The sequence below is a fragment of the Pantoea sp. ME81 genome, from assembly GCF_903970985.1.
Lineage (GTDB): Bacteria > Pseudomonadota > Gammaproteobacteria > Enterobacterales > Enterobacteriaceae > Pantoea > Pantoea communis.
This window is the reverse complement of the sequence record NZ_CAJCKS010000009.1, coordinates 1-57,294: the sequence shown is the minus strand read 5'-3', so window position 1 is coordinate 57,294 and position 57,294 is coordinate 1. Positions and strand designations below refer to the sequence as shown.

At 54.7% G+C, this 57,294-nt stretch carries 53 protein-coding genes, 1 tRNA gene and 2 pseudogenes (1 of these 56 only partly in view); 30 read left to right on the top strand and 26 right to left on the bottom strand.

Going from position 1 to position 57,294, the window contains the following annotated elements:
- From fliM to fliF, 8 genes are all read right to left on the bottom strand, one after another.
- Positions 1–557, bottom strand: the 5' portion of a protein-coding gene (gene fliM, locus H7A81_RS03240) for a flagellar motor switch protein FliM (RefSeq protein ID WP_182056706.1). Its footprint begins 451 nt before the window's first position; 557 of the gene's 1,008 nt are visible here — the first part of the coding sequence; its start codon is at positions 555–557; its stop codon lies beyond the left edge, outside the window.
- A gap of 6 nt (positions 558–563) precedes the next feature.
- Positions 564–1,052, bottom strand: a complete 489-nt coding sequence (locus H7A81_RS03235) for a flagellar basal body-associated FliL family protein (protein ID WP_182056705.1) — start codon at positions 1,050–1,052, stop codon at positions 564–566.
- 123 nt (positions 1,053–1,175) lie between these two features.
- A complete protein-coding gene (locus H7A81_RS03230; protein WP_255478879.1) occupies positions 1,176–2,336 on the bottom strand; it encodes a flagellar hook-length control protein FliK in 1,161 nt (386 codons plus the stop codon).
- A complete protein-coding gene (gene fliJ / locus H7A81_RS03225; RefSeq protein WP_182056704.1) occupies positions 2,333–2,764 on the bottom strand; it encodes a flagellar export protein FliJ in 432 nt (143 codons plus the stop codon). Before fliJ ends, H7A81_RS03230 begins: the two co-directional genes overlap by 4 nt.
- Positions 2,765–2,784: 20 nt before the next feature.
- Positions 2,785–4,149 (bottom strand): flagellar protein export ATPase FliI, encoded by a 1,365-nt coding sequence (gene fliI, locus H7A81_RS03220; protein WP_182056703.1) that lies wholly within the window; start codon positions 4,147–4,149, stop codon positions 2,785–2,787.
- Positions 4,146–4,838 (bottom strand): flagellar assembly protein FliH, encoded by a 693-nt coding sequence (locus tag H7A81_RS03215; RefSeq protein WP_182056702.1) that lies wholly within the window; start codon positions 4,836–4,838, stop codon positions 4,146–4,148. Before H7A81_RS03215 ends, fliI begins: the two co-directional genes overlap by 4 nt.
- A complete protein-coding gene (gene fliG, locus H7A81_RS03210) occupies positions 4,825–5,811 on the bottom strand; it encodes a flagellar motor switch protein FliG (protein ID WP_182056701.1) in 987 nt (328 codons plus the stop codon). Before fliG ends, H7A81_RS03215 begins: the two co-directional genes overlap by 14 nt.
- Positions 5,808–7,457: a flagellar basal-body MS-ring/collar protein FliF gene (fliF, locus tag H7A81_RS03205; protein ID WP_182056700.1), complete on the bottom strand. Its 1,650-nt coding sequence runs from the start codon at positions 7,455–7,457 to the stop codon at positions 5,808–5,810. The genes fliG and fliF overlap by 4 nt, the downstream gene beginning before the upstream one ends.
- Before the next feature lie 181 nt (positions 7,458–7,638).
- Here fliF and fliE point away from each other — a divergent pair, with 181 nt between their 5' ends.
- The 8 genes from fliE to H7A81_RS03165 are packed head-to-tail and all read left to right on the top strand — an operon-like array spanning position 7,639 to position 14,557.
- Entirely contained in the window at positions 7,639–7,950 is a 312-nt protein-coding gene (gene fliE / locus H7A81_RS03200; protein WP_097118236.1) for a flagellar hook-basal body complex protein FliE, read from the top strand.
- A 12-nt stretch (positions 7,951–7,962) separates the two neighbouring features.
- Positions 7,963–8,808, top strand: coding sequence for a CheR family methyltransferase (locus tag H7A81_RS03195; protein ID WP_034826389.1), 846 nt, complete (start codon positions 7,963–7,965; stop codon positions 8,806–8,808).
- Complete coding sequence (locus tag H7A81_RS03190; protein WP_182056699.1) at positions 8,805–9,851, top strand: chemotaxis response regulator protein-glutamate methylesterase; 1,047 nt, start codon at positions 8,805–8,807, stop codon at positions 9,849–9,851. The genes H7A81_RS03195 and H7A81_RS03190 overlap by 4 nt, the downstream gene beginning before the upstream one ends.
- A gap of 30 nt (positions 9,852–9,881) precedes the next feature.
- Positions 9,882–10,268 (top strand): chemotaxis response regulator CheY, encoded by a 387-nt coding sequence (cheY, locus tag H7A81_RS03185; RefSeq protein WP_034826392.1) that lies wholly within the window; start codon positions 9,882–9,884, stop codon positions 10,266–10,268.
- A 5-nt stretch (positions 10,269–10,273) separates the two neighbouring features.
- Entirely contained in the window at positions 10,274–10,912 is a 639-nt protein-coding gene (gene cheZ / locus H7A81_RS03180) for a protein phosphatase CheZ (RefSeq protein WP_182056698.1), read from the top strand.
- Between the two features lie 6 nt (positions 10,913–10,918).
- Positions 10,919–12,070 carry a flagellar biosynthesis protein FlhB gene (gene flhB, locus H7A81_RS03175; RefSeq protein WP_034826396.1) on the top strand — a complete coding sequence of 384 codons (1,152 nt, stop codon included), beginning with the start codon at positions 10,919–10,921 and terminating at the stop codon, positions 12,068–12,070.
- Positions 12,063–14,150, top strand: a complete 2,088-nt coding sequence (flhA, locus tag H7A81_RS03170) for a flagellar biosynthesis protein FlhA (protein ID WP_182056697.1) — start codon at positions 12,063–12,065, stop codon at positions 14,148–14,150. Before flhB ends, flhA begins: the two co-directional genes overlap by 8 nt.
- The gene (locus H7A81_RS03165) at positions 14,150–14,557 is read left to right on the top strand and encodes a flagellar protein FlhE (RefSeq protein ID WP_182056696.1); all 408 of its coding nucleotides are present in this window, start codon (positions 14,150–14,152) and stop codon (positions 14,555–14,557) included. The genes flhA and H7A81_RS03165 overlap by 1 nt, the downstream gene beginning before the upstream one ends.
- 1,560 nt (positions 14,558–16,117) lie before the next feature.
- On the opposite strand, the gene H7A81_RS03160 is transcribed toward H7A81_RS03165, so the two are convergent.
- The 5 genes from H7A81_RS03160 to H7A81_RS03140 form a co-directional block, all read right to left on the bottom strand.
- Entirely contained in the window at positions 16,118–16,495 is a 378-nt protein-coding gene (locus H7A81_RS03160) for a hypothetical protein (RefSeq protein ID WP_182056695.1), read from the bottom strand.
- A 419-nt stretch (positions 16,496–16,914) separates the two neighbouring features.
- Positions 16,915–17,352: a transposase gene (locus H7A81_RS03155; RefSeq protein WP_255478878.1), complete on the bottom strand. Its 438-nt coding sequence runs from the start codon at positions 17,350–17,352 to the stop codon at positions 16,915–16,917.
- 2 nt (positions 17,353–17,354) lie between these two features.
- Entirely contained in the window at positions 17,355–17,957 is a 603-nt protein-coding gene (locus H7A81_RS03150) for a hypothetical protein (RefSeq protein WP_182056694.1), read from the bottom strand.
- 94 nt (positions 17,958–18,051) lie between these two features.
- The gene (locus H7A81_RS03145; protein WP_182056693.1) at positions 18,052–18,549 is read right to left on the bottom strand and encodes a hypothetical protein; all 498 of its coding nucleotides are present in this window, start codon (positions 18,547–18,549) and stop codon (positions 18,052–18,054) included.
- 487 nt (positions 18,550–19,036) lie between these two features.
- A tRNA-Leu gene (locus tag H7A81_RS03140) sits at positions 19,037–19,121 on the bottom strand.
- A 266-nt stretch (positions 19,122–19,387) separates the two neighbouring features.
- Here H7A81_RS03140 and H7A81_RS03135 point away from each other — a divergent pair.
- Positions 19,388–19,900: a DUF2501 domain-containing protein gene (locus H7A81_RS03135; RefSeq protein WP_182056692.1), complete on the top strand. Its 513-nt coding sequence runs from the start codon at positions 19,388–19,390 to the stop codon at positions 19,898–19,900.
- A 223-nt stretch (positions 19,901–20,123) separates the two neighbouring features.
- Here the strand turns inward: H7A81_RS03135 and H7A81_RS03130 are convergent, their stop codons facing one another.
- Positions 20,124–21,500, bottom strand: coding sequence for a PLP-dependent aminotransferase family protein (locus H7A81_RS03130; RefSeq protein ID WP_182056691.1), 1,377 nt, complete (start codon positions 21,498–21,500; stop codon positions 20,124–20,126).
- Between the two features lie 141 nt (positions 21,501–21,641).
- On the opposite strand from H7A81_RS03130, the gene H7A81_RS03125 reads away from it, so the two are divergent.
- From H7A81_RS03125 to H7A81_RS03110, 4 genes are all read left to right on the top strand, one after another.
- A complete protein-coding gene (locus tag H7A81_RS03125) occupies positions 21,642–22,247 on the top strand; it encodes an FMN-dependent NADH-azoreductase (RefSeq protein WP_182056690.1) in 606 nt (201 codons plus the stop codon).
- A gap of 14 nt (positions 22,248–22,261) precedes the next feature.
- A complete protein-coding gene (locus tag H7A81_RS03120) occupies positions 22,262–22,741 on the top strand; it encodes a carboxymuconolactone decarboxylase family protein (protein ID WP_034826422.1) in 480 nt (159 codons plus the stop codon).
- A gap of 95 nt (positions 22,742–22,836) precedes the next feature.
- Complete coding sequence (locus H7A81_RS03115) at positions 22,837–23,472, top strand: hypothetical protein (RefSeq protein ID WP_034826425.1); 636 nt, start codon at positions 22,837–22,839, stop codon at positions 23,470–23,472.
- Between the two features lie 82 nt (positions 23,473–23,554).
- A complete protein-coding gene (locus H7A81_RS03110; protein ID WP_034826427.1) occupies positions 23,555–24,232 on the top strand; it encodes a MarC family NAAT transporter in 678 nt (225 codons plus the stop codon).
- Between the two features lie 30 nt (positions 24,233–24,262).
- On the opposite strand, the gene H7A81_RS03105 is transcribed toward H7A81_RS03110, so the two are convergent.
- The 3 genes from H7A81_RS03105 to H7A81_RS03095 are packed head-to-tail and all read right to left on the bottom strand — an operon-like array spanning position 24,263 to position 28,064.
- A complete protein-coding gene (locus tag H7A81_RS03105; RefSeq protein WP_182056689.1) occupies positions 24,263–25,519 on the bottom strand; it encodes a cytochrome c in 1,257 nt (418 codons plus the stop codon).
- 4 nt (positions 25,520–25,523) lie between these two features.
- Positions 25,524–27,293 (bottom strand): GMC family oxidoreductase, encoded by a 1,770-nt coding sequence (locus H7A81_RS03100; RefSeq protein ID WP_160868511.1) that lies wholly within the window; start codon positions 27,291–27,293, stop codon positions 25,524–25,526.
- A 39-nt stretch (positions 27,294–27,332) separates the two neighbouring features.
- Complete coding sequence (locus H7A81_RS03095; protein WP_038649342.1) at positions 27,333–28,064, bottom strand: gluconate 2-dehydrogenase subunit 3 family protein; 732 nt, start codon at positions 28,062–28,064, stop codon at positions 27,333–27,335.
- Positions 28,065–28,597: 533 nt separating this feature from the next.
- Between H7A81_RS03095 and H7A81_RS03090 the strand changes: the two genes are divergently transcribed.
- From H7A81_RS03090 to H7A81_RS03080, 3 genes are all read left to right on the top strand, one after another.
- The gene (locus H7A81_RS03090; protein WP_182056688.1) at positions 28,598–30,169 is read left to right on the top strand and encodes an ABC transporter substrate-binding protein; all 1,572 of its coding nucleotides are present in this window, start codon (positions 28,598–28,600) and stop codon (positions 30,167–30,169) included.
- A gap of 119 nt (positions 30,170–30,288) precedes the next feature.
- On the top strand, positions 30,289–31,791 hold the full coding sequence (locus H7A81_RS03085) for a helicase HerA-like C-terminal domain-containing protein (protein WP_160868509.1): 1,503 nt from the start codon (positions 30,289–30,291) through the stop codon (positions 31,789–31,791).
- Positions 31,792–31,949: 158 nt separating this feature from the next.
- Positions 31,950–33,227, top strand: a complete 1,278-nt coding sequence (locus H7A81_RS03080; protein WP_182056687.1) for a DUF445 domain-containing protein — start codon at positions 31,950–31,952, stop codon at positions 33,225–33,227.
- A gap of 68 nt (positions 33,228–33,295) precedes the next feature.
- Here the strand turns inward: H7A81_RS03080 and lptG are convergent, their stop codons facing one another.
- Both lptG and lptF read right to left on the bottom strand, forming a co-directional pair.
- Positions 33,296–34,372 (bottom strand): LPS export ABC transporter permease LptG, encoded by a 1,077-nt coding sequence (gene lptG, locus H7A81_RS03075; RefSeq protein ID WP_160868502.1) that lies wholly within the window; start codon positions 34,370–34,372, stop codon positions 33,296–33,298.
- On the bottom strand, positions 34,372–35,472 hold the full coding sequence (gene lptF, locus H7A81_RS03070; protein ID WP_034826453.1) for an LPS export ABC transporter permease LptF: 1,101 nt from the start codon (positions 35,470–35,472) through the stop codon (positions 34,372–34,374). Before lptF ends, lptG begins: the two co-directional genes overlap by 1 nt.
- Before the next feature lie 267 nt (positions 35,473–35,739).
- Between lptF and pepA the strand changes: the two genes are divergently transcribed.
- From pepA to H7A81_RS03050, 4 genes are all read left to right on the top strand, one after another.
- Positions 35,740–37,251, top strand: coding sequence for a leucyl aminopeptidase (gene pepA, locus H7A81_RS03065; protein WP_166935953.1), 1,512 nt, complete (start codon positions 35,740–35,742; stop codon positions 37,249–37,251).
- A gap of 77 nt (positions 37,252–37,328) precedes the next feature.
- Positions 37,329–37,790: a DNA polymerase III subunit chi gene (locus H7A81_RS03060; protein WP_166935955.1), complete on the top strand. Its 462-nt coding sequence runs from the start codon at positions 37,329–37,331 to the stop codon at positions 37,788–37,790.
- Between the two features lie 2 nt (positions 37,791–37,792).
- Complete coding sequence (locus H7A81_RS03055) at positions 37,793–40,648, top strand: valine--tRNA ligase (protein ID WP_182056686.1); 2,856 nt, start codon at positions 37,793–37,795, stop codon at positions 40,646–40,648.
- Positions 40,649–40,711: 63 nt separating this feature from the next.
- Complete coding sequence (locus H7A81_RS03050) at positions 40,712–41,218, top strand: GNAT family N-acetyltransferase (protein ID WP_370529933.1); 507 nt, start codon at positions 40,712–40,714, stop codon at positions 41,216–41,218.
- A 33-nt stretch (positions 41,219–41,251) separates the two neighbouring features.
- On the opposite strand, the gene H7A81_RS03045 is transcribed toward H7A81_RS03050, so the two are convergent.
- Both H7A81_RS03045 and rraB read right to left on the bottom strand, forming a co-directional pair.
- Positions 41,252–42,013, bottom strand: a complete 762-nt coding sequence (locus H7A81_RS03045) for a tRNA-(ms[2]io[6]A)-hydroxylase (RefSeq protein WP_166935961.1) — start codon at positions 42,011–42,013, stop codon at positions 41,252–41,254.
- Positions 42,014–42,072: 59 nt separating this feature from the next.
- Complete coding sequence (gene rraB, locus H7A81_RS03040) at positions 42,073–42,495, bottom strand: ribonuclease E inhibitor RraB (protein ID WP_034826466.1); 423 nt, start codon at positions 42,493–42,495, stop codon at positions 42,073–42,075.
- Positions 42,496–42,658: 163 nt separating this feature from the next.
- On the opposite strand from rraB, the gene argF reads away from it, so the two are divergent.
- From argF to ridA, 4 genes are all read left to right on the top strand, one after another.
- Entirely contained in the window at positions 42,659–43,666 is a 1,008-nt protein-coding gene (argF, locus tag H7A81_RS03035) for an ornithine carbamoyltransferase (protein ID WP_166935962.1), read from the top strand.
- Positions 43,667–43,898: 232 nt separating this feature from the next.
- On the top strand, positions 43,899–44,834 hold the full coding sequence (gene pyrB / locus H7A81_RS03030) for an aspartate carbamoyltransferase (RefSeq protein ID WP_034826472.1): 936 nt from the start codon (positions 43,899–43,901) through the stop codon (positions 44,832–44,834).
- A 10-nt stretch (positions 44,835–44,844) separates the two neighbouring features.
- The gene (gene pyrI / locus H7A81_RS03025; protein WP_034826475.1) at positions 44,845–45,309 is read left to right on the top strand and encodes an aspartate carbamoyltransferase regulatory subunit; all 465 of its coding nucleotides are present in this window, start codon (positions 44,845–44,847) and stop codon (positions 45,307–45,309) included.
- 78 nt (positions 45,310–45,387) lie between these two features.
- Positions 45,388–45,774 carry a 2-iminobutanoate/2-iminopropanoate deaminase gene (ridA, locus tag H7A81_RS03020; RefSeq protein ID WP_084934256.1) on the top strand — a complete coding sequence of 129 codons (387 nt, stop codon included), beginning with the start codon at positions 45,388–45,390 and terminating at the stop codon, positions 45,772–45,774.
- 180 nt (positions 45,775–45,954) lie between these two features.
- On the opposite strand, the gene H7A81_RS03015 is transcribed toward ridA, so the two are convergent.
- Positions 45,955–48,339: a beta-N-acetylhexosaminidase gene (locus tag H7A81_RS03015; protein WP_182056685.1), complete on the bottom strand. Its 2,385-nt coding sequence runs from the start codon at positions 48,337–48,339 to the stop codon at positions 45,955–45,957.
- A gap of 271 nt (positions 48,340–48,610) precedes the next feature.
- Here H7A81_RS03015 and nrdD point away from each other — a divergent pair, with 271 nt between their 5' ends.
- Together nrdD and nrdG are read left to right on the top strand one after the other, a co-directional pair.
- Entirely contained in the window at positions 48,611–50,749 is a 2,139-nt protein-coding gene (nrdD, locus tag H7A81_RS03010) for an anaerobic ribonucleoside-triphosphate reductase (RefSeq protein ID WP_182056684.1), read from the top strand.
- Positions 50,746–51,210, top strand: a pseudogene (gene nrdG / locus H7A81_RS03005) (anaerobic ribonucleoside-triphosphate reductase-activating protein); the annotation flags it as partial. The gene nrdD and the pseudogene nrdG, both read left to right, overlap by 4 nt.
- Here the strand turns inward: nrdG and H7A81_RS03000 are convergent.
- Together H7A81_RS03000 and H7A81_RS02995 are read right to left on the bottom strand one after the other, a co-directional pair.
- Positions 51,205–52,242 carry a permease gene (locus tag H7A81_RS03000; RefSeq protein WP_182056682.1) on the bottom strand — a complete coding sequence of 346 codons (1,038 nt, stop codon included), beginning with the start codon at positions 52,240–52,242 and terminating at the stop codon, positions 51,205–51,207. The pseudogene nrdG and the gene H7A81_RS03000 sit on opposite strands and share 6 nt — an antisense overlap.
- A gap of 127 nt (positions 52,243–52,369) precedes the next feature.
- A complete protein-coding gene (locus tag H7A81_RS02995) occupies positions 52,370–52,810 on the bottom strand; it encodes a YhbP family protein (RefSeq protein ID WP_182056681.1) in 441 nt (146 codons plus the stop codon).
- A gap of 80 nt (positions 52,811–52,890) precedes the next feature.
- Here H7A81_RS02995 and H7A81_RS02990 point away from each other — a divergent pair, with 80 nt between their 5' ends.
- Positions 52,891–53,178 (top strand): GIY-YIG nuclease family protein, encoded by a 288-nt coding sequence (locus H7A81_RS02990; protein WP_034826490.1) that lies wholly within the window; start codon positions 52,891–52,893, stop codon positions 53,176–53,178.
- Here H7A81_RS02990 and H7A81_RS02985 read toward each other — a convergent pair.
- Positions 53,162–53,668, bottom strand: coding sequence for a GNAT family N-acetyltransferase (locus H7A81_RS02985; RefSeq protein WP_034826492.1), 507 nt, complete (start codon positions 53,666–53,668; stop codon positions 53,162–53,164). The genes H7A81_RS02990 and H7A81_RS02985 overlap by 17 nt on opposite strands.
- Positions 53,662–54,186, bottom strand: coding sequence for an SCP2 domain-containing protein (locus H7A81_RS02980; protein ID WP_182056708.1), 525 nt, complete (start codon positions 54,184–54,186; stop codon positions 53,662–53,664). The genes H7A81_RS02985 and H7A81_RS02980 overlap by 7 nt, the downstream gene beginning before the upstream one ends.
- Before the next feature lie 203 nt (positions 54,187–54,389).
- Here H7A81_RS02980 and H7A81_RS02975 point away from each other — a divergent pair, with 203 nt between their 5' ends.
- The 3 genes and pseudogenes from H7A81_RS02975 to H7A81_RS02965 form a co-directional block, all read left to right on the top strand.
- Complete coding sequence (locus tag H7A81_RS02975) at positions 54,390–55,385, top strand: peptidase U32 family protein (protein ID WP_038649392.1); 996 nt, start codon at positions 54,390–54,392, stop codon at positions 55,383–55,385.
- Positions 55,386–55,394: 9 nt separating this feature from the next.
- Positions 55,395–56,279 carry a U32 family peptidase gene (locus tag H7A81_RS02970; protein WP_182056680.1) on the top strand — a complete coding sequence of 295 codons (885 nt, stop codon included), beginning with the start codon at positions 55,395–55,397 and terminating at the stop codon, positions 56,277–56,279.
- A 115-nt stretch (positions 56,280–56,394) separates the two neighbouring features.
- Positions 56,395–57,165 (top strand): annotated as a pseudogene (locus tag H7A81_RS02965) (MsnO8 family LLM class oxidoreductase); the annotation flags it as partial.
- Positions 57,166–57,294 lie beyond the last annotated feature (129 nt).

Here is a 57,294-nt window from a genome sequence, read left to right as displayed (position 1 = left end):
TTCACCTGTATTTCTGAGCGGATGTACTCGGTTTTGATGCTGAAAATGGTGCTCCAGGCGAACTCATAGGCTTCGCGCGCCATGCTCACCATGCGGTTAATTACACGCTGCTCGGTGGGGGTGAATTCGCGCCCGTCGGCTTTGGTGGGAAAACGCCCATCGCCGCCAAACAGGTTATCCACTGCCATAAACACCAGCCCCGGTGAGAAGGCCATCAGCGAAGTGCCACGCAACGGATGCAGGTGCAGCAGATTCAGGTTGGTGGGCACCGGCAAATTGCGCGCGAACTCGTGGTAGGACTGGATTTGAATATTGCCAGCGGTCACATCCGGGCCACGTCGCAGCAGATTAAACAGCCCGATGCGGAACTGGCGGGCGAAGCGCTCATTAATGATCTCCAGCGAGTGCAGACGCTCGCGAATCACCCGACGCTGCGTATGCGGATCGTAAGGCCGGATATCACTGGCTTCTGCACTGCCTGAGACCGGTGCGCTGCTATCTCTGTCGGCATTCAGCAGGCGATCAATTTCATCCTGAGACAAAAAGCTATCTGACATAGTTATTTACCGCAGAATAAATTCATTAATTAACACTTCAGCGGGCGTGATCGCCTGTTGATGTGGCAATGGCTGGCTGAGTGCTGTTTGAATATCGGCAATCAACTGATGCTTTCCTTCATCCGTTGATAACGTTTCATAAGTTTGCTGGGTGAATAACATAAATAGCCGGCTGCGATATTCCGGCATAAATTTCGCTAACGTCGCCGATGACTGTGAATCAATAAAACTCACCGTAATGCCTAAATACAGCACGCGGTCGGCTTCTTCCTCGGTGGGTTTAAGACTGACGGTGAAAGTATTCAGCGGCACATAGACCGGCTCCACTTTTTCTATTACCGGTGCTTTCGGCTCGTCAGTCGAGGCGTTCTGTTTTTCCAGCCAAAACCAATAGGCTACACCTCCACCCAGGGTTATCAGGCTGAGCGTGAGAAATATAATAAGGCGTCTTCGCAGGCGGCTACGTTTTGGTTTATCGGTCTTTTCTTCTTCCATAATGAATACACTCAGCGTGAGAATTAATAGACTCAACAATAATGATGAAGAGCATGATTATAATATTTTTTGATGTGGTGGAATGAGCCAATGTCATTTCACACCTGAGGCTAATTCACCCTTTTATACGAAGGTATTTATTCCATAAATATTTCCCGGTGCTGACGCTATTAACTCTGTGGTGGATTCGTCTTCTCCCGCTCGATGGTCATCTGCATCGTCAGGCGATGGTGGCTGTGAGGATCCGCGCTGGCCATCTGCATTGGCATGTGGGTTTTCACTGCCCACGCTGGCTTGCCCCAGCTGCACGCCGGACTCGGCCATCGCCGCTCGCAGTTGCGGCAATGCCTGCTCAATGGCCTGACGTACGCCAGCATGTTCGCTGACGATATGGATCTGCGCCTGTTCTTGCTTCATGCGCAGGGAAATCTGCAACGAACCTAAGCTCTCCGGATGCAGGCGGATCTCCGCGCTGTGCACGCCCTGACGGCTCAGTAATGCAATCTGCTGGCTGAATTCCTGCTTCCACGCGGGAGATTCAGGTGGATGTTGCAGGGCCACCGTGACCGTTGCCGGCGCGGGCAGCGCTCGCTGTAACGGCATCGGAATAGGATGATTGGCGGAGAGTCCCAGCTCAGTGTTCGCTGAAGTGTCAGTGTGCACTGCTATAACAGACGCAGCTTGTCGATCGGCGAGCAGCGCGCTGGCTGCCGTGGCAGAAACTTCGGGCTGCGGCACAGGTGACCGGCTGACTGAACCTGGCGGACTAAACCGATCGGCGGGCGCGCTGCGCATTTCGGCGAGAAGCGGACTGCGCGTTTTCACGACAGGCTGGCTACTCGCGTTGGCAACAAGTGCATGGCGAGTATCCGCGACGGACAGGCGACTCTTATCGGCGAAAAGCGCATGGCGCATGTCCAAAGCAGTGAATTTCCCGCTGGTGTCAGACACAGCGTTGTTTAATCCGTTCGGGTCGGCGGTGACCGATCTGTGCAGGTTGGCCGCCTGTTGGTTTGCCGACTGTTGGCTCACCCGCTGTTGCAACTGCCAGCGGGGGTTGTCACTGTCCGAAATTGCAGACACTGGCACACGCGCTTGATCCGCGAGCGCTGGCACCGGCCCGGCTTTCAAAGTGGCTAACACCGATAGCAAAGGTTCGCCCATCACCAGCATGCCATCCTGCTTCTCCAGTAGCAGTTCGCTAAAATCCTCGTCAGTCGGCTCGCGGGTTTTCAACACATCGCTGAGTTTGCCGTTAAGCAGTGCCGTGATATCCATCGTCATAACCGTCCTCGTTGAGGATTGATTCGCTGCGCACACTCATCCATCAGCTTCTGCTCACGACGGCTGGCCGCCTGCGCCTCAGCACTCTGCCGCCGCGCCAGCAAGGTTTCAAACGCGTTCAGGCGCTGCTTGTCATTAATCCAGCATTTTTTCGCGCCATCGACGGCACGTTCGCACTGATCGACCTGGTGCTCATGCTGCCTGACCACCTGATTGAGCGACACGATAAACGCCTGATGATTGACCAGATGCGCCACCGACATACCGCTGCCCGTCATGCCCCGCCGCAGTGACTGCTGATACTCATCTGCATAGGCTTTTAGCTGCTGATGCTGCGCCACGGCGTGTTGCAACGTCTGCTGCACCTGCCCCAGCGTTTGCGTGGAGGCGGTCAGTGTCTCTTCGGCTCTGTCACGTAACATAACCATGGGATTGCGCATGTGCATTGTCACTCCGGGATGTCAGGGAATAATTGAGCCAGCGCCGCTATCGCAGTCGGGTAGTCGCTGCGTTGGTGAATCGCCTGCAGGAGAAAGGCTTCAAGAACGGGAAAGCGATCGATGGCCTGATCGAGTAGCGCATCGCTGCCTGACGCATAGGCACCGACACTGACCAGATCGCGGTTACGCTGATAGCAAGCCAGCAGCTGCTTAAAGCGCTGCACCTTGCGATATTGCGCCTGCGGAATCAGTTCGGTCATGGCGCGGCTGATTGAGGCTTCAATATCAATCGCCGGATAGTGCCCCGCTTCCGCCAGCCGACGTGACAACACAATGTGGCCGTCGAGAATCGCGCGTGCCGCATCGGCAATCGGATCCTGGGGATCGTCGCCTTCGGTCAATACGGTATAAAACGCGGTGATCGATCCGCCGCCTGCCATGCCATTGCCCGCGCGCTCCACCAGCGCGGGCAGCCGGGCAAATACCGAAGGTGGATAGCCTTTGGTGGCGGGCGGCTCGCCGATGGCTAACGCCACTTCACGCTGCGCCATGGCATAGCGCGTCAGGGAATCCATGATCAGCAGGACATTCATGCCGCGATCGCGAAAGTCTTCTGCAATGCGCGTGGCATACACCGCGCCCTGCATGCGCAGCAGCGGCGATACATCGGCAGGTGCGGCAATTACCACTGCGCGCGAACGCCCGGCTTCACCCAGAATATTTTCAATGAAATCTTTAACTTCGCGGCCGCGTTCGCCAATCAATCCCACCACGATCACCTCGGCGGTGGTAAAACGCGCCATCATGCCAAGCAGAACACTTTTGCCCACACCGGAACCGGCAAACAGGCCCATGCGCTGACCACGACCGACTGTCAGCAGGCCATTGATCGCCTGCACGCCAACGTCCAGCACGCTTTTGATCGGATCGCGATGCAGCGGATTGAGTGAAGCGGTGAACAGGCTCGCCAGCGGTTTGCCGAGTGCAGCACCGCCATCCAGCGGATGGCCCTGCGCATCCAGTACCCGACCCAACAGCTGGGGCCCAACGGGCAACTGTTTACCCCCGCCGCTGTCGTGCGCGGGCGCATAAACTCGCGCGCCAGGCACAATGCCCTCCACCTGCGCCAGCGGCATCAGATACAGCGTGTGGGCGTTGAAACCCACCACTTCCGTGTCGACCACGGTTTTGCCTTGCGCGGTCTGCCGCTCGACGAGACACAGCGCGCCTATCGGCAATATCAGCCCCACAGCTTCCATCACCAGCCCGGTGGCGCGCGTCAGTTTGCCGTATTGGCGAAACCCCGGCACCGCCGCCATGTTGTGCTCAATGGTGTCGAGCGCATCGAGCCACTGCCTGAGTTGCTGGCTCATGGCACATTCTCCTGACGCGCCAGCTGGCACAGCGCCTGCCAGCGCGTTTCCAGGCTGGCATCGAACTCGCTTTCAGCCGAGGTAATGCGACAGCCGCCGGGCGCCAGCTGTGCATCGCTGTGTAGCTGCCAGCCCGTCTCGGTTAACGCCTGCGCCAGTGCCTGCTCAATCACCGCACGATCGTCGGGATGCACGTAGAGCTGGATAGAGTCGTGCAGCAGTGCGTCATGCTGCAACAATTGCCGAATTTGTTGCAGCAGCGCGGAGTGATCGATCTGTGCCTGACGGCCATACAACTGCTGCACGGCGGTGAGCGCCAACTGCACCAGACGACCGGGGATCACACTGTCGAGGTTCTCACGCGCCAGCTTAAAGTTTTGCAGCCAGCACTCGGCCTGACGCAACAGCGCCTGCTGCTGTGCTGCGGCCTGCTCGATGCCCTGCGCCAGACCCGCTTCATGCCCTTCGCGCCATCCAGCTTCGTAGCCCTGCTGCTGACCCGCCTCTTCACCCTGTTTCATGCCCTGACTGAAACCTTGCTGTTCAGCCTGTTTACGCAGGCGCGCCAGGTCCGCCTGCCGCTGGGCCTCCGAGGCCGAGCTATCGATTTCAACCGTGATTTCCGGCGCTTCCTGCAGCAGGTTATCCGGATGCCAGCGGCGCCACTGTGCGTGATCAGACATAGGCATCGTCGCTGCCTCCAATCACAATCTCACCGGATTCCGCCAGTTTGCGCACAATATTCAGGATGGTTTTCTGCTCGGCCTCAACCTGCGACAAGCGTACCGGGCCACGCGAAGCCAGATCGTCGAGGATCAGCTCCGCCTGGCGGCGCGACATGTTGGCGAGGAACTTGGTGCGCAGCGCGTCGTTGGCCCCTTTTAGCGCGATCAACAGGGTTTCATTTTCGATCTCTTGCAGCAGTCGTTGAATATGGCGATCTTCCACTTCGATCAGGTTCTCAAACAGGAACATCTCATCGATCAGTTTCTGTGCCAGCTCCTGATCAAAATCACGCACCGCTTCAATCGCAGAAGCCTCCTGCTGAGTTTTCATCAGGTTGAGGATCTCGGCGGCCGGTCGCACACCGCCCATTTTGCTGCGCTTGAGATTTTGACCATCCAGCAAGGTATTCAGCACTTCGGTCAACTCTTGCAGCGCGGCAGGCTGGACGCCGCCAAAGGTGGCGATACGCAGCATGATGTCGTTGCGCTCGCGGTCTTCAAACTTGCCCAGCACATCAGCGGCCTGATTGCGCTTGAGGTGCACCAGAATGGTGGCGATGATCTGCGGATGCTCTTCGCAAATCAGATCGTACACCGCCTGCGGCTCCATAAAGTTGAGCGTTTCCATGCCGTTGCTGCCCTGCTGGGTGTCCAGCAGATCTTCCAGCAGCGAACTGGCACGATCTTCGCCCAGTGCCTTCACCAGCACGCTGCGCAGATAATCATTGGTGTTCAGGCTGAGCGCGGCATATTCACTGGAATCCTGTTCAAACTGCTGCAATACCGCCGCCATTTGCTGATGGCTAAATCCGGCCATGTTGACCATCGCACCGCCGATCTGCTTCACCTCATGCGCATTGAGATGCTTAAACACCTCTGCCGCCAGCTCGTCGCCCAGCGTCAGCATCACCACCGCACTCTTATCTGCCGCATTCATGGCCTGCCCTCCTGGTTCATCCACTGGCGCAGCACCAGCGCAATCACGCGAGGCTCCTGCTCTGCCAGCTCACGCAGTTGCTGAGTGCTAATTTCGGTATGCGCACGCTGCTGAGCACGCTGGCGCACATCGTTCTCTGCCACATGTTTTTGCGCTGCAGCGGCCTCGTCGCGCGCCTCTTTCTCCAGCTCCATCTGGCGCAGCGTGGTCTGCTGATGGCGTTCCCAGCTCGGTTGCACCAGTTTGCGCCACATGATCCAGGCGATGATCGCCACCACCAGATAGCGGAACAGATTCATTAACAGCGTGTGGAAACTCGCCTGCTGCCACAGCGGCAGCGGAGGCTCATCGACCAGGCCGTTAAACGGCGCATGCATGATATTGATGCTGTCTCCCCGCGTGGCTTGATAGCCAATCGCTTCCTGCACCAGGGTATTCAGGCGGGCCAGCTGCTCATCACTCATCGCACTCACGCTGCCCTCTTCGCCCTGCGGCAGATGGTTAATCACCACCGCCACCGAAAGGCGTTCAATGCGGCCGATGCTGGATTTGCTGTGGATCAGTGTGCGGTCCAGCTCAAAATTGGTGGTCTCGTCGTTGCGATTATTGAAAGGCTGGCCTGCGGGACGGTTGCTGTCGCTGGCACTTAATGGCTGGGTAATCGGTGCCGTGGCGGGCGTGGGCGGCTGATGGCTGAGTGCGCCAGGAACACCGCCAGTGCCACTGTTGTTGCCCTGCTCTGCCTGGCTGGCCTGTCGGCTGCGAATCGCCATTTTTTGCGGATCGCTATTCGGCTGATATTGCTCCTGGGTCTGCTCCAGCTGGGTGAAATCGATCTGCGCCGTGACCTGCGCTCGCACGTTGTTTTCACCCACCAGCGGCGCCAGCATACGTTGAATTCGCTGCTGGTAATCAAACTCAATGTCGTTGGTGTATTTCAGCTGTGAGGTTTGCAGACCGCGCATGCCACTCTGCGTCAGCAAATTGCCACGCTGATCCACCAGCGTGACGTTCTCTGCTGCCAGGCCGGTTACCGCACTGGAGATCAGATGCGTTATCGCCACAATCTGGCCTTCATCCAGCGTGCGGCCGTTGATCAGATTGACGCTCACCGAGGCGGTAGGCGCTTTCTGCTCACGCACAAACAGGGACGGTTTGGGCACCGCCAGATGCACGCGCGCCGACTGGATCGGACCCAGATTCTCAATGGTGCGCGACAGCTCCCCCTCCAGTGCACGCTGGAAGTTCACCTGCTCGCTGAACTGACTGATGCCAAATTTTTCCTGATCCAGCAGCTCAAAGCCGACTGCTCCACCCTTGGGTAAACCCTGCTGCGCCAGCTTCATACGGACTTCATGCACCAGCCCTTCTGGCACCCGGATCGCACCGCTCGAGGCGTCAATGCGATAAGGAACGTTCAGCTGGGTGAGCTGCGCCACGATGGCACCGCCGTCTTCATCACTGATATTGCTGAGCAGGATGCTGTAACTCTGCTGATTGGCCCACATCACCAGCGCGATAACCACCGAAAGCGTGGCCGCTGCGGCAATCGCCAGCGCGATTTTCGGGCTGGATCGCAGCGATAACAGCACCGATTTTAATTGTGCGGACGGGTGATGATTTAAATCCTTTAACGTGGCACTCATGCCGCCTTCCTGTAAAAATAGTAATAGGTCATCAGGAATATTCAGAGAATCATTATTCATCGAAAGCGCGATTTATTAATGGGCAATAAGCTCGAAGTTGTGTTGTCTTATTGCATTTTCTGATGAATAGCCTCGAATGCTAATCTGCCGCTCTATATTCTTATTCCTATGGGCGTGAAGCATGTCAGCGAGCTTATTACGAGGCGTACTCGATCAGATTCAATCTCAGGCGCAACAAGTCACAGGCGCGATATCTCCGCGCGATAACACCCCTTCCTTCTCAGATAAGTTATTGCACAGTATCAATGAGATAAATAAAACCCAGCTGGATGCCAAAACCAAAACGCAGCAGTGGATGTCAGGCAGCAGCGATCTCGGCCTTAACGATGTGATGCTGGCGATGCAGAAATCCTCTATTTCATTTAGCTTTGGCATGCAGGCTAAAAATAAAATGATTGCTGCGTATCAGGAAGTGATGAATACGCCGGTATAAGGCTTGATGGCAATGCATGAAAATAACACCACAGCTGCGCGCTTATTACCCGGCTCGCTGTCATTAACCGATATTGAATTAATTCGCCTGGGAAAACTGATTTATCAGCGCGCCGGCATTGTGGTGAATACACAAAAAAAAGAGATGATATTTAACCGTCTCTCACGCCGGGTGCGCGAACTCAAACTGAACACCTTTACAGCTTATGCCGACCTGCTCGAATCCCACCCTGAGCAGCCGGAGTGGCAGATTTTTATCAATGCCATGACCACCAATCTCACGTCGTTTTTCCGGGAAGCGCATCATTTCCCGATTCTGGCGGAACATGCACGCCAGCGTCCGAAAGATTATCGCGTGTGGTGTACCGCCGCCTCGACCGGTGAAGAACCCTGTTCAATCGCCATCACGCTGGATCAGGTTTTGGGCAGCGGATTACGCGTCTGGGCGTCTGATATTGATACCGATGTGCTGGCCAAAGCGCAGGCGGGAATCTATCGCTTTAGCGACATTCAAATGCTGAATCAGACGCAGAAACGTCTCTATTTTCTGCGCGGCAGTGGTCACAGTCGCGAGTACGTCAAAGTGAAACCCGCGCTGTTGGCGAACATCCATTATCAACAGATCAATCTGCTGGCGGACAGCTGGCCGCTGCCTCAGCCGTTTGATGCCATCTTCTGCCGCAACGTCATGATCTATTTTGATTTTCCCACCCAGATTCGGCTACTGGAGCGCTTCGCTCGCCTGCTCAAACCCGGCGGTTTGCTGTTTGTTGGTCACTCTGAACACTTCTCCCAGCCCACGTTGCCGCTGCAGTTGCGTGGGCAATCAGTGTACGAACGGATGGAGGTTGCACCTTGAAGCGAATACGCGTGATGGCGGTGGATGATTCCACCTTAATGCGCAATATGCTCAGCGCCATCGTCAATCAGCAGGCCGATATGGAGATGGTGGCTACGGCACCCGATCCGCTGATCGCCCGTGACCTGATTAAACAATTCAACCCGGATGTGCTGACGCTGGATATTGATATGCCGCGCATGGACGGGCTGGAGTTTCTGAGCCGACTGATGCGGCTGCGGCCCATGCCGGTGATCATGATCTCCAGCATGACCACGCGCGGATCCAGCGCCACGCTCAATGCATTGGAACAGGGCGCGGTGGATTTTATCCCTAAACCCGGTAACCAGATGCCCGGCGATCTGGCGGCATGGGGCGCGCTGCTGGCAGACAAAATTCGTGGAGCCGCCAAAGCCAATCCTAATCGCTATCGGCTCAACGCTGCCTCCGGCTCGCTGCTGGCTGGCATCAAGACCGATGCCTCGCAAATCATCGCCATTGGCTCGTCTACAGGCGGCACCGAAGCGCTGCGCCGGGTGCTGACACAGATGCCGTTAAGCAGTCCCGGCATCGTCATCGCCCAACATATGCCTGCCGGTTTTACCCGCTCCTTCGCCCAACGCATGGACTCACTGTGCCAGATTTCGGTACGTGAAGCCGAACACGGTGAACCGCTGTTGCCGGGCAATGCCCTGATTGCGCCGGGCGATCGTCATCTGGAGATCGTGCGCCGCAGTCGGGGTTACGAAGTGCAGATCAGCGACAACGCGCCGGTCAATCGCCATCGCCCGTCGGTGGATGTGCTTTTCCATTCCGTGGCGCAGCAGGCAGGCAAACTCGCCAGCGCCGCCATCCTCACCGGTATGGGCAACGATGGCGCACGCGGCCTGCTAACGCTGCGGCAGGCCGGTGCATGGACGCTGGCGCAGGACGAAGCCAGTTGTGTGGTGTTCGGCATGCCGCGCGAAGCCATTGCGCTGAACGGTGCCTGTGAGGTGGTGGATTTGGATCAGGTCGGCCAGCGTTTACTCGACGGTTTCAGCAACAACCTACAACGCAAATAAATGGATTAACCGGTTCAGGAGAACATTGAGATGTCAGATAAAAACCTGCGTTTTCTGGTGGTAGATGACTTTGCCACTATGCGACGCATCGTGCGTAACCTGCTGCAGGACCTCGGCTATCAAAATATTGAAGAGGCGGAGGATGGTCAGGATGCGCTGAATAAACTGCGTGCCGCCACGTTCGATTTCGTGGTCAGCGACTGGAATATGCCCAATCTCGACGGGCTGGAACTATTGAAGGCCATTCGCAGCGATGCCGCCATGGCCAAACTACCGGTGCTGATGGTCACGGCCGAAGCCAAGCGTGAGAACATCATTGCCGCTGCCCAGGCGGGCGCGAACGGCTATATCGTCAAGCCCTTCACGGCTGCCACGCTGGAAGAGAAGCTCGGCAAAATCTTTGAAAAACTGGGGTAATCAGCATGAACTCACCCACGGATATGCCGAGTGAAAACCCGAAAGATCTGTTTATACGTATCGGGCATCTCACACGCCTGCTGCGTAACAGCATGGCTAATCTGGGTCTGGAGCAGACCATCTTTGAGGTGGCCGATGCATTTCCCAATACGCGTGACCGCCTGCGTTACGTGGTGAGTAAAACCTCGCAGGCGGCCGATCGCGCCCTGACCAGCGTCGAGGCCGCGCGCCCGCTACAGCTGGCTTTGAGCGATGACGCCAGCGCACTGAGCGATCGCTGGGATCGCTGGTTTGCCGATCCGCAACCGCTGGCTCAGGCGCGCGGGCTGGTGCACGACACCCGCGCTTATCTGCAAAGGGTGCCTGATTTAACCCAACAGACCAATGACGAACTCACCGAGATCATGATGGCGCAGGATTTTCAGGATCTCACCGGCCAGGTGCTGAACAGCCTGATGCAGGTGATCGATACCGTGGAGCGCGAGCTGATCAGCGTGCTGGTCGAGAACATGGGCGATCGTGATGCGCCTGAGGATCCGAGCGAAGTGCAGTTGAAGAACGGCCCGCAAGTTAATCCCCACGCTCAGGGGATCGCCGCTTCACAAGAGCAGGTGGATGATCTGCTGGACTCGCTGGGTTTCTGATGCGTCATGGCTGAAGAGAGCGACAACGAGAAGACCGAGGATCCCACACCCGAACGCATTAAAAAGTCACGGGAAGAGGGACAGGTTCCGCGATCGCGCGAACTGACCACGCTGGCCATGTTGCTGGTGGGTTGGGGATTGATGGCGATCGGTGGCAGTCAGCTGGCGCGAAAGCTGCAGCAGTTGATGCACAACGGACTGGCGTTTGATCGCCTGCTGGTGCGCGATCCGCAGCATATGCTGGATCAGGCCGCATCCTTACTGGGGATCGCTATGCTGGCGCTGTTGCCGCTGGTCGGCGGGTTGTATCTCACCGCGCTGACGGCGCCGGCGATCATCGGTGGCCTCAACCTGAGCGGCAAGGCGATCAAGTTCAATCCCAAAAAGCTCAACCCGCTGTCGGGCCTCAAACGCCTGTTCTCTTCACAGATGCTGTCCGAGATGGTGAAAGCGATTCTCAAAGTGTTACTGGCAGCGACCGGCGGCGGTCTGTTCCTGATGCTGAATAAAAGCCAGTTGATCGCGTTGATGTTTGAACCCCTCAACATGGCGCTTAACGATATCAGCCAGTTACTGATGCTGTGCATGCTGATCATCATCCTGTCGCTGATCCCGATGGTGATTTTCGATGTGGTGTATCAGCTGTGGAGCAACTGGAAAAAGCTGCGTATGAGCCGTCAGGACGTGAAAGATGAGTTCAAAAAACAGGAAGGCGATCCGCTGCTGAAAGGCCGTATTCGCCAGTTGCAGCGCCAGATGGCGCAGCAACGACAAATGGCTGCCGTGCCTGACGCCGATGTGGTGGTGAATAACCCAACGCACTACTCGGTGGCGCTCAAATATCAGGAAGGCAGCATGGGCGCGCCGGTGGTGGTGGCGAAAGGCAGCGGCCTGATTGCCCTGCGCATCCGCGAACTCGCCGCTGAGAACCGCATCCCGATGCTGGATGCTCCACCGCTGGCACGCGCCTTGTATCGCCATTGCGAGACCGGCGCCCCCGTGCCAACCGAACTGTATAACGCCGTGGCGGAAGTGCTGGCGTGGGTTTACGGCCTGCGCCGCTGGCGCAAAGGCTACGGCAACCCACCGTCACGCCCGATGAATTTGCCGGTCCCGGAAAAACTGGATTTTGCCCAAGAGAGTGAGAGTGATGGCTAATATCGCCACAAAATTACGTTTGCCGACCCTGAAAGAGACGCAATGGCAGGTGCTGGCCGGGCCGGTGTTGATCATGACCATCCTCGCGATGATGATCCTGCCGCTGCCGACCTTCGTGCTGGATCTGCTGTTTACCTTCAATATCGTACTGTCGATCATGATCCTGCTGGTGGCGATGTTTACGCAGAAGACGCTGGAGTTCTCGGCGTTTCCCACCGTGCTGCTGTTCTCCACCCTGCTGCGCCTGGCGCTGAATGTCGCCTCGACGCGCGTGATTCTGATGCAAGGCCACACCGGCTCAGATGCGGCCGGCCAGGTGGTGGAAGCCTTTGGTCATTTCCTGGTGGGCGGCAATTTCGCCATTGGCATTATCGTTTTTATCATATTGATTATTATCAACTTTATGGTGATTACCAAAGGTGCGGGACGTATCGCTGAAGTCGGCGCGCGTTTCACGCTGGATGGCATGCCCGGCAAGCAGATGGCGATCGACGCCGATCTCAACGCCGGTTTGATCGGCGAAGAGGAAGCCAAACGCCGCCGCAAAGAGGTGACGCAGGAAGCGGACTTTTATGGATCGATGGACGGTGCCAGTAAATTTGTGCGCGGCGATGCGATTGCCGGACTGATGATCATGGCGATCAACATTATTGGCGGCTTGATCATCGGCGTGATGCAGCATGACATGACCATGGGCGTGGCGGGTGAGACTTACACGCTGTTGACCATTGGCGATGGCCTGGTGGCACAGATTCCAGGGCTGGTGATCTCCACCGCAGCGGGCGTGGTCGTCACGCGCGTGGTCAACGATCAGGATGTGGGCGAGCAGATGGTGGGCCAGCTGTTTACCTCTCCGCGCGTGCTGACGCTAGCCGCCGTGGTGATTGGCTTGCTCGGGTTGATTCCCGGCATGCCGAACATCGTTTTCCTGCTGTTTACCGCCCTGTTGCTCGGATTAGCCTGGTGGCTGCGCGGCCGCGCCCTGCAGCAACCGGCAGCCGGTGCTTCGCCCGTGACGCGGGCAGAGAGCGAGGCTGCGCAGGTCAACGAAGCGAGCTGGGCTGATGTTCAGCTGGAAGATGAGCTTGGACTGGAAGTCGGTTATCGCCTGATCCCGATGGTCGATCATGAGCAGCAAGGCCAGTTGCTGACGCGCGTGCGCGGTATCCGCAAAAAATTCGCCCAGCAGATGGGCTTCTTACCCCCTGCAGTGCATATCCGTGACAACCTTGATTTGCCGCCAACTCGCTATCGCATTTTGCTCAAAGGCGTTGAGATCGGCCACGGCGAGATCCAGCCCGACCGCTGGATGGCGATCGATCCCGGCTGCGCCGAAGGTGAGATTCCCGGCACGCCGTGCATCGAGCCCACCTTTGGATTGCCCGCGTTATGGATCGACGAGGTGCAGCGCGAACTGGCGCAAACGCTGGGCTATACCGTGGTCGACCCGAGTTCCGTGGTCGCCACCCATCTTAATCATCTGATCTCGACCCATACCGAAGAGCTATTTGGCCGTCAGGAAGCGCAGCAGTTGCTGGACCAGCTCAGCAAACATGCTCCGAAACTGGTAGAGGATCTGATCCCCGCCGTCATCAGCCTGACCTTGCTGCACAAGGTGTTGCAGAACCTGTTGGCAGAGCGCGTGCCGATCCGCGATATGCGCACCATTATCGATACGCTGGCGGAGTTTGCCACGGCCAGCAGCGATGCCGATGAACTTACTGCCCGCGTGCGAGCACGTCTGGCGCGCGCCATTACACAGCAGTGGTTCCCCGGCGAGGAGGACATTCAGGTCATTGGGCTGGATGTGTCACTGGAACAGCTGCTGGTACAGGCCACGCAAAGCGGCAGCGCCATTGAGCCGGGCATTGCCGAGAGCCTGATGAAGCAGACCGAACAAGCGCTGATGCATCAGGAAGGATTAGGTGCGCCGCCGGTGCTGCTGGTGAATCCGGCGCTGCGCCTGATGCTGTCGCGCTATCTGCGCCGCATGTTCCCGCAGATGGCGGTGCTCTCAAGCCAGGAGATCAGCAGCCAGCGCAACGTGCGGATGACGTGGCTGATTGGGGGGAAAAGCTGATGCGGAGTTGGATGTGGGTTGGGCTGCTATTATTCTCGCCGCTGGCGCTGGCTGCAGAAGGTTCATGGAGCAGCCAGAGCTTTGGCGGCGTGATCACTCAGGGTAAACAAGTGTTTAAAAGCCGTCCGGTACAACCCGCCGTACCGCTTCCTGCGGGCGCGATGGCCAGGCATCTGGCATGGCGCATCGCTGTCGATGGGCCCGTACCAATGGGGTTTCAGGTGCAGGTCTGCGGTGGCGGTCGCTGCGTGAGGCTGCCGGGATTGCGCGGAGAGATGGCACTGCCGCACGGCTTTCCGGCTGGCGGACCGTTATGGTTTGAGTATTTTTCAGCGGTGCGCGGCACGATAGCGCCAGCGGTAACGGTGTTGAGTAATCAGGTGACGGTGGGGTATTGGGTGCGGTGAAATCGATGCTAACTGTCTGAGTAAAATCATCTGAGAAGGTGGGATGAGATTCTCGTGGTCTCTTCATCCATAAGTGTGAGGTCAAAGCACTGTTGTATCTGCCCTGCAATTGCAAATCTAAGGCTTGCCGGGTATTATTTGAACTTCGGATGGTTACAGGGATTTTGGCAACAAAATCGCATCCCACTTCCTGGTAACAGGTTCGTCCATGACGATAAAGTGTCCTGACCTGCCTCAAGGTAGCTGAGACCCCCGTAAGGGGGTCGCTGCTTTCTCAGTCCAGAAAAATTCAGTTTTAAAATCTATTTCTCGCCTCTTTCGGTCCTGTTTTACTTCGTGGACTTTTGGCTGTATCCATCGCAATTTTAAAGATGCTTATTGATTTGTTTGGGATTGATTCGCCAGACGAACCGGGGCCGGTCAGTATCGTTTGCTTGAAGATGCCTTACCTAACGAGCAATTATTTAGAAAAACACGTCAAGGCATCAGCCTAAAAGTAAACATTGAACGTCACTCACTTCTAGCCTGGCGAAACCCAAAAAAAATTCATCAGTAATTTTAGATATGTTCCCTAATGGCGGCCTTGTAAGGGCCTTTTTTACTTAAGAAATTTCCGCGATGAGAACCTTTGAGCAATAAACACGCGCTCGATCAAAAAGTGAAAAAAATGTAGTAGGCAGTTGACACTAGTGGCAAGCCTTACGGAATGGGGATCCAGGAATTTCGCTACCCCCTATGACGGATTTTATCGCGAAAATCAACTCTTGTGATGATCTGAATGCTGACTAAAATACTCACTATATTGTTGTTCATACTTCCCGCACCCCCTATATATAGAGATTATCCTCAGGCTTACTCATAACGAGCGGCTTGTGCATAACTGACGATGGGCTGTGCCATGAATATGGGAATTCAACAACGTGGATAATGATTTCTAAATGTGAATGCAATCTGAGGAGATTTATGGACAGAAAAAAGCTGGAAAGCACTGCAATGCTTCCAGCCTTTTCCCCACACCAAAGGTGTTTAGCAGTAAAAGCGTTATCCGTTTCCGAACTGCCCTACTGACGATCTAACAACGTTATTGTAGTGGCAGTTTCGGTTCACTGTAAAGTCGCTAAAAGGAAAACCTATGCGATCAAAATCAGTCTTCTATGACCGAAACGGCAAGCCTAAGCCCTACTTAATCCCTCTGGTTTGGGTATGCAAGGTGGCGTTAAGTGGCTTAATTAAATGGTTATTTGACCGTTTCTTACATTAATCTTTTAGGGGGGCTTAATTGCCCCCCTCGTTGGAGATATATGGTCAGCTTATTGAGGAAAGGGAACAGCTCTACTGGTGTACATATGCTTCAGAAGTACGGAGGGGGTTATAGGATCCGATGTTCTCCCGATACCCTAAAACGGGCAACCTCGGTTGAGGTTAAGCCAGAGTACCGCCATTTGTTCGCGGGAACTAATGAGATCTACCACTCGAAAATCTTTGATGATGTTGAAACAGGGAAGAAAGAACTATTGGATTTCGTTTACCAGGTGTGTGGGGTTCGTTGTACCGTCTGAATCAATTAAATAACTCAGGAAAGTGAAGCTTTATCATGGGCGCAGTGAAAATTTCAACGAATGCAAAGTCAGCAGGCTCAATGAGAAAAGTTTGCATTTCCCGCATAAACCCATAACAAATGATCTTCAATGCCCCGTAGCAATCTTCATTATTGACGATTACCTGTCCGTCAGAAAAATTCATTGTGATGAAAGTCAGAGTTGAGTGCAGAGCGCAGATACGAGGATCTAACCTTTTTCGATTGATGACTGAGAAAGGGAAAGGTTCATGTTTGAATTGATGAAAGATAATTTTATGTGCCAATCCAGCTATGCCACGTTGGAACAGTGCAGGCAAAGCAGTCAGGCGGGTATCTATCACTGTTTCAACTTTGGTCATGTACCAAGTTTAGCGCAAGCTCTCAAATATAATCCTAACTGATTACATTCAGTTCCAATCTTATTAGGATCTATAGGATGGGTTATGGCGACTGGCAAGAGAGGCGGGAAATATTTTCAAAAGGAGCAACTGCACTAACGCTTTACCGTGGCTAGGTCGCTCATTTGTCAGCACTGACGCCAACTTTAAGAACATAGCTAACATCCGTCCTTCTATCGTGCCTAATAGCGACTAAAGCGTCAGCAGTGCAGGTCACGTTAACTGACGTTGAGCGTGTGGAGAATGGCAAAACTGCCCTATGCATTTACACAGGGCATAACATAATCCGCATTATGAGATTACAACTAGTCAGAACTGCAAGGCGGCTATGACATTCGTAACGGATAATAAAGTAAATTATATTCTGTTTTGTAAAATACTTACTCAGAAGTTAAGTTATGCTCAAAATGACAGTGATAACAATACCAATAACGGCGTAAGCTAATTCCATACTCGGGCTCTGCTTGTGTAAAATCTAAACGCATATGCACCGATTTTTGATTACCTTCATAACACTTCGGGCAAAATGCAACTTTATCACCATCTTTCCAATAAAGCCCGTCATGAAACGAAAACGACTTCTTCTCATTCAATTTTTTCTCAAGATCTTTATTCTTAGTTTCCGCATCGAATAAAAGTGCCTGTGTGCTGATCACCTCTAACTTTACGCTTGCCAACTCACCCATTAGATTTGCCAATTCCAATTTTAGGGTGGCTTTATCGAGCTCAGCTCCATCATCAGAAAGTTTTTTTGCTATCCCTACTGCCTTATCAATTATCCCAACTGCCGCGGCTGTGCTTGCTAAAAAACCTGACATGATTACTCCTTTTTAATAAACAATCGATCATAATGCCCATCGATTTTTATTTTATTTTTGTTAAGGGTATCGATTACAATTGAATCATTAGGCAATGGTAGGCCTGAAACCTTACGTAGCTCATATGATATTACATAGAATTTTAAAGCCACGTCAATTAGTTGCTTTGCTCTTAGTGTTGTAGGGTAATCACTATTATCATGAGTTAAATATTCTTCAAGTTCTTTTAAAACCCGCACTTTTGCATTGCTGACTGAGGCTGGAAGAATGAAGATTTCATGCATTAACTTAACTGGAAGGAGCTTCCAATCGATATCATCCAGGTTACCAAGAGTAAAATCGGGGAAATCAATCTCGTAACCTTTAAAACTTCCCCCATAACAAACGCCATCTTGGTCTTCACAGACTTCTTCACCATCATCTTTATAACAATCAAGACACTGTGCTGCATAAAGCTCTAATTTATATGTAAGCTTAAGAGCTAGAACTTCGAGGCCTTTTTTGTTCTTATTTCTATTCTTAAGCCAGTCAGTGAAGAAAGTGAAGCCCCCTGTAATAACTGCTCCAACTACTGCCCCAATTAATCCTATATAGCTATCTGACATACGCCCCTATCCTTTGAGAATATCATCATAATTACAGACAAGCATAACTATACTGCTAACTTAAACGACAAATCGTTTAATATTTCGAGTTAACTTAAAGATTGGATGTATCATGTGTAACTCTGCTGGTTGGAATGTAACGGATTACAGTTTGTGCCATAATCCCAGAGATGATCATCTTGCTTAGCTCAACAGTGGTTGAAGGAAGCTTCCAAGTAACACTGTCTGCATTAGCAAATTCAGGTTTGCCATACTTCTGAGTTAACAATTGGTTCAAGGTGTTAAACTGACGAACAATGATCCCTTCATTCATCTGTTCAACACTGGTTACATTCGTCTGCACTAAACGATCTGAATCATCAAAAAGGAAGTTAACGTTATAAAGCCCACTTCCAATATCTACCTTGTCGATTCGAACCTTACCAACACTTCCTTTGTATTTTTCAGGCGCAATCAAGTGTGCCCCATTTCCTTGTGCCGCGACAACTTCGGACGGTCTCATATCCCATTTGGTATTTCCGTAACCAGCACCGCCAGCGTGAGCTAACAAAGGCATAAGAAGAAAAGCTGCTCCTACCATGATTTTTTTCATTTCGCTTCCTTAACAGTTAGTCGATTTAGGAAACATCTTAAAACTTAGTCAGCCGAAATCAAGGCATAGAGAACCTAATGCGCCGTGATGGGTATTAACCGATCAGCGCCGTAGGCGCCATCTGTGTTCTGCTTTCACTAATTCTCTTTTCAAGTAGCCGTTGTAGTCCGGTGGCTGAAACCATGACATTACGGAACACAGCGCAAAGTGTGGAACGAATGAAAGCTTTGGGATGGTTTAAAGGCGTGGGCAACGTCACAGCATTTCAATTTAAGAAACTGTACGTGTTTGAAGCTGTAAACTACATGCCGCAATGGATAGTATTCCCTGAACTGTCACGACTAACCACAGCGGCAATTTCCGGTGAAACTTTAGATCATTTCTTACATGCAAGAGAGATAGAATTTTCTAGCAGAGAGCAGGAACATTCTCTGAATTTCAGGCAAAAAAAAGCCGCTCGTAAGCGACTTAATTTTGCATCAATCGATGGTGCCGAAGGTCGGACTCGAACCGACATGTATCTCTACGGTTGATTTTGAATCAACTGCGTCTACCGATTTCGCCACTTCGGCACTGAAGAGGATGCGGAAAACGTTGGCGATTATACCGTTACAAACAGAGTGCGCAACACTAATCGACAGCGCTTTGCGCTAAGCGTTGAAAAAACCAGCACTTCGCAGGTTCTGAGGGGCAAACACGGCAGCACAAGTGCCCTTTCGGCGCTTTCCTGTGCAGATTCCAGAACATTCCCAAACTCCCGCCACTTCGGAACTTTCCGTGCTTACGCCTCTCTTAACCAAAACTGACAGCGTCAGATGTATAAAACAAAGAGGTTGAGATGAACAAAGCAACACAACGCATCATTTTGGGATTGGGTATCGCGGCAGCACTGACAGCAGGCAGTGCATCGGCGGCGAGTTGGCAGGATCAGTTGAGCAGCGCGGCATCGCAACTGTCTCAGCAAAACAGCGGCTCTACCGCCAGCAACACGCAGAACGGCGGTCTGTCGCTCTCTTCGCTGAGCGGTTTACTGAATGGTGGTGACAAAGCGGTTAGCTCCAACAGCATGACCAACGCCGCAGGCGTGATGTCCTACTGCGTGCAGCACAACGTGGTGGATAACAATGTGGCATCGGTGAAGGATCAGGTACTGAGCAAGCTTGGCCTGAGCAGCCCCGCCGCGCAAGAGCAGAAAACCGATTATCAGCAGGGTCTGCAAGGCTTGCTGAACACCGGCAACGGTCAGCAGCTGAATCTGCAGAGTCTGAGCAACTCGCCGATGGGTGAGAAAGTGAAGACCAAGGCCTGTGACGTGGTGCTGAAACAAGGTAAGAAATATATCGGCATGTAATTCACGCCCTACTTCGGGTTGCAGGTGCGTTGGCGGCTTTCGTTCCCCCGCATCGCTTAGTGAGTAAGTGCATCGGGCGTCTCTCGATAGCCGCCGTTCTGCATCCGGAATGATAGTGGGTGAAGTAACCATGAATAAGGCGCGAGCTGTCCCTCGCGTCTTATTTACTATTGATGGGGAGCGCAATAAATTGCGCCGCTAGGGCCATTAATCCATCAACTCATCAACTCATCACCCCTTTAGTTTCTTCTACCACCCTGCCCAGCACATCCACCGCCTGTTCAAATGATTGAATATTGGTGTAGCCAATCACCAGCCCGTAGCGTTTTTGGGTTTGTGTATACCAGCCAGAAAGCGGTAACACCCGCAACTGATGACGCTGCCAAATCTCCGCCAGTGCCACATCCTGAATACCTCGCCGCAGGAAGGCCACGATATGCATGCCACCATCAGTGAGTTCAAAGTCAAACAGCTGCGGGAAACAGTGCTGTAGCGCATCCAGCATCATGCGGCGGCGCTGCTGGTAGAGAATCCGCATCTTCTTGATATGGCGATAGAAGTGTCCATCACTGAGGAATTGTGCGAGGATTTTCTGCGGTAGCAACGGCATACCGGTTTCGAGGATTTCACCCAGCTCGCGGAAGCGTTCGATGGTCTGTTGCGGCATCACCAGATAACCCACGCGCATCGCAGGCATCATGGTTTTACTGAAGGTGCCGGTGTAGATCACCCGATCGTGCACATCCAGGCTCTTCAGCGCGGGAATCACTTTGCGCGTGTAGTGAAACTCGCCATCGTAATCATCCTCAATGATCCAGCTGCTATTCTGCTGCGCCCACTCCAGCAATTGATGCTTGCGGGGTAATGATAACGTCACCGCCAGCGGGCTCTGATGGGTTGGCGTGACGACCGCGAAGCGTGCGTCTGAGTGATAACGCTGCAGGAAATCCACGTCGAGACCTTCACGATCCACCGGTACATAGTGCAGGTTCGGTGCGATACGCTTTAACAGTTTCTGCCCAAAGAAATAGCCCGGATCTTCAAACAGCACTTTGTCGTGAGGATGGGCCAGCACGGCCAGGATGAGGCGCAGGTTGGCGCGATAACCGGTGGTGATAAAAATCTGCTCCGGCTGGCAGTTGAGCCCGCGCGAAATATTGAGATAGCTGGCAATCGCCTCACGCAATGGCTGGTAGCCCATGATGGCGGGCATGATCATTTCATCGGGCCGCAACGTTCGCGCCGCCTTTCCGGAGATCAGCAGCCACTTCTTGTGCGGGAACTCATCCAGTGCCGGAATACCCAGCCGCAGCTCGCCTTTGCTTTCAATCACCGGATGTTCAAGCGGTGTGGAAGGTGGCGCCGTGTTGACCACGGCGGCTTCGCCAAGATTCAGTGCAGGGTTCACGCGTGTTCCCTTCGCGCCCTGGCTGACAAAGTATCCCTCTCCAATGAGGATCTCATAGGCGGCCTCCACGGTTTTACGCGCAACCTGGAGCTCACTGGCTAACACGCGGATCGCGGGCACCCGATCGCCCGGCTTTAAGCGCCCTTCCAGAATCTGCTGGCGATAACGAATGTAGATTTCTTTGTAGCCCACGTTTATCTCTCGCTCATTCCAATGTCGCAATAAGTGCGATGCCTAATGTCCTACCTGTTTTAAACCATTTTGACCCTTTTCCCTCAGACATAGAAGTTTAAGATGCACCCATTCAACGCGCTATCTCGTTAAGGAAAAATCATGAAACTGCTGCATATTCAGGTCAGCCCGGATCTGGCCGGATCGGCCTCACGTAACGCCTCGGCGCGTTTGGTGGAGAAGCTTCGCGCCCAGCATAGCGATCTCGATGAGACGGTACTGGATCTGGCGCAGCATCCGTTGCCACATCTGGATGCCTTCACCATTGGCGCGTTCTTTACCCGCCCGGAGGATCGTAACGATGCACAGCGTGCTGCCATTCAGACTTCCGAAAAAATGGTGGATCAGCTGTTCGCCTGCGACACCCTGGTTATCTCGTCGCCGATGTGGAACCTCGGTTTGCCGTCGGTGCTGAAAGCCTGGTTCGACCATATCACCCGCGCCGGACGCACCTTCGCCTTTACCCCGGAAGGCACCAAAGTCGGTCTGGTGAGCGGCAAGAAGGTGTACAGCGTGGTCGCCAGCGGCAGCGTGTTTGCCCACGGCCCGTTTGTGCAGGATGACCAGTTCACGCCTTACATCCGCGTGGCACTCGAATACATCGGCATCACCGATGTGGAATTTATCCGCGTGGACGGTACGCACGATCCCGTCAGCCGCGACACCGCATTACCCCAGGCTCTGCAAGCTATTGACCGCTTATTTTGAATGAGGAAAATATCATGACTTCACGCGTTAACCATTTTAAAACCGCGCCAGCACTGGCCAAATCCATGTCTGATTTCTCTAACACCGTGGCGAATACCGCGCTGGAGAAGTCACTGAAACACTTGATCGATATCCGTGCTTCGCAGCTCAATCACTGTGCCTTCTGCCTCGATATGCATGTGAAGCAGGCGAAAATTGATGGCGAGCGTGAACTGCGTCTGCACCACGTTTCTATCTGGCGTGAATCTCCGCTGTTCAGCGCACGTGAGAAAGTCGCTTTTGCTCTGACCGAAGCGCTGACCCGCATTGGTGAACACGGCGTGGATGAAGCGCTGTACGGTGAAGTGCGTGAACACTTCTCTGAAGGCGAAATCAGTGAGCTGACCTTTAAGATTGCTGCCATCAATACCTGGAACCGCCTGATGATTTTGTCGCAGATGGCACCGGGTGCTCTGGACAGTGCTTACGGGCTGGATCGTGCTGATTTGCGTTAATTTTTACCGCCAGTAGCGCGTGCTGCTGGCGATGTCATGTTCATCTGCGCTGCCTGACGCTATAGTGAGATTTTGCACCACACAGGACAGCGCGCATGAAAGGCATCAATATTGCGATTTACTTCGATCCCGACCTGATTCACATCAGCGTTCACCAGCAGGATGACAGCTATCTCAGCCACCACTTCAGCTACGATGACAGCGTAATTGAAGAGATCTACCAGTGGCTGGAGCAGTTCACGCCTAATCGCACCCACATTTGCCTGATTGAGCACGATACTGCCGACATCCTCGCCGATGAGCTGGTCGATAACGGCTATCACGTCCATCAGGTGACGCAGCATGATCTCCTGAACTGGTTTGCCAGCGAGCCTCCCGCAGAACCCGATGGTTCGCCTGTCCGTGCCCTGCTGCGCTATCTGGAAAACGAAAACCCGTCTGAATATCAGTCCCGCACTCCGCAGATCGAAGCCTTGATGGATATGCTGGATGAGCTGGACGATCTGGAAGGCGTGGATGAAGTCGAAGATGAAGACAACCTGCCGGATGACGTACTGCGTTTGATGAAGCAGAAGAAAATCACCGCCAACCAAGCCGCAGAGCGTTTGCTGCCCGACGTCAATGAACGCATTCGCGAACACCTGATAAGCTACCCTGAGCTGATGACGCCCGAACTGCTGGAAGATTTCTTCCCGGAGTTGCTGGAAGCGTTAGAAACGCCAAAACATTGATGCATTTTGCATACGTGCGCTAAATTGTGCCGCGACGCGCCTCTACGGTGTGTCGCGGTGTCATTGAAACTCGGGGAAAACCATGCTGGAACTGTTTAAAGCCATCGGGCTGGGATTGGTGGTGCTGTTGCCGCTGGCCAACCCGCTGACCACGGTGGCGCTGTTTCTCGGTCTTGCGGGAGACATGAATTTCCAGGAACGCAATCGCCAGGCCATGCAGGCTTCGATTTACGTGTTCCTGATTATGATGGTGGCGTGGTACGCCGGGAATGCTGTGCTGCACACCTTCGGCATCTCGATCCCTGGTCTGCGTATGGCAGGAGGATTGATCGTCGCCTTTATCGGTTTTCGCATGCTGTTTCCGGCGAAACCCGTCGGCCACTCCGTTGAAGCCCGGCATAAACAGGATGAAATCGACGCCACCGATGCGAATCGTGAATCGGTAAATATCGCCTTCGTGCCGCTGGCGATGCCCAGTACGGCAGGCCCGGGCACTATTGCGATGATCATCAGTTCGGCTTCCACCGTAAAAGCGGGTGTCGATTTTCCTAACTGGGTGGTGAACGTGGCGCCGGTGCTGACCTTCTTGTCGGTCGCTGTGATTTTGTGGATTTCGCTGCGCAGTTCGGGCGCCATCATGAAGCTGGTCGGTAAAGGCGGGATTGAGGCAATTTCGCGGTTGATGGGCTTTTTGCTGGTGTGTATGGGCGTACAGTTTTTGATTAACGGCGTTTTAGAAGTGGTACGGACTTTCCATTGAAGAGAGTGCGGCCCGAAGGCCGCACCCGATTTACTCTGCTTTCAACGTCTTGCGCACATCCGCAACCTGATCTTTGGTCACGGCTGGGGCATTGTTACTCCAGCCCTGACGGATAAAGGTCGCCAGCTGCGCCACTTCATCATCCGTCAAACGCTTGCCAAAGCCCGGCATCGCGAGGGTTGACGGCGCCTTCTCGGTCGATGGCTGCTGCGCACCGGCGAGAATGGTGTGGATCAAGCCGGTAGGATCGTTGGCATTCACAATGGTGGCCTGATCCAGCTCCGGGAAGATCCCTGGCGCGCCTTTACCGGTCACGAAGTGACAGGCACCGCAGTTATCGATGTACAGACGCTCACCTTCCGTCAGGTTTTTCGCTGCGGTCAGTTTGGCTTCTGTCGCCTGCTGCTTCTGCACGTTGTACGCCTGCAGCGGCGGGTTGCCCCCGATAAACTTCAGGTACGACGCTATCGCTTTCAGGTCGGCATCGGTCATGTGCGAGCTGGAATGCTCAATCACTGACTTCATCTCACCGCCTACCGCCGCTTTATCGTTACGACCGGTTTGCAGGTAATCGACGATCTCCTGCTCGCTCCAGCGCGGTAAGCCACGCAGCGACGGCACATCCCAGTTGTTCAGGATGCCACCGGCGAGGAACTTGTCGTCACCGCTGTCCAGCGCTTTCTCGTTCATACCGAGACCGCGTGGCGTATGGCACGAACCACAGTGACCGAGGCTTTCCACGATGTAAGCACCGCGATTCACTTCTTCAGATGCGCCGCCAATCGGCTGGAACGGCTTGTCAGAAGTGAATGCCCAGTTCCAGAAGCGCATGCCCCAGCGCTGGCTGAACGGGAAGCTCAGTTTGGTCTCTTCCGGCTGCTCACTGCTCGGCTTCACGCCCTTCATGAAGTAGACATACAGCGCGTGCATGTCTTCATCACTGATTTTGGCGTAATCCGGATATGGCATGGCCGGGTAAAGGCGTGAACCATCCGGCAGCACACCTCTGCGCACCGCATCAGAGAACTGCTGCTCGCTGTAGTTGCCGATGCCGTGCTCTTTGTCCGGCGTGATGTTGGTGGAGAAGATGGTGCCGAGATTCGACTCAATCGCCAGACCACCCGCATAATCCGCTTTGCCCGACACGGTATGGCACGCCATACAGTCGCCAAGACGAGACAGATATTCACCCTGCTTGATCAGCGCGGCTTCATCTTCCGCATGAGCCTGTACCGCAAAGCTTCCCAGCAGCACGGCGTTAGCGATTAACAATGATTTTAATTTCATGTGCTTATGCCTGTACCAATGGACCTGGGTTTTTCAGATAGTGTTCTTTGATCGCCTGCGCCGCCATCAGGGTAATCGCACCGATGGTATCGGTCGGGTTCGCCTGGAAGTTTTGCGGGAAGGCGTTACCGCCCGGTACAAACACGTTATGCACATCCCAGCTCTGCAGGTACTTGTTCAGCGCAGAAGTTCTTGGGTTATCGCCCATCACCGCGCCGCCCACGTTGTGCGTGGAGACGTATTTAGTGAGGTCAAAGTCCGCGCCCATCGGCAGGAAGCTCATGCTCATGCTGTCTGGGTTCAGCTCTTTGGCGATATCGCCAACGATGCCTTTCAAATGCTGCTGCAGCTTAAGTTCGTTCTCTTTCCAGTTGAACGTCATACGCAGCAGCGGCTGACCGCGATGGTCGGTGTAGTGCGGATCCAGATCCAGATAGATATCGCGATACGACTGGCAAGTTGTCGTGATGCTGATCTTCATGGAATGGTTGTACCACTCTTCCAGACCCTCTTTGTAACCCATGCCCCAGGCTGGCGTGCCTTTTGGCAGCGCAGCGGCCATTGGCGTACCGGTGGCTTGCGAGCTGTGGATCTTCGCGCCGCCGAGGAAGCCGAGGCCTGGGCCATCGAAGTTGCCTGGTGAGATGTCGTTGAACATCTGGCCGGTGGCGCCTGCGGTGGCGTAGGAGTTGAAGTTCTTATCTTTGAAGAACAGGGTTGCGCCACCGTTGGACAGGAACGCATAGTTACGACCTACCACACCTTCTTCAGTGATCGGGTTGTACGGTTTGCCGATACCGGACAGCAGCATCAGACGCACGTTGTAAAGCTGGAAGCTGGACAGCACGACGATTTTGGCTGGCTGGAACACTTCATTGCCGTCTGCATCGAAGTAGAGAACGCCCTTCGCGGTTTTACCATCGTCGTGCAGCACCACTTTGTACACTTCCGCATGCACTTCGTAAGAGAAGTTAGGCATACGCTTCAGCGCATCCATCACGGCGGTTTGCGGTGAGGCTTTGGAGTAGTTCAGGCACGGATATTTCGAGCAGTAACCGCAATAGTTACACGGCGCGATCTGGTTGCCGTACGGGTTTTTCCACGCGCGAGACACACAAGCCGACGGGTTCGGGAACGGGTGATAACCCAGCTTGGTCGCCGCTTCTTTAAACATCACGTTGTTCAGCGTGTCTTCCAGCGCAGGCAGCGGATACGGTTCTGAGCGTGGGCCTTCGAACGGGTCACCGCCTTCCAGAATCTGACCACGCAGGTTGCCGGTATTACCCGACTGACCGCAAATCAGCTCAAACTTATAGTAATACGGCTCGATCTCTTCCCAGGTGAACGGGAAGTCCATCACGCGCATATCGTCCTGCAGCACGCCCGGCTTGTAAGCCTGATCGACGTAAGTCTTCAGTTTGATATCGGTTGGGGTTGGACGAATCAGTACCGCCGTCCAGTGCATACCTGCGCCGCCGACACCGGTACCCGGAGCGAACGCGCCCCATTTACGCGTCGGCAGTGCCGTCTGGCTCATGTTGTAACGGACGGTGACCGCCACTTCTTTTGGGGTGGCGAACACTTTGTTACGCACGTTATAGGCGTATTCATCAGCCGGTTTCGGGTAAGCAAAATCCGGGTAGTCACGCTCGCCGCCGCGCTCTAACGCGCGCACTTCCAGCCCGGCCAATGCCAGTTCGATACTCATCAACGAGCCGGCCCAGCCGAGGCCGCAAACGACGACGTCGACTTCTTTCTTTGTAATCTGTGCCATGTTAATCCTGTCTCACATACCAAATACGGGGGTGTCGGCTTATGCGCGCTCACCCAAGAGGCTGACCGGTCCCAGCGGGTACGGCACGTTGTGCTGCTTCACCCATTCGGTGAAGCTGGCGCGTGCGCCTGGGAAGCCAATCGCAATCCAGGCTTTCATGCCCTTATTGCCGCCGTACATCGGATCGGCGAGGTAGCCGTGTTTGGTATCTGCCAGCAACTGACCAAAGAACTGCGAGGCTTTCAGGTTCGGTTCACCCATTGCCGGGAAATCGATACCGTCATTTTTATTGACCTTGGTCAGCACCGCGTCTTTCTCTTCCAGCGTCAGTTCATGGAAGGATTTTTTGTAGGTGCTCTGCGTCCACTGTTCCACCAGCTTGATGCCTGTGCGATACAGCTCTTGCGGGGTGTAAGGGATCTGATAACCCATGGTGGCTGGCGCGTGCACGTCGAACGGACCCTGCATGTAAATTTCGCCGCCGAACTCAGGGCTATGGAGTTGCTGATCGATAAAGATCGGCACGTTGGTTTCCAGTGCACCTGGCGCTTTGCCCTTACCACCGGCAGGAATCAGACGATCGGTCGCGGCCAAAATAAACTGCCACTCCTGAGCGCTGAAAAAGATCGGTTTGTAATCGGCGAGTTCCGGTGCTGCCATTTCCGCAGCTTGCGCCGCAGTTAATCCCTTAAATACCAGGTCGCTTAATGGCAAAGCCAATAACGACCCAAGCAAAAACTTACGTCTGGTGGTCGGTTTATTTAGAAGCATGGCGCGACGACTCTCACTTGCTAAGAAAGATAATTATTTTTGTTAATGGCTTTATAAATCGGTAAATAACCTGGCAATCTTAGGGATATAGATATTTCTGAATGTAAGAATCAATGTTCGAATATGTTTTGATGAGAAACCATCATGATGTTGAATTTAGGTTAAGGGCAGGTAAAGGGCTTTCGGAAGGTGAATTGGACTTTTAACCGTACAATTGCTGTGTTTTTAGCAATTCAGGATGGGCAAATGACCAAAATTGATCGCGCAAGGAAATAATCGCACAATTCAATCGATAAAAATAAATCATACTTCCATACAAGAGAATTATTCTCATTAATAACATCTTATTTACTTAATTGACCAGTACATGAACGATCTATTTCCTGGAAATGACAGGCGGCGCACAAAATAAGTGAAATAATCGCCGAATGTTATCATTTGTTAATTTCCGGCACAGCTCAGAACAAACCGGCATTTTGCCTGAGCGGCAGCAGCGATAGAGTCAATTTATCTATCACTCAGGAAAACAATAAATGCGTGCATTGATTTTGTTGGTCACTTTATGGAGTAGTGCATTCGCCTTGCAGGCTGCGACACCGAAAGACACGCTGGTGGTTGCCGTACCGCTGGATGGCATCATCAGCTTCGACCCCGCTGAAAGCTTTGAAACGGTCAGCAACAGCGTACAACGCAACATTTATCAGACGCTGGTGCAAGCCGACCGCAATACGCCACAGAAACTGGCACCGCTGCTGGCGACTTCCTGGCAAAGTGGCAGTACGCCGCACAGCCTGGTATTTAACCTTAAACCAGGTGCCCGCTTCTCCAGCGGCAATGCGGTGACGCCGCAGGATGTGATTTTCTCACTGACGCGTGCCGTGCAGTTGAACAAAGCACCCTCTTTTATTCTCGCCGAATTTGGCTGGACCAACGAGAACATCGCCAGCCAGTTTAAGGTGCTGAATGATCACCAGCTGGAGATTCAATGGCCCGCGCAGATAGGTCAGGATTTGGCGCTGCGCCTGCTCACCGCACCGGTAGCCTCGGTGGTGGACAGCAAAACCGTGCAACAGCATGCGGTGAATAACGATTTCGGCAATGGCTGGCTGCACACTAACACCGCAGGCAGCGGCGCGTTTACGATTCAGCAGTATGTGCCACAGCAGGCGCTGGTGCTGAGCGCCAACCCACAAGCCAATCCGCAGCCACACCTGAAGCGTATTTTGCTGAAAGGCGTAGCCGATGCCGGTGCGCGTCGCCTGTTGATTCAGCAAGGCGATGTCGATGTCGCTTATCAACTCGGCCCCGATCAAATCGATGCGCTAAAGAGCGATAAGCACCTGCACATTGCGTCATTCCCTTCGAGCCTGGTGTATTACCTGGGCTTCAATACGCAGAACCAGGCGCAGCCCACACTGGGTAATCCGGCCCTATGGGAAGCGGCGCGCTGGTTGGTGGATTACCAGTCCATCTCACAAGATTTGCTGAAAGGTCAGTACCGCATTCATCAAAGCTTCCTGCCGCAGGGCTTTGACGGCGCGCTGGAGGACCAACCGTTCCACTACGATGTGGTGAAAGCAAAGGCGATTTTGGCCAAAGGGGGCATCAAACCGGGCAGCAAATTTGCGCTGACGGTGATCAATCAGCCGCCGTACATTGATGTCGCGCAGGCGCTGCAGGCCAGCTTTGCCAAAGCGGATGTACAGATTGAGCTGCAGCCGGTGGCGGAATCCGAGCTGTGGAGCAAGATGCGCGGCCGCGATTTCCAGTCGATCTTTATCTACTGGGGCGCGGATTACGTTGACCCGAATACCAATGCCAGCGCCTTTGCTTACAACGTGCCGGGCGGCTCGAAAACATTGGCGTGGCGTGTCGGCTGGGAGATTCCGGAACTCAGCGCCAAAACACGTGCCGCAGCAGGCGAAAGTGATGCCGCCAAACGCCGTGCGCTTTACACCGACCTGCAAAACACCGTGCAGCAGAACTCTCCGTTTGTGGTGATGCTGCAGGGCGCGCAGCAGGTCGCGGTGCGTAACAACGTCAATCATGTGCAGCAAGGAATTGGGGTGAGCTTGCTGTTCTTTGATGTGGTGCAGAAGCAGTAGATCCTGTTGATGGGGGGAATGGCTTCCCCCCATCAACACTTTCAGTACAATCTTCATCCTTCCCCTCGCATCGCTTGCTATTCTTTCTGGCATAACCTGTTGCCTGCGAGTGAAAAAATATGACCACCCCGTTGCTGATTGCTCAAACGCCTGACATCCAGTTATCCCTGCTTTCCAATATGGCGAACCGCCACGGCTTAATCACTGGTGCCACCGGCACCGGTAAAACCGTGACGCTGCAAAAAATCGCCGAGTCCTTCTCCAATATCGGCGTGCCGGTGTTTATGGCCGACGTCAAGGGCGATCTCACTGGCGTGGCGACCGCCGGTGAAGGCTCGGAAAAGTTACTGGCGCGGTTGGAAAAGATTGGCGTGACCGACTGGCAGGCACAGAAAAATCCGGTGATGGTGTGGGATATTTTTGCCGAGAAAGGCCATCCGGTGCGTGCCACAGTTTCCGACCTTGGCCCGCTGTTGCTGGCGCGCTTGCTCAACCTCAATGAGGTGCAATCGGGCGTGCTGCAAATCATCTTCCGCATCGCCGACGATCAAGGGTTGTTGCTGCTGGATTTCAAAGATCTGCGCGCCATGACGCAATACATCGGCGATAACGCTAAATCTTTCCAGACGCAGTACGGCAACATCAACAGCGCTTCCGTGGGAGCGATTCAGCGTGGCTTACTGGCGCTGGAACAGCAAGGCGCTGAACACTTCTTCGGCGAGCCGATGCTGGATATCCGTGACTGGATGCGCTGTGACAACGAAGGCAAAGGTTTCATCAACATCCTTTCCGCCGAGAAGCTGTATCAAATGCCGAAACTCTATGCCACCAGCTTGCTGTGGCTGCTGGCGGAGCTGTACGAGCAGTTGCCCGAAGCGGGCGACCTTGATAAACCGAAAATGGTGTTCTTCTTTGATGAGGCACACCTGTTGTTTACCGATGCGCCGCCGGTACTGCTGGAGAAAGTGGAGCAAGTGATCCGTCTGATTCGATCCAAAGGCATTGGCGTCTATTTCGTCACGCAGAATCCGTCGGATATCCCTGATAACGTGCTCGGTCAGCTAGGCAATCGCGTGCAACACGCCCTGCGCGCCTTCACGCCGAAAGATCAAAAAGCGGTGAAAAGCGCCGCCGAAACCATGCGCGCCAATCCGGCGTTCGATACCGTGGAAGCCATTCAGGCGCTGGGCACCGGCGAAGCATTGATCTCCTTCCTCGATGAAAAAGGCAGCCCGTCGATGGTGCAACGTGCGATGGTGATTGCACCCGGTTCACGCATGGGGCCGGTGACGCAGGATGAACGTAATGGCTTAATCAATAACTCCCCGCTGTACGGCAAATACGACACCGAAGTGGATCGCGAATCCGCGTTTGAGATGCTGCAAAAAGGCGTGCAGGCCGCCCCGCAGCAGGCCAATGCACCAGAAGCCAAAGGCAATAATGTCGAGGTCGATGACGGCATTCTCGGGGGACTAAAGGACATTTTATTCGGCACCACCGGCCCGCGCGGCGGCAAGCGCGATGGCGTGGTGCAGAGCGTGGCAAAAAGCGCGGCGCGCCAGGTCACCAACCAAATCATTCGTGGCGTGCTGGGAAGTTTGATGGGCGGCCGTCGTCGATAACACACTGAAAATATTTATCTTCCTCCGCGGCGCTATGTATGGCGCGGGCATCAGCAACGCTGCAGTGACACCTGCGCGCCGCGACATTAATGACGCTGATTGAATGGGTGCAATGATTCGCACCGCCACCCTAAGGTGTGGTCTGCTAAGATCGTTATATGGATAAATATCAACAACTCAAACGGAGCAAGCGTCTGGCGCTCGCATTGCTGTTGGTTGCCGCAGCGACTTTTGTCGTGACGCTGTTTCTGCCACCCAATTTTTGGGTGCTTGGTCTCAAGGCCATTGCTGAAGCGGCGATGGTCGGTGCGCTGGCCGACTGGTTCGCGGTGGTGGCACTGTTTCGCCGCGTGCCGGTGCCCTTCATTTCACGTCATACGGCGATTATTCCACGCAATAAGGATCGCATCGGGGAGAATCTTGGCCGCTTTGTGCAGGAGAAATTTCTCGATACTGATTCGTTGCTGGCGCTGATTCGCCGTCACGATCCTTCGCAGATGCTGGCGCAGTGGCTTAACACGCCGGGCAATGCCGATCGTATCGGTCGCCATCTGTTGCAGGTGATGCGCGGCTTCCTTGATCTCACGGATGATGAACGCATCCAGCGCTTCCTGCGGCGGGCCGTGCATCGTGCATTGGATAAGGTCGATCTCACCCAATCCAGCGCGTTGTTACTGGATAGCTTGACCAAAAACAATCGTCATCAGGAACTGCTGGATGCCGCGGTACAACAATTGCTACGACTGCTGCACAAGCCCGGCACGCGTGAGTTTATCGCAACGCAGATCGTGCGCTGGCTGAAGCGGGAACATCCCATTAAAGCCAAAATGTTGCCAACGGAATGGCTGGGTGAGCGCAGTGCTGATGTCGTGGCCAACGCCGTCGATTCGATTCTCGATGAAGTGGCAATCAATCAGGGCCACGAGCTGCGTCTGGGATTTGACCGCGCAGTTCAGCGGCTAATTGAGAAGCTAAAAACCGATCCCGAAATGGCCGAACGTGCCGAGGTGATCAAAAGCTGGCTGAAAGAGGATGAATCACTGAATCGCTATATCGGCGAACTATGGCAGGATCTGCGTAGCTGGTTGAAGGCCGATCTCAACAGTGAAGATTCCCGCGTGCAGGAGCGTGTGCGTCTCGCGGCGCTGTGGTTTGGCGAAACGCTGGCGGCGGATGAAGCGCTGCGTACCTCAATGAATCAGCATCTGGAAGATGCCGCTCGCAGTATCGCGCCGGAGTTTGCAGAGTTCCTGACGCGCCACATCAGCGATACCGTGAAGAGCTGGGATGCGCGGGAGATGTCGCAACAGATCGAGCTTAACATTGGCCGCGATCTGCAGTTTATCCGCATTAACGGCACGCTGGTCGGCGGCACCATTGGGTTGGTGCTGTATTTGCTATCGCAGTTGCCGGCCTGGATTCATACCTTGAAGTGACAAAAAAGCCGCCATGACATCGGCGGCTTTTTAGATTTTCGTTATAGCGACAGGTTATAGCTGAGCTATCAACTGCGCTTCATCAACAGATACAAGCTGATGGCAAAGAACGCGGCGCTCGGCAATAGCGCCCCCAGAATCGGCGGGATGCCATACACCAGACTTAACGGACCGAAGATCTGATCCAGCACGTAGAACAGGAAGCCGAAGCTGATACCCGTCACCACGCGCACGCCCATCGACACGCTACGCAGCGGACCAAAGATAAACGACAGCGCCATCAGCATCATCACCGCCACGGATAGCGGCTGGAAGATTTTACCCCACATGTTCAGCAGATAACGCCCTGACACCTGGCCACTCTGCTTAAGGTATTTGCTGTAGTTGTACAGACCGCTAATGGACAGCGCATCCGGATCCAGCGCCACCACGCCGAGTTTGTCAGGCGTCAGGTTGGTTTTCCACTCCCCACCCAGACTTTGCGAACCGGTAATCTGTTTCGCATCACTCAGGTTGGACTCATCTACCTGCGACAGCTGCCACAACTTCTTGTCCTTGTTCCAGGTCGCACTGGCGGCATAACGCACGCTGAGCAGACGACGCTGATCGGTGAAGGTGTAAATGCTGACGCCATCAATCTCGCTGTCGCCTTTGATGCGTTCGATGTAGATAAAGTCATGGCCGTCTTTCGCCCACAGCCCATTCTGCGTCGACATCAGCGAGCCACCGTACAGCTGCTGCGCACGGTAGTTACGCGCCATCTGCTCGCCCTGCGGTGCCACAAATTCGCCGATAGCCATGGTCAACAGCACCAGCGGAATCGCGGTTTTCATCACCGCCAGCGCCACCTGCATACGGGTAAAGCCCGATGCCTGCATCACCACCAGCTCGCTGCGCTGCGCTAGCGTTCCTAAGCCCAACAATGCCCCCAAGAGTGCGGCCATCGGGAAGAAGATCTCAATATCTTTCGGTACGCTGAGCAGCGTGTAGTAACCGGCGTCGAGCGCGGTGTAAGCGCCCTGCCCGGTTTTACGTAGCTGATCGACAAATTTGATGATGCCCGATAGCGACACCAGCATGAACAACGTCAGCATGATGGTGTTGAAAATGGTTTTACCGATATAGCGGTCAAGGACCTTAAACATTACTGCGATCCTCCACGACTAAAGCGACCACGAATGCGTCGCATCGGTACCGTATCCCACAGGTTCAACATCACGGCCAGCGCCAGATAAGCCAGGTTCACTACCCACATCCAAATCGCGGGATCGAACTTGCCTTTCGCTGCGTTAGAACGTAACGAACTCTGCAGCAGGAAGAAGATCAGATACAGCAGCATCGCAGGCAGCATTGACAGCACACGCCCCTGACGAGGGTTGACCACGCTGAGTGGCACCACCATCAACGCCATCACCAGCACCGCAAACACCAGCGTTAGACGCCAGTGGAACTCGGCCTGGAACTGCGGCGTTTTGTTTTGGTACAGCGTGCTAATGCTCGCCTGATCGGCATCATTCGGATCGAGCGTGGCTTCTTTATAGCCCACCAGCGCCTGGTAGTTGGTGAAGTCGGTGATGCGGAAATCGCGCAGCATCGCAGTGCCCTCGAAGCGCGTGCCTTTATCCAGCGTCACCACTTGTGAGCCGTCTTTGCGCTGCTCCATATGACCGCTGTCAGCCAGCACCACGGATGGGCGCGCATTACCTTTTGGACGCAGCTGCGCCAGGAACACGTTACCAAACGTGTTGCCTTTGACGTTCTCGACAAACAGCACGGTATTACCGTCGCTGGAGGTCTGGAACTGGCCCGCTGCCAGCGCCGCTGCGCCAGGGTTGGCTTTGGCATTTTGTGTGACTTCATCCTGGTAACGCGATGACCATGGTCCTAACCAAAGGACGTTGACCGCTGCGACCGCTGAAGTCAGCAGCATCAGGATCATCGCGGCCTTGACCAGCACGCTTTTCCCCAGGCCGCAGGCATGCATCACCGTGATCTCACTTTCGGTGTACAGCCGCCCAAGGGTCATTAAAATCGCCAGAAACAAGCTTAGGGGCAGGATAAGTTGTGCCATTTCAGGCACGCCAAGTCCTAACAATGTCAGAACCAGATTTGTTGGGATCTCGCCATCCACCGCTGCACCCAAAATCCTGACTAACTTCTGGCAAAAGAAGATCAGTAGCAGGATGAACAGGATAGCCAGCTGGCTTTTGAGCGTTTCCCGAACCAGATATCTAATGATGATCACGCTTAGTACGCCTGTGATAACTTGTCTTTTTGCAGGAAAATCGCTAGTTTCAACGCTTATCAGCCATTTTTCTTCATCAATGGCCATCATCGTAGCTAAAATAGTATGACGAACGCGTTAGGGTGGTGAAAAAACAACACATTGCCACCACATCTCATTATGACCGTCGGCGTTAAATTGTCATGGCGCCGCTAAAAATAATGGGTTACGAACGCGCTACATTCTAACGACAGCTAAGGCCGTTGTCTTTAAGATTCAGGAGAGTGCATGGAGTTCAGTGTAAAAAGCGGTAGCCCGGAAAAACAGCGTAGCGCCTGCATTGTTGTGGGCGTTTTCGAACCGCGCCGTTTGTCACCCATTGCTGAACAGCTGGATAAAATCAGCGACGGCTACATCAGCGCCCTGCTGCGCCGCGGTGAACTGGAAGGCAAAGTCGGTCAGACATTGCTGCTGCACCATGTGCCTAACATCCTGTCTGAACGCATCCTGTTGATCGGCTGCGGTAAAGAGCGCGAGCTGGATGAACGCCAGTATAAACAGGTGATTCAGAAAACCATTAATACGCTGAACGACACGGGTTCGATGGAAGCGGTGTGCTTCCTGACCGAACTGCATGTTAAAGGGCGTAACACTTACTGGAAAGTCCGCCAGGCGGTTGAAACCTCAAAAGAAGCGCTCTACAACTTCGATCAGCTGAAAAGCAATAAAGTTGAACCGCGCCGTCCACTGCGCAAGCTGGTGTTCAACGTGCCAACCCGTCGTGAACTCACCAGCGGTGAACGTGCGATTCAGCATGGTTTAGCGGTGGCAGCGGGCGTCAGAGCCGCCAAAGACCTCAGCAATATGCCGCCAAATATTTGTAACGCCGCGTATCTGGCGTCGCAGGCGCGTCAGTTGGCTGATGCGTACAGCAAAAATGTCACCACGCGTGTCATCGGCGAACAGCAGATGAAAGAGCTGGGCATGAACGCGTATCTGGCGGTCGGGGCCGGTTCACACAACGAATCGCTGATGTCGGTCATTGAGTACAAAGGCAGCACCGATCCTGAAGCGCGTCCAATTGTGCTGGTGGGTAAAGGCCTGACCTTCGATTCCGGTGGTATCTCGATCAAACCGGCCGATTCGATGGATGAAATGAAGTACGACATGTGCGGCGCGGCGTCCGTGTACGGCGTGATGCGCATGGTGGCGGAACTCAATCTGCCGTTGAACGTCGTCGGCGTACTGGTGGGTTGTGAGAACATGCCGGATGGTCGTTCGATGCGTCCAGGCGATGTGCTGACCACCATGTCAGGCCAGACTGTTGAAGTGCTGAATACCGATGCGGAAGGCCGTCTGGTGCTGTGCGACGCGCTGACTTACGTGGAGCGCTTCGAGCCTGAAGTGGTGATTGACGTCGCGACCCTGACCGGTGCCTGCGTGATTGCGCTGGGCCATCACGTCAGCGGTTTGATGTCGAACCATAATCCGCTGGCGCACGAGCTGATCAGCGCCTCCGAGCAAGCGGGTGACCGCGCCTGGCGTCTGCCGATGGCGGATGAGTACCAGGAGCAGCTGGAATCCAATTTTGCCGATATGGCAAACATTGGCGGCCGTCCGGGTGGTGCTATCACCGCAGCCTGCTTCCTCGCACGCTTTGCCCGTAAATTTAACTGGGCGCACCTGGATATCGCCGGTACCGCATGGCGCTCTGGCAAAACCAAAGGCGCCACCGGTCGTCCAGTTCCGCTGCTGTCGCAGTTCCTGTTGAACCGCGCAGGATTGAACGGCGACGATTAATCGCGGTTCAAAGATAGACGTATGAACTCATGGGGCGCAAAATGCGCCCCACTGTCATTAATGGAAATAAGCTTGCCATGAAAAACGCCACTTTCTATGTGATGGAGTCGGAAAACGCCAGCGACGGCCTGAGCGCCATCGAAGCACTGGTGTGCGATCTGGCCGAAACACGCTGGCGTGACGGCAAACGCATTCTGATTGCCTGCGAGAATGAAGACCAAGCTAATCGTCTGGATGAAGCGCTCTGGCAGCGTCCCGCCAACGCCTTTGTGCCGCACAATCTGGCGGGTGAAGGCCCGCGTTACGGCGCACCGGTAGAATTGGCCTGGCCGCAGCGCCGCGGCAGTTCCCCGCGTGACCTGCTGATCAGCCTGCTGCCACAGTTCGCAGATTTTGCTACTGGTTTCCATGAAGTGATAGACTTTGTTCCTTACGAAGAATCCTTAAAACAACTGGCGCGCGATCGCTACAAAACGTATCGCAGCGTTGGTTTCCAATTGAATACGGCGACGCCACCTCCGCCGCAAACGACAGTGTAGAAATGGAAAAGACATATAACCCGCAAGATATCGAGCAGCCGCTCTACGAGCACTGGGAACAGCAGGGCTACTTTAAACCGAATGGCGATACCAGCCAGGAAAGCTTTTGCATCATGATCCCGCCGCCGAACGTCACCGGCAGCTTGCATATGGGTCACGCTTTCCAGCAGACCATCATGGATACCATGATTCGTTACCAGCGTATGCAGGGTAAAAACACCCTGTGGCAGGCAGGTACTGACCATGCCGGTATCGCGACGCAGATGGTGGTTGAGCGCAAGATCGCCGCTGAAGAGGGCAAAACTCGCCAGGATTACGGCCGTGATGCTTTCATCGACAAAATCTGGCAGTGGAAAGCAGAGTCTGGCGGCACTATTACCCGTCAGATGCGTCGCCTTGGCAACTCCGTGGATTGGGAGCGCGAACGCTTCACCATGGATGAAGGCCTGTCGAATGCGGTGCGTGAAGTCTTCGTGCGCCTGTATAAAGAGAATCTGATTTACCGTGGCAAACGCCTGGTGAACTGGGATCCAAAACTGCGTACCGCGATCTCCGACCTGGAAGTGGAAAACCGCGAGAGCAAAGGCTCAATGTGGCATATCCGCTACCCGCTGGCGGATGGCGTGAAAACCGCAGAAGGCAAAGATTATCTGGTGGTCGCCACCACTCGTCCGGAAACCCTGCTGGGCGATACCGGCGTGGCGGTGAACCCGGAAGATCCGCGCTATAAAGATCTGATCGGTAAAGAACTGATCCTGCCGCTGGTGAACCGCCGCATTCCGATCGTGGGTGATGAGCACGCGGACATGGAAAAAGGCACCGGCTGCGTGAAGATCACCCCAGCGCATGACTTCAACGACTATGAAGTCGGTCGTCGTCACAAGCTGCCAATGATCAACATCCTGACCTTTGATGGCGATATCCGCGAGCGTGCGGAAGTGTTCGACACCAACGGTGAAGTCAGCGACGAATGCGCCGATGAGATCCCAGCGCAGTTCCAGAAAATGGAGCGTTTCGCGGCGCGTAAAGCCATGGTGGCTGCGGTTGATGAACTCGGCCTGCTGGATGAAATCAAACCACACGATCTGACCGTGCCTTACGGCGACCGTGGCGGCGTAGTGATCGAGCCGATGCTGACCGACCAATGGTATGTGCGCACCGCTCCACTGGCGAAAGTTGCGGTAGAAGCGGTCGAAAACGGCGACATCCAGTTTGTGCCAAAACAGTATGAAAACATGTACTTCTCATGGATGCGTGACATTCAGGATTGGTGCATCTCGCGTCAGCTGTGGTGGGGACATCGCATCCCGGCCTGGTATGACAACGACGGCAACGTCTATGTGGGTCGTACTGAAACCGAAGTGCGTCAGGAAAATAACCTGGCTGACGTTGTAGTTCTGCGCCAGGACGACGACGTACTGGACACTTGGTTCTCATCAGGCCTGTGGACCTTCTCTACCCTTGGCTGGCCAGAGAATACCGAAGCGCTGCGTACCTTCCACCCAACCAGCGTGCTGGTGAGCGGCTTCGACATCATCTTCTTCTGGATTGCGCGCATGATCATGCTGACCATGCACTTCATCAAAGATGAAGACGGCAAGCCACAGGTGCCCTTCAAAACCGTCTACATGACCGGTTTGATTCGTGATGAAGAAGGCCAGAAGATGTCCAAGTCGAAAGGCAACGTCATCGATCCACTGGATATGATCGACGGCATTTCGCTGGAAGACCTGCTGGAAAAACGCACCGGTAACATGATGCAGCCGCAGCTGGCTGAGAAGATCCGCAAGCGTACCGAGAAGCAGTTCCCGGACGGCATTGTGGCTTCCGGCACCGATGCCCTGCGCTTCACCCTGGCGGCACTGGCCTCAACCGGTCGTGACATCAACTGGGACATGAAGCGTCTTGAAGGTTATCGCAACTTCTGTAACAAGCTGTGGAACGCCAGCCGCTTCGTGCTGATGAACACCGAAGAGCACGATTGCGGGCAGAACGGCGGCGAACTGAAGCTGTCACTGGCGGATCGCTGGATTCTGACCGAATTCAACAGCACCGTGAAAGCCTATCGTGAAGCGCTGGACAGCTATCGCTTTGATATCGCAGCCAACATTCTGTATGACTTCACCTGGAACCAGTTCTGTGACTGGTATCTGGAGCTGACCAAGCCGGTCATGAGCAACGGCAGCGAAGCGGAACTGCGCGGCACGCGTAATACGCTGGTCACCGTGCTGGAAGCGGTCTTACGCCTGGCGCACCCAATCATTCCTTACATCACCGAAACCATCTGGCAGCGTGTGAAAGGTCTGAAGAATATCGATCACGACACCATCATGCTGCAGCCGTTCCCGCAGTTTGATGCGGCGAAAGAAGATGCGGAAGCCAAAGCGGACATTGAGTGGATCAAGCAGGCGATCGTGGCGGTGCGTAACATCCGTGCTGAAATGAACATCGCACCGGGTAAACCGCTGGATGTGCTGCTGCGTGACTGCTCGCCAACCGCGCAGCGTCGTGTTGATGAGAACCGTAGCTTCCTGTCACGTCTCGCGCGTCTGGAAAGCCTGACCATTCTGCCTGCGGGCGAGAAAGGTCCGGTGTCAGTCACCAAGATCGTCGAAGGCGCTGAGTTGCTGATCCCAATGGCGGATCTGGTCAACAAAGAAGCCGAGCTGGAGCGTCTGGCGAAAGAGCTGACCAAGCTGGATGTCGAGATTGAGAAGATCCAGGTCAAACTGGCGAACGAAGGCTTTGTTGCACGTGCACCGGAAGCGGTGGTGGCGAAAGAGCGCGAGCGCATCGTTGAGCTGGAACAATCAAAAGCAAAACTGATTGAACAGCAGGGCGTGATTGCGGCATTGTAAGCGCATCAGTCCAATTGCTAAATCATAGCCGGGCACTGCCCGGCTTTTTTACACCGGAAGAAAATGATGACCACCGCTACGCCACTGAATTTACAGGTGCGCCCGATTGTTGCGGCCGATAATCCGCTGATTGCGCAAGTGATCCGTGATGTCTCCGCAGAATTTGGCCTGACCGCCGATAAAGGCTACACCGTGTCCGATCCGAATCTGGATCGCCTGTTCGAGTTGTACAGCGAAGCGAACAGCGCTTACTGGATCGTCGAGCATGAGGGACGTGTTGTGGGCGGCGGCGGCGTGGCACCTTTGGCGTGTAGCGCACCGGACATCTGCGAATTGCAGAAGATGTACTTCCTGCCCCAAGTGCGCGGTTTAGGGCTGGCGCGTGCGCTGGCGTTGCGGGCGATGGAGTATGCGCGTCAGCAGGGTTTCCGTCGCTGTTATCTGGAAACCACCGGCACGCTAACCCGCGCGATTAAGCTGTATGAGTCATTGGGTTTTGAGCTGATCGACAGCGCGATGGGCTGTACCGGGCACGGCGATTGTGAAGTGCGAATGTTGAAAGTGCTGTGATGTAAAAGCGGTGCGCAGAATTGCGCACCCAACTTAGTAAGCGGGCACACCGCTATGGAAACGCAGCTCACCATCCGGCTCGCTGATTAAGCGCGCTTCCGCTGCACCAAACGCCTGCACGCGCGGGGCAATGTCCTTCGCTGAAATCTGTTCCGCCAGCTTCAAATAATCCTGATAGTGACGCGCTTCAGAACGCAACAGCGAAATATAGAACTTCTGCAGCTGTTCATCCAGATACGGCGCCAGGCTGGCAAAACGCTCGCAGGATCGCGCTTCAATATAGGCACCGCAAATCAGCTTATCCACCAGCGCTTCAGGTTCAAACGTACGGATTTCACGAATCAGCCCTTTGGCATAGCGGCTGGCAGTGATTTTGCGATACGGCAAACCACGCGACTGCATGATTTCCCACACCTGATAAAAATGATGCAGCTCTTCTTTGATCAGCAGAATCATCATCTCGACCAAATCATCCGCCCACGGCAGTTCGTTACGCACAATGATGCTCTTGGTCAGATTTTTATGCGCGTTAATGAAGTTGCTGTCTGGTTCTTCGCGGTAGATGAAATCTTCGTATGGCTTGAGCCACGCCAGAATGGCATCGCCACTGGGTTTATCAGCCACATACTTACGAATGATAAACACCGCGGTTTGTGCCGCTTTTAACTCGCACACCATGTGATCGGTCAACAACAGCGTCAGGTTTTCCGGCTTGCGCGCTTCGTCAATCCACGCTTGTGGCGTGCGGCAGTGCAGAAATTCATAAATGGGTTCTAACAGGGGAGCGTAATTCATCGGCGTTCTTTATCTGGCGGGGAAGTGGTTCTGGGCGGCGAGCGCCGCCCGTTTAAGACCTAGTGACGCACACCGTCGTCTTCTTCGTCGTCGATGAAATCACCATCGTCGTCTTCATCTTCCGCGTCCGGGTCTTCGAAGTAAGTGCCCCAGCCGTCGTAATCGACGTTGAACTTACCGGCCAGATTCACCAGTTGCTCAACTTGTGCATCAATCAGCTCTGGCTTCAATGCGCCTTCGCTCAGGATATCCACACACATCACCGTGCCGCCCTCTTCCAGCTCCAGCTCTTCTGGCTCACTCACTTCAAAGCCCAGTTTGAAAGCCTCAACCGCGACTTTCTCCAGTGAGTCGAAGTTGTTGCAAGAGAGGTGATGCTCGATAGTGTAAAGCGCATCCGGATCGCTGCCGTCTTCCAGCAACTCTTCAATGATCAGGCGGGTTTCTTCGCGCTGTTCTTCCAGCAATGCTTCATATGCCATGTGCGTGTCCTCAAAATGTTCGACGTGAATGCAATTATTTTCCCACACTGCCTCGCGCGCCACTACACAAAACGGAAAGTTTCTTAACGTCGGGGTTGAAAATGCATATTCATACGGTTAAATTGAATTTTAATTCATTATTAGTCCCCATCTGGAGCGCTGTATGAGTCAGCTGTATTCGAGACACTTCCTGAGATTGCTGGATTTCACCCCCGCCGAAATCGCTAACCTGTTAAGTCTGGCAGGTGAATTAAAACACGCTAAGAAAAATGCTACCGAAACGCAGTACCTGAAAGGCAAGAATATCGCGCTCATCTTCGAAAAAGACTCGACCCGTACCCGATGCTCTTTCGAAGTTGCCGCATACGATCAGGGCGCTAACGTGACTTATCTCGGCCCAAGCGGCAGCCAAATCGGCCATAAAGAGTCGATGAAAGACACCGCGCGCGTTCTTGGCCGCATGTACGACGGCATCCAGTATCGTGGCTTCGGTCAGGAATTGGTGGAAACGCTGGCGGAATTTGCCGGTGTGCCGGTGTGGAACGGATTGACCACGGAATTCCACCCGACGCAGTTGCTGGCAGATTTGCTCACCATGCAAGAACATCTGCCAGGTAAACCATTGAGCGATATGACGTTGGTATATGTGGGTGACGCACGTAACAACATGGGCAACAGCATGCTGGAAGCGGCAGCTCTGGTAGGGCTGGACCTGCGCCTGGTGGCACCGAAGGGTTGCTGGCCGGAAGAGCAGTTGGTTGAACAGTGTCGCGTTGCAGCACAGAAAACCGGTGGCAAAATCACCCTGACCGAAGAGATTGCCGAGGGCGTGCAAGGTGCGGATTTCATCTACACTGATGTGTGGGTGTCGATGGGTGAAGCGAAATCGGTATGGGAAGAGCGTATCGCCCTGCTGCGTCCGTATCAGGTAAACAGCGCGATGCTGGCGCTGACCGGCAATCCACAGGTGAAATTCCTGCACTGCCTGCCCGCCTTCCATGATGATCAAACCACGCTGGGCCGTCAGATGGCTGAACAGTATGGTCTGAAAGACGGCATGGAAGTGAGTAACGAGGTGTTTGAATCGGCGCACAGCATCGTTTTCGATCAGGCCGAAAACCGCATGCATACCATCAAAGCGGTGATGGTCGCCACGCTGGGTAACCCATAAAGCAAACGTTTACCTTGCGGCGATTTCTGCTTGATGCAAATCAGTGAATGCGTATAATGCGCCACAATTTGCCGGAGGAAACATGCAACAGCGCAGCGCACAATTTGCCGCTCTACCCCGCCTGACCACAGGCGATGCCGCTGTTTCTTTCCGTCAACCATTGATCGTAAAAAAAGCCCCTTAAGCAGGGGCTTTTTTTTGTCCGCAATCCGGCAGCGCAGAGGAGAACGCTATGGCCAACCCGCTATATCGCAAGCACATTATTTCCATTAACGATCTCAACCGCGAAGAACTGGAGCTGGTGTTACACACCGCTGCCCAGCTCAAGGCTCATCCCCAGCCGGAACTGCTGAAGCATAACGTGATCGCCAGCTGCTTCTTTGAAGCCTCGACGCGCACCCGCCTGTCGTTTGAAACCGCTATGCATCGTTTGGGTGCTTCAGTGGTGGGCTTCGCCGACGGCAGCAATACCTCGCTGGGTAAGAAAGGCGAAACACTGGCCGACACCATTTCGGTGATCAGCACTTATGTCGATGCGATTGTGATGCGTCATCCGCAGGAAGGCGCCGCGCGCCTGGCGACTGAATTCTCCAGCGGCATTCCAATTCTGAATGCCGGTGACGGTGCCAACCAGCACCCCACGCAAACCCTGCTGGATCTGTTCACCATCCGTGAAACCCAGAGCCGCCTCGACAACCTGAATGTGGCGATGGTCGGTGACCTGAAATATGGCCGCACCGTGCACTCGCTCACCCAGGCGCTGGCGAAATTCACCGGCAACCGTTTCTACTTTATCGCGCCGGATGCGCTGGCGATGCCGGCCTACATCACCGATATGCTGGATGAGCAGAACATTGTCTGGACGCGCCACGACACCATCGAAGAAGTGATGCCGGAACTCGACATCCTGTATATGACCCGTGTGCAGAAAGAGCGTCTCGATCCGTCTGAGTATGCCAACGTCAAAGCACAGTTCATCCTGCGCGCGGCCGATTTAGCCGGCGCTCGCGACAACATGAAAGTGCTGCATCCGTTGCCGCGTATTGACGAGATCACCACTGACGTCGATAGCACGCCGCACGCCTGGTATTTCCAGCAGGCGGGCAACGGCATCTTCGCCCGCCAGGCTCTGCTGGCACTGGTACTGAATAGCGAACTGGCCCTGTAAGGAGAAACCGATGACTCACGATAATAAATTGCAGGTTGAAGCCATCAAGCGTGGCACGGTAATCGACCATATTCCTGCGCAGGTCGGTTTTAAATTACTGTCGCTGTTTCGCCTGACCGAGACCGACCAGCGCATCACCATTGGACTGAATCTGCCTTCAGGCGAGATGGGGCGCAAGGATTTAATTAAGATCGAGAATACCTTCCTGACCGATGATCAGATTAACCAGCTGGCGGTGTATGCGCCTCACGCCACGGTTAACCGTATTGATGAATACGAAGTAGTAGCGAAAATCGCCCCGACCTTACCGGACCGTGTCGAACGCGTGCTGACCTGCCCGAACAGCAACTGCATCAGCCGCAGTGAGCCAGTATTCAGCAGCTTCGCGGTGAAACAGCGTGACGATGATGTGCACCTGAAGTGCAAATATTGCGAGAAAGAGTTCGCGCGCCACGTGGTGCTCGGTCACTGGTAATCGTGCTTATCGTCCCTATAATGGGGCGAACCAATACGCGGCTGACAAAGGTCGGCTGCGCACTTTTAAGGAGAAACAATGTCTCGCGAAATCAGCACAGAAAAAGCACCCGCAGCAATTGGCCCTTATGTGCAGGGCGTGGATCTCGGCAGCATGATCATCACTTCAGGCCAAATCCCTGTTGATCCGGCGACCGGTGCCGTGGCAGATGATGTGTCTGCGCAGGCGCGTCAGTCACTGGAGAACGTGAAGGCGATCGTGGAAGCCGCTGGCCTGAAAGTGGGCGACATTGTGAAAACCACCGTGTTCGTGAAAGATTTGAACGACTTCGCCACCGTTAACGCCACTTACGAAGCCTTCTTTACCGAGCACGATGCCAGCTTCCCAGCACGTTCTTGTGTGGAAGTGGCGCGTCTGCCAAAAGACGTGAAGATCGAGATTGAGGCGATTGCCGTACGTCGTTAAGTAAAGGCAATGCGCAATAAATTGCGCCGCTACAAATTTGTACTCAACTGTGGCGGCGCGATGAGTGTGCTAGAACATCACCTTAGCGACATCAATGCATGGCGAGCTCTTCACCCCCGTAGCGACGTAATTCCATGGTGTGCCATCCCCTCGTAGCGGCGTGATTGGTCGCGCATCCATTTATTTAGATGACCTCAACAACTTCTCCAGCGGCCTGACCAACGCCAGCACCGTTTCATCCTGCACTTCTGCCGCAGCGTCCAGTTTGGCGCGCATCTCAGCCACTTCGCTGGCACCGTATGCCTGATTACGCTGCATCGCATTGACCAAATCGATGCCCATGCGGCTCAGTTGCGCCACCTGCTGAACCTGCTGCTGCAGCGGCTTGAGCTGATAGCTGCTCAGAATCAGCGGCATCACCGCGTCACTGTTGTTCTGCCAGCGCTGTAACTGCTGACGAATAACGTTGGCCGCCATGCGATCCTCGCGGTTGGCGATCAGTGCATCGACTTGTTTATCCAGTAACCGCACCGGTTCGCTTTCGGCAGGCAGTACATCCGCCAGACGATTGAGCGGCTCGAAATAGTCATAGTGCCCTGCCTGGAATTTCAGGTGCTGACGCGTATAATACTGCGCCGGTTCCAGCACCTCCGCCAGCACGCGCAGCGGCGTGATATCGCTGGTGTTGGCCAGTCGCATCATCTGCACCTCCGCCTGCTGATGCTGCTGTAATCCCACCGACACCGTGCCCCAGCGATCCACCGCGTTTAAGCGTTGGTACATGTTGTCGCTGTTGGCGACATCCTTCGCCGACCACAGGCGCTCAGCCACCACAAAGGCACGCGGCCATAAACGCGTATCAATTACCCGGCTGTTGACGTTTTCCGCCCACAGCGCTGCTTCACCGCCAATCAGGTTGTTTTGCATTTGCTCAGGCGCTGGCACTGAAGGCTGAATACCGGTCGGCACCTGTGCCAGCTTGCTGCCCTCAGCGGGATAGCGCACATTGCCCACCAGCATGTAACCGGTCAGTTTGTCCTGCGTCAGAGTGACCATTGGCTGAAACGGCCCCATCCAGGTATCGACGCTAAAGGTCAACTGCGTGGGCGACAGCCAGCGAATATCACTCACCATACGCCGCGCTTTGCCGCTGAAATCAATAAAGCCACGCCAGCCGTTTTTAGCTTCCACCAGAGTGAAACTGCCTTTGACCGGGCTGCCCTTCAAACGCGGCATGGTGAACTGCCAGCTCTGCGCTTGCTCGTCGGCTTGAATCTGATCCTGACCCTGGAGTCCCTGCGGCCAGGGCTCGTTGCGGTAGTGGTAGGCTGCGGTTTGCGGTTGATCGAGATAGAAACCGGTTGAGAGAATGCCACGGAAATCGTGCTTCGCCACCTCACCTAACGCATCCTGTCCCTGCCAGGACTGGATCAAAATGCTTTTCGGCAGATCCGGATGGTAAACCTCATCCCAGCCAATCATGCGACGTTGATGCGCTTCCAGGATCTTCTCCACCCGCTGATTGAACCACGCCTGTAATGCGTGCGTGTCTTTCAGACCATGGTCACGCATAAACTGCTGAATTTTCGGCGAGTCATTCCATTGGGTCGGATCCACTTCATCGCCGCCGATATGGATATAAGGATCGGGGAAGATCGCCGTAACCTCGCCCATTAGCGTATCGATGAAGGTGAAGACCGCTTCGTTGCTGGGATCGAGCAGCGGTTTAAACACGCCCCAGCCGCGTTCCATCTGGTACGGGCCCGGCGCGCTGAGCAGTTCTGGCATCGCCACCGCGATCGCCGAGGCGTGCCCAGGCACATCAATTTCCGGCACCACGCGCACGCCGCGCTGGGTGGCATAACGCACCACATCACGCATCTGTTGCTGCGTGTAGTAAAGGCCGTCACTGGCCTTCTCCTGCAACTGCGGATAGTGGCTGGAGGCAAATCTCCAGCCCTGATCATCGGTCAGATGCCAGTGGAATACGTTCATTCGCGCTGCGGCGATACCGTCGATCTGCCGCTTCACCGTTTCAATCGGCAGGAAGTGGCGTGCCGAATCGATCAGCACCCCGCGCCACGGGAAGCGTGGTTTATCGTCAATGATGACGTAGGGGATCTGCGTTCCCGTCTCATTATTCTCAATCAACTGCAGCAGGGTCTCCATGCCGCGCATCGCACCGAAACGCGTGTTGGCTTTTAGCGTCACGCCGCCGCTGTTGACCTCAAGATGATAGCTCTCATCGCTGTCCGGCTGTGGCAGGGGATCCACTGCCTGGGCAATTTGTACCTGAATGGTGGCCTGGCCGCTCGGCGCACTGGCGGGCAGCAGCGGCCAACCGGTTTGACGTGAAATACGTGCACGCCAGCGCGCTTCAGCCCCCTCCAGATGATCGCCCGTAATATGCAGCGTGAATTGCGGTGTCAGCGTCAATGCGCCGCCGCTGGCAGGCTGCACCACTTTTTGCGGCCAGGGCATTAAAGGCAGATCAGAGGCGGCGGCGGCAACAGCGGAAAAAGTCAGGGATAAACAACAGGCGAGCAGCGTTCGTTGCAGAGGCATGTAAGGCATCCTTGTAATTAAATGACGGGCCAAAAATAGGCAAAAAAAAATCATTAAACCTGCTTCGCATCGCAAATCAAGTTGTAAAAGTTCGAAGTTTGGTCTGTTTAAAACTTTTGAAGTTTAGTCCGCTTTACCATTGTGCGGCTTTCAATCTTCGTTATGTCTTCTTTGAGGCAGGTCAAAAACAACGCAATTAATTTCAGCCAAAACACCACATATTGCGATTACACTCTGCACAAATATCTACATATAGTTTCACGGAGAGGAAATGGCGGCGGTGGTGATTAAGCGAGACGGCTGTAAAGTGCCGTTTGAAGCGCAGCGTATTGCGCTAGCGGTTCAGGCGGCGGCGCAAGCTGCTCAGATTGATGATGCGAGTTGGTGCACACAAGTCGCAGAGCAAGTGAGCCAGCGATTGTCCGATCGCATTGAGGTCGATATCCGTGACATTCAGTGCGCAGTGGAAGAGACGCTGATGGCCGGACGCTGGCCGCAGCTAGCGCGCGCGTATATCGAATATCGCCATGACCGTGATTTAGCCCGTGAACAGCGTGGCAAACTGCATCACGCCATTCGCGGCCTGGTTGAACAAACCAATGCCGCGCTGCTCAACGAAAACGCCAACAAAGACAGCAAAGTGATCCCCACCCAGCGCGATTTGCTGGCAGGCATCGTTGCCAAACATTATGCCCAGCAGCAGCTGCTGCCGCGTGATGTGGTTCTGTCGCATGAGCGCGGTGAGATCCACTATCACGATCTCGACTATTCGCCATTTTTCCCGATGTTTAACTGCATGTTGATCGATCTTCAGGGCATGTTGAACAATGGCTTTAAGATGGGCAATGCCGAAATCGAGCCGCCGAAATCCATTGCCACCGCGACGGCGGTGACGGCGCAGATCATTGCGCAGGTCGCCAGCCATATTTACGGTGGCACCACCATCAACCGCATTGATGAAGTGCTGGCGCCGTTTGTGACGCTTAGTCTGGAGAAACATCGCGCCGTGGCACAGCAGTGGCAGATCCCGGATGCGGAAGCCTATGCGCGCGTGCGCACCGAGAAAGAGTGTTATGACGCATTCCAGTCTCTCGAATATGAGGTCAACACGCTGCACACTGCCAACGGGCAGACGCCGTTTGTCACCTTTGGCTTTGGTCTTGGCACCGATTGGGCCGCACGCCTGATTCAACAGTCGATTCTGCGTAATCGCATCGCAGGGTTGGGGAAAAATCATAAAACCGCGGTGTTCCCGAAACTGGTGTTTGCCATCCGCGAAGGGGTGAATCGTCGTCCCGGTGATTTTAACTACGACATCAAACAGCTGGCGCTGGAGTGTGCCAGCAAGCGCATGTATCCCGACATTCTCAATTACGACAAGGTGGTAGAAGTCACCGGTTCGTTCAAAACCCCGATGGGCTGCCGCAGCTTCCTCGGCGTGTATGAGGAAAACGGTAAGCAGATTCACGAAGGGCGAAACAATATTGGGGTGATAAGCCTGAACCTGCCGCGCATTGCACTGGAAGCCAAAGGCAATGAAGCTCATTTCTGGCTGCTGCTGGATGAACGGCTTGAACTGGCTAAACGGGCATTGATGACGCGCATCGCCCGGCTGGAGAAAACCAAAGCACGCGTAGCGCCGATTCTCTACATGGAGGGCGCGTGTGGCGTACGTTTGAACGCTGATGACGAAGTCGGCACGATTTTCCGCAACGGTCGCGCTTCGATCTCGCTCGGCTACATCGGCCTGCATGAAACGCTGAACGCGCTGAGCGGCAATGAAGTCCATCCTTATGATGCGCAGCACCTGCGGGAAAAAGGTGTGGCGATTGTGCAGCGACTGCGTGCTGCTGTGGATGCGTGGAAAGACGAGACCGGCTACGGTTTTAGCCTGTACAGCACGCCAAGCGAGAATCTCTGCGATCGCTTCTGCCGGCTCGATGCCGCCGAATTTGGTGTGGTGCCGGGCGTCACCGACAAAGGTTATTACACCAACAGCTTCCACCTCGACGTCGAAAAGATAGTAAATCCCTACGACAAGATCGACTTTGAAGCGCCCTACCCGGCCATCGCCAATGGCGGCTTCATCTGTTACGGCGAATACCCCAATATTCAACACAACCTCAAGGCGCTGGAGGATGTGTGGGATTACAGCTATCACCGCGTGCCCTATTACGGCACCAATACGCCCATCGATGAGTGCTACGAATGCGGCTTTACGGGTGAATTCAGTTGCACCAGCAAAGGCTTTACCTGTCCGTGCTGTGGTAACCACGATCCGGCACGGGTTTCCGTCACGCGCCGTGTTTGTGGCTATCTGGGCAGCCCAGATGCGCGGCCGTTCAATGCCGGTAAGCAGGAAGAGGTACAGCGCCGCGTTAAACATCTGGATACCGGACAGCTGGGATGATGCGTTTTCATCGCTATTACGCCGTCGATATCGTCAACGGGCCGGGCACCCGCTGCACGTTGTTTGTCTCGGGTTGTGAACATCAGTGCCGTGGCTGCTATAACCAAAGTACCTGGCGGCTCGATTCCGGCGTACCGTTCACGTTGGAGATGGAGGAGCAGCTGATTGCCGATCTCAAGGATCAGCGCATTCCGCGCCAGGGGTTGTCGCTCAGCGGCGGCGATCCCCTGCATCCGCACAATGTGCCGCACATCCGTCGTCTGGTGAAACGCGTGCGGCGTGAATGCCCGGACAAAGATATCTGGCTGTGGACCGGCTATGAGATGGCGGAACTGAGCGCGGCACAGCGTGAAGTGGTGGATGAAATTGATGTGCTGATCGACGGGCGGTTCGTGGAAGCGGAGAAAGATGCGCGGCTGCTATGGCGCGGCAGCCGCAATCAGAAGATCTGGTATTTACGTCAGCCACAGGGCGATCGTACCGAGGATCATACCGCTGAGCGCCACGCCAATCAGCGCGATCCACAGCGCGCGCGCCGGGAAGGCACGGTGCAGCATCAGTAGCGATGGCACACTCAAGGCGGGTAAGGTTACCAGCAACGCCAGCGCAGGCGCGATCCCCATGCCCGCCAGCATCATGGTCTGTACAATGGGAATTTCTGCAGCGGTGGGAATGACAAACAAACAGCCCGCTATCGCCATCAGCATCACCCAAAACAGCGTGTTGCCCACTGCGCCATCGGCATGCGGGAACAGCCAGACTCGCGCAGCACCCAATAACAGCACGGCAACGATATACAGCGGGATGGTGTTCCAGAACAGCCGCCACATCACGCGCAGCCAGCGAGTCAGGAATGGCTGTTCACTGCCTGCTGTTGTGACCAGCGGCGCTGCGACCCTGTTATCCGGCACGCTACGCTGCACCAGCGATGCAATGCCCAGCACCATGATCAAGCCCGCCACCAGCCGAATCGCCGCGAAGTGCCAACCCAGCACAAATCCCATAAAGATTAACGTGGCGGGATTTAATAGCGGATTGGCCAGCCAAAAGGCCATCGCCGCCCCGCTCGACACCTGCGACTGACGCAACCCCGCCGCCACTGGCGCGGCACAACAGGTGCACATCATGCCCGGCAAGCCTAAACCGGTGCCGATCAGCGTCGATCCAAACCGCGAGTTGCCCATCAGGCGCAGCAACCAGTTGCGTGGGATCAGCACCTGTACCAGCGATCCCAAAATCACACCCAGCACTGCGGCTTTCCAGACGGCGAGGAAGTAAACCATCGCGTAATCCAGCGCCGCGCGCCACGGTGAGTCCGCGGCATTCGCCAGAATGGATTTGCCGATTGAATGGGTTTCAGCCGCCGTGAAGGCTTTGCCGTAATAGGGCTGCCATTTGACGTACCACAGGCCAATGACGACGACGGCGAGGAACAGAAAGGGTTTCCACCATGCGAAGCGCGCCGCTGGTGCAGAAGATGCGAGTTGGGTCATAACAGAATCCGTATTCTACAGAATAACGAATGCCGCACCGGGGAGTGAGGCGGTTAGTCCATAGTGTTATTCAGGTTATTGGAATCTGCTACGCAAAGTTAGCGTAAGTTTGATCGGGCGCGGAAAATTAACTTTCGCCGGTTTTATCGCGCTGCCAAAGGATTTTTTTGCCGAAGCCCAGCGCGTTGTCAGTCATCTTCAGCTCATCCAACATAATCTCCCACAAGGGTGCCTGAACCTTGCGGGCAATCGGATAGCGTTTCTGGTAGGCATGCCGCGCCTGCGCTTCACGCTCTCCAGTAAGCTGCTGAATACGGCCACTGTACTGCACGCCTTTGATTAACAGCACGGTTTTTGGCTGGCCGTTGACTGTGCCCGCGACGCGCGGCTGGGCCTGCATTAACATGCCGTGTCGCGTACCCGGTTCGGTCATCAACCAAAACGCCATTCGTGTTTCATCCAGCACGTAAAAGCAGTTGGCACACCACAGATCGTCGCCATTGCTGGCACATAATGACAGCGCACGCTGTTTTTTAAGAAAACGAATAAGATGAGAATGGTCAGACACAATGCAACTCCATGTGGCAGATAGCGAGGCTAGCCTAAGCGCGCTACACTGCCCAACAGCCATTGAACAGGAAAAGTCATATGCAACAGGGCTGGCAGCTCTATATGCTGCAAACCGCCGCCGGGATGCTTTATACAGGCATTACCACAGATGTTCATCGCCGCCTGCAGCAGCATCAATCCGGGAAAGGTGCGCGCGCATTGCGTGGCAAGGGTCCGCTGACGCTGGTGTTTAACTGTGATGCCGGCGATCGCGCAGCCGCTTCGCGCCTGGAATATCAGGTGAAGCAACTCAGTCGCACGCAAAAGCTGCTGCTGGTATCGCAGCAGCCTTCATGCCTGAATGCGTGGTTTAATCGAAACGATTAAAAGGTTCGGAGAAAGCGATTAATCCTTCTGCGCCCGTAAATGCATCATCCGCTAATTTATACACCTGAAACGCCGCTTCGCTACCCAACCAGCGACAGTGCAGGCCATGACGAGCAGCTGGTTCGAAGCCCAACGGGTTGTAGAATTCGGGATCGCCCAAGACCACCACCGCGCTGTAGCTGAACTCGTTCAGGGAATCGAGCCCTTCATACACCAGCTGTTTGGCAATGCCCTGCTTGCGCACGGATTCATCCACCGCCAGAGGCGCCAGCGCCACCCAATTGCGGTCTTCACCTTGTAAGGTCACCGGGCTAAAGGCGGCATAACCTAATACCTGCCCTTCATCATCCGTGGCCACTACACCTAGCGTTAATAAACCATCTTCACGCAGCTGCTGCACCAGTTCAGCCTCGGCGGAGGTCGCAAAACTACGCTTCAATAAGCTGTCGATGCCCGCCGCATCCACACCAATTTCAGTACGAATCAACATGAGATCCCCGCGCGCGCCTCAGCGGCCTTCGCGTCCTGTTTCATTCCTGCCTCAATAAAGGCAGCCAGCTGCTGCAACCCCGTGCGCAAAGGCGTAGGCATGGCATCCAGTTCAATGGCATCCATCAAATTCTTCACCTCCAAACCCAGCTCCGTGTCGCCCTCAATCACCAAACGGCGTTGAAAAAACAACATATCGGGGTCTGCTTTGCGTGCTGCCACCAGCAACAAGTCGTTGGCTTCACCGCGGAACCAGACATCTGCCTCGGCGTCGCGTGAAACGGTCAGGCGCCCATTCTGCAAGGTGGTGATCCACTGCAGATTTACATCCGCAATCTCAATCCCCAGAAAACGCCCTTCCAGAAAGTCTAACTCACCTTCAGACAAAGCATGACGAAATTGCCAGTTTAAGAGTTGTTGCAAAACCACTTTTTTTACAGGGAATGGGGTGAATGAAATAGGTAAGGCAAGGAATTCTGGGCCTTTTTTCACCATCAGGCCGCGTAAGCGCGAAAACATCATCAACAATCCCTTCAGAAAATTTTACCTATATTGCCACATCCAGGCGCCCTCGCCTCCACTGAGATCAAGGAAATTGCGGAACAATTGATTAAATAATCTTCACTCTGCATGCTGACTGACGCTTTCACTGCCTTAAATCAACATTCACGCCTGTCGCCTTCCCTACACTTTAACGCTTCGGAATTCGGGGGAGGAAATGTATGGAACTGCTGTGTCCAGCGGGGAATTTACCTGCGCTGAAATCGGCGGTGGAGCATGGCGCCGATGCAGTGTATGTCGGTTTGAAAGATGACACCAATGCCCGCCACTTTGCTGGCCTTAATTTTACTGACAAGAAGCTGGCAGAAGCGGCGCGCTTCCTGCACCAGCATCGCCGCAAGCTGCACGTGGCCATCAATACCTTTGCCCATCCTGATGGGATGAATCGCTGGCAAACGGCCATTGATGTGGCGGCGCAGAACGGCGCAGATGCCTTGATTCTCGCCGATATCGCTACGCTGGAGTATGCCGCGCAGCGTTATCCGCAGGTGGAACGCCACCTTTCCGTGCAAGCTTCGGCCACAAATTTGCAGGCCATCCACTTTTACCATCGCCATTTCGATCTCAGCCGCGTGGTGTTGCCGCGCGTACTGTCGATGCATCAGGTTAAACAGCTGGCGCGTGAAACACCGGTGCCACTCGAAGTGTTTGCCTTTGGCAGCCTGTGCATTATGGCCGAAGGTCGCTGTTATCTCTCATCCTGGCTAACGGGGGAATCACCGAACAGTGCAGGAGCCTGCTCACCGGCAAAATTCGTGCGCTGGCAGCAAACGCCACAAGGGATGGAATCGCGCCTCAATGAAGTGCTGATTGATCGTTACAGCGCCGATGAGAGCGCCGGTTATCCCACGCTGTGTAAAGGGCGATATGAAGTGGATGACCAGCGCTATCACGTGCTGGAAGAACCCACCAGCCTGAATACCTTATCGCTGTTGCCGGAGTTGCTTCGCGCCAATATCGCTTCGGTAAAAATTGAAGGCCGCCAGCGCAGTCCGGCTTATGTGGCGCAAGTAGCAAAAGTGTGGCGCCAGGCGATTGATCGCTGCATGGCCTCGCCCGAGCAATTCGCGGTGCAGGAACCCTGGATGCGCGCGTTGGGCGAACTTTCTGAAGGTAGCCAGACCACGCTCGGTGCCTATCACCGCAGCTGGCAGTGAGGAGATGCTATGAAATATGCCATCGGGCCGGTGCTGTGGTACTGGCCAACGGAAACGCTGGAACGCTTTTATCAGCAGGCTGCCGTCAGCTCTGCTGACATCATCTACCTCGGCGAAGCGGTATGCAGTAAACGTCGTGCAACCTCATTCCAGCAATGGATGGAATTAGCACGCCACCTGGCACAACACGGTAAACAGGTCGTGTTCAGCACGCTGGCGCTATTGCAGTCGCCTTCGGAAGTCAAAGAGCTGCGGCGCTATGTGGAGAACGGTGAGTTTTTGCTGGAAGCCAACGACATCGGCACCGTTAACATGGCAGCCGAACGTAAGCTGCCGTTTGTCGCCGGGCCGACGCTTAACGTCTACAACGCGCAAACGCTACAGCTGCTGCTCAAAGAGGGTATGACGCGCTGGTGTTTACCGGTCGAGATGTCGCGCGACTGGCTGATTCAACTGTTGCAGCAGTGCGATGCCGCAGGCCTGCGCGACAAGTTCGAAGTGGAGGTATTGGGCTATGGCCATCTGCCGCTGGCGCTGTCGGCACGCTGCTTTACCGCCCGTTCCGAAAATCGCGCCAAAGATGACTGTCAGACTTGCTGTATTCACTATCCCACTGGCCGCCGCGTGCTGTCGCAGGAGGGCCAACAGGTGTTTGTGTTGAATGGCATCCAGACCATGAGCGGCTACTGCTATAACCTTGGTAACGATTTGGCCAGCATGCATAACTGGATCGACATCGTACGCCTCTCGCCGCAGGATGAAACCACGCTAACAGAGGTTGCTCGCTTCCGTGCGAACGAAGCCGGTGAAGCGCCGCTGATGATGGCGCGCGGCAGTGAATGCAACGGTTACTGGCGTCGTTTGGCGGGTATGGCGCTTGAAGGCGGACGGTAAAGGCACATTCCGGCTATATTCCTGCTGTTAATAGCAGTTTTAATATGGGTAATGATGCGTAATACTGACTGGCGCAGGTCTGATAACACCTGCGCCATCATTATCTGGAGTGCCCATGTCTGAGAAAAAAAACGTTCGCCTGTCCGTGCTGGATCTTGCACCTATCCCGCAAGGTTCTGCTGCGCGCGAAGCTTTCCACAATTCGCTGGCGCTGGCGCGTCAATCTGAAGCCCTTGGTTTCCATCGTTACTGGCTCGCTGAGCACCACAACATGACCGGTATCGCCAGTGCGGCAACCTCCGTGTTGATTGGCTATCTGGCCGCGAATACCGAAACTCTGCGCCTCGGATCTGGCGGTATTATGCTGCCCAACCACGCACCGCTGGTGATCGCTGAACAGTTTGGTACGCTCGAATCCTTATACCCTGGCCGTATTGATTTAGGGCTGGGCCGTGCGCCAGGTTCTGACCAGCGCACCATGCTCGCACTGCGCCGCCATCTCTCCAGCGCCCAGGCGGATAGCTTCCCGGAAGATGTAGCAGAACTGATTCGTTGGTTTGATGCCGAAGAGGGTGAGCATCCTCCGGTACAACCGGTACCGGGTTTAGGCTTAAAAATTCCAGTCTGGTTATTGGGTTCCAGCCTCTACAGCGCACAACTGGCTGCACAGCTCGGCTTGCCGTTCGCCTTTGCTTCCCACTTTGCACCGGACCTGTTGTTCCAGGCTTTGCATCTCTATCGTGAGAAATTCAAGCCTTCTGCGCGTCTGGCGAAACCTTATGCCATGGTGTGCGTCAACGTGGTCGCGGCGGATAGCGAACGCGATGCGCGCTTCCTGTTTACCTCGATGCAGCAGCAATTTATTAATCTGCGCCGGGGCAAACCGGCGATCGGAAGACCGTCGTGGAGGGCAAGCGTGTACGCCCTGGTGGAGATCACGGGGGTCGTGGGGCGGAGTAAAGCACGCTGACCGAATGAACGGCACTGGCGTGACATAGCAATATACCGAGACAGG

What these genes read in the sequence shown, in the direction of transcription:
- ridA (WP_084934256.1), top strand. Translation starts at nt 45,388, where the DNA reads ATGTCTCGCGAAATCAGCACAGAAAAAGCACCCGCAGCAATTGGCCCT.
- H7A81_RS03160 (WP_182056695.1), bottom strand. Translation starts at nt 16,495, where the DNA reads ATGACCAAAGTTGAAACAGTGATAGATACCCGCCTGACTGCTTTGCCT.
- H7A81_RS02975 (WP_038649392.1), top strand. Translation starts at nt 54,390, where the DNA reads ATGGAACTGCTGTGTCCAGCGGGGAATTTACCTGCGCTGAAATCGGCG.
- H7A81_RS02970 (WP_182056680.1), top strand. Translation starts at nt 55,395, where the DNA reads ATGAAATATGCCATCGGGCCGGTGCTGTGGTACTGGCCAACGGAAACG.
- fliJ (WP_182056704.1), bottom strand. Translation starts at nt 2,764, where the DNA reads ATGGTTATGTTACGTGACAGAGCCGAAGAGACACTGACCGCCTCCACG.
- H7A81_RS02990 (WP_034826490.1), top strand. Translation starts at nt 52,891, where the DNA reads ATGCAACAGGGCTGGCAGCTCTATATGCTGCAAACCGCCGCCGGGATG.
- H7A81_RS03105 (WP_182056689.1), bottom strand. Translation starts at nt 25,519, where the DNA reads ATGAAATTAAAATCATTGTTAATCGCTAACGCCGTGCTGCTGGGAAGC.
- H7A81_RS03055 (WP_182056686.1), top strand. Translation starts at nt 37,793, where the DNA reads ATGGAAAAGACATATAACCCGCAAGATATCGAGCAGCCGCTCTACGAG.
- fliE (WP_097118236.1), top strand. Translation starts at nt 7,639, where the DNA reads ATGTCAGCGAGCTTATTACGAGGCGTACTCGATCAGATTCAATCTCAG.
- flhB (WP_034826396.1), top strand. Translation starts at nt 10,919, where the DNA reads ATGGCTGAAGAGAGCGACAACGAGAAGACCGAGGATCCCACACCCGAA.
- H7A81_RS03155 (WP_255478878.1), bottom strand. Translation starts at nt 17,352, where the DNA reads ATGTCAGGTTTTTTAGCAAGCACAGCCGCGGCAGTTGGGATAATTGAT.
- H7A81_RS02985 (WP_034826492.1), bottom strand. Translation starts at nt 53,668, where the DNA reads ATGTTGATTCGTACTGAAATTGGTGTGGATGCGGCGGGCATCGACAGC.
- H7A81_RS03000 (WP_182056682.1), bottom strand. Translation starts at nt 52,242, where the DNA reads ATGACCCAACTCGCATCTTCTGCACCAGCGGCGCGCTTCGCATGGTGG.
- H7A81_RS03195 (WP_034826389.1), top strand. Translation starts at nt 7,963, where the DNA reads ATGCATGAAAATAACACCACAGCTGCGCGCTTATTACCCGGCTCGCTG.
- rraB (WP_034826466.1), bottom strand. Translation starts at nt 42,495, where the DNA reads ATGGCATATGAAGCATTGCTGGAAGAACAGCGCGAAGAAACCCGCCTG.
- H7A81_RS03230 (WP_255478879.1), bottom strand. Translation starts at nt 2,336, where the DNA reads ATGACGATGGATATCACGGCACTGCTTAACGGCAAACTCAGCGATGTG.
- H7A81_RS03090 (WP_182056688.1), top strand. Translation starts at nt 28,598, where the DNA reads ATGCGTGCATTGATTTTGTTGGTCACTTTATGGAGTAGTGCATTCGCC.
- H7A81_RS03165 (WP_182056696.1), top strand. Translation starts at nt 14,150, where the DNA reads ATGCGGAGTTGGATGTGGGTTGGGCTGCTATTATTCTCGCCGCTGGCG.
- fliF (WP_182056700.1), bottom strand. Translation starts at nt 7,457, where the DNA reads ATGAGTGCCACGTTAAAGGATTTAAATCATCACCCGTCCGCACAATTA.
- cheZ (WP_182056698.1), top strand. Translation starts at nt 10,274, where the DNA reads ATGAACTCACCCACGGATATGCCGAGTGAAAACCCGAAAGATCTGTTT.
- H7A81_RS03235 (WP_182056705.1), bottom strand. Translation starts at nt 1,052, where the DNA reads ATGGAAGAAGAAAAGACCGATAAACCAAAACGTAGCCGCCTGCGAAGA.
- nrdD (WP_182056684.1), top strand. Translation starts at nt 48,611, where the DNA reads ATGGCGGCGGTGGTGATTAAGCGAGACGGCTGTAAAGTGCCGTTTGAA.
- H7A81_RS03215 (WP_182056702.1), bottom strand. Translation starts at nt 4,838, where the DNA reads ATGCCTATGTCTGATCACGCACAGTGGCGCCGCTGGCATCCGGATAAC.
- H7A81_RS03080 (WP_182056687.1), top strand. Translation starts at nt 31,950, where the DNA reads ATGGATAAATATCAACAACTCAAACGGAGCAAGCGTCTGGCGCTCGCA.
- H7A81_RS02980 (WP_182056708.1), bottom strand. Translation starts at nt 54,186, where the DNA reads ATGTTTTCGCGCTTACGCGGCCTGATGGTGAAAAAAGGCCCAGAATTC.
- H7A81_RS03015 (WP_182056685.1), bottom strand. Translation starts at nt 48,339, where the DNA reads ATGCCTCTGCAACGAACGCTGCTCGCCTGTTGTTTATCCCTGACTTTT.
- H7A81_RS03095 (WP_038649342.1), bottom strand. Translation starts at nt 28,064, where the DNA reads ATGCTTCTAAATAAACCGACCACCAGACGTAAGTTTTTGCTTGGGTCG.
- pyrB (WP_034826472.1), top strand. Translation starts at nt 43,899, where the DNA reads ATGGCCAACCCGCTATATCGCAAGCACATTATTTCCATTAACGATCTC.
- lptG (WP_160868502.1), bottom strand. Translation starts at nt 34,372, where the DNA reads ATGTTTAAGGTCCTTGACCGCTATATCGGTAAAACCATTTTCAACACC.
- H7A81_RS03085 (WP_160868509.1), top strand. Translation starts at nt 30,289, where the DNA reads ATGACCACCCCGTTGCTGATTGCTCAAACGCCTGACATCCAGTTATCC.
- H7A81_RS03125 (WP_182056690.1), top strand. Translation starts at nt 21,642, where the DNA reads ATGAAACTGCTGCATATTCAGGTCAGCCCGGATCTGGCCGGATCGGCC.
- flhA (WP_182056697.1), top strand. Translation starts at nt 12,063, where the DNA reads ATGGCTAATATCGCCACAAAATTACGTTTGCCGACCCTGAAAGAGACG.
- pyrI (WP_034826475.1), top strand. Translation starts at nt 44,845, where the DNA reads ATGACTCACGATAATAAATTGCAGGTTGAAGCCATCAAGCGTGGCACG.
- H7A81_RS03060 (WP_166935955.1), top strand. Translation starts at nt 37,329, where the DNA reads ATGAAAAACGCCACTTTCTATGTGATGGAGTCGGAAAACGCCAGCGAC.
- fliG (WP_182056701.1), bottom strand. Translation starts at nt 5,811, where the DNA reads ATGAATGCGGCAGATAAGAGTGCGGTGGTGATGCTGACGCTGGGCGAC.
- H7A81_RS03110 (WP_034826427.1), top strand. Translation starts at nt 23,555, where the DNA reads ATGCTGGAACTGTTTAAAGCCATCGGGCTGGGATTGGTGGTGCTGTTG.
- fliI (WP_182056703.1), bottom strand. Translation starts at nt 4,149, where the DNA reads ATGAGCCAGCAACTCAGGCAGTGGCTCGATGCGCTCGACACCATTGAG.
- cheY (WP_034826392.1), top strand. Translation starts at nt 9,882, where the DNA reads ATGTCAGATAAAAACCTGCGTTTTCTGGTGGTAGATGACTTTGCCACT.
- H7A81_RS03100 (WP_160868511.1), bottom strand. Translation starts at nt 27,293, where the DNA reads ATGGCACAGATTACAAAGAAAGAAGTCGACGTCGTCGTTTGCGGCCTC.
- H7A81_RS03050 (WP_370529933.1), top strand. Translation starts at nt 40,712, where the DNA reads ATGATGACCACCGCTACGCCACTGAATTTACAGGTGCGCCCGATTGTT.
- H7A81_RS03115 (WP_034826425.1), top strand. Translation starts at nt 22,837, where the DNA reads ATGAAAGGCATCAATATTGCGATTTACTTCGATCCCGACCTGATTCAC.
- H7A81_RS03145 (WP_182056693.1), bottom strand. Translation starts at nt 18,549, where the DNA reads ATGAAAAAAATCATGGTAGGAGCAGCTTTTCTTCTTATGCCTTTGTTA.
- pepA (WP_166935953.1), top strand. Translation starts at nt 35,740, where the DNA reads ATGGAGTTCAGTGTAAAAAGCGGTAGCCCGGAAAAACAGCGTAGCGCC.
- H7A81_RS03045 (WP_166935961.1), bottom strand. Translation starts at nt 42,013, where the DNA reads ATGAATTACGCTCCCCTGTTAGAACCCATTTATGAATTTCTGCACTGC.
- H7A81_RS03150 (WP_182056694.1), bottom strand. Translation starts at nt 17,957, where the DNA reads ATGTCAGATAGCTATATAGGATTAATTGGGGCAGTAGTTGGAGCAGTT.
- argF (WP_166935962.1), top strand. Translation starts at nt 42,659, where the DNA reads ATGAGTCAGCTGTATTCGAGACACTTCCTGAGATTGCTGGATTTCACC.
- H7A81_RS03120 (WP_034826422.1), top strand. Translation starts at nt 22,262, where the DNA reads ATGACTTCACGCGTTAACCATTTTAAAACCGCGCCAGCACTGGCCAAA.
- H7A81_RS03135 (WP_182056692.1), top strand. Translation starts at nt 19,388, where the DNA reads ATGAACAAAGCAACACAACGCATCATTTTGGGATTGGGTATCGCGGCA.